The 54,434-nt window shown below is 73.9% G+C and carries 55 protein-coding genes, 4 tRNA genes and 1 pseudogene (2 of these 60 cut by a window edge); 20 read left to right on the top strand and 40 right to left on the bottom strand.

Going from position 1 to position 54,434, the window contains the following annotated elements:
• From rplK to ACIOHG_RS09425, 4 genes are all read right to left on the bottom strand, one after another.
• Positions 1–268 carry the 5' portion of a 50S ribosomal protein L11 gene (gene rplK / locus ACIOHG_RS09440; RefSeq protein ID WP_363597234.1) on the bottom strand. Its footprint begins 167 nt before the window's first position, so 268 of the gene's 435 nt are visible here — the first part of the coding sequence; its start codon is at positions 266–268; its stop codon lies off the left edge, out of view.
• Between the two features lie 180 nt (positions 269–448).
• Entirely contained in the window at positions 449–1,381 is a 933-nt protein-coding gene (gene nusG, locus ACIOHG_RS09435) for a transcription termination/antitermination protein NusG (RefSeq protein WP_400947442.1), read from the bottom strand.
• Between the two features lie 180 nt (positions 1,382–1,561).
• Positions 1,562–1,927: a preprotein translocase subunit SecE gene (gene secE, locus ACIOHG_RS09430; RefSeq protein WP_400947440.1), complete on the bottom strand. Its 366-nt coding sequence runs from the start codon at positions 1,925–1,927 to the stop codon at positions 1,562–1,564.
• 142 nt (positions 1,928–2,069) lie between these two features.
• Positions 2,070–2,142, bottom strand: a tRNA-Trp gene (locus ACIOHG_RS09425).
• Between the two features lie 309 nt (positions 2,143–2,451).
• Here ACIOHG_RS09425 and ACIOHG_RS09420 point away from each other — a divergent pair.
• Together ACIOHG_RS09420 and ACIOHG_RS09415 are read left to right on the top strand one after the other, a co-directional pair.
• Entirely contained in the window at positions 2,452–3,690 is a 1,239-nt protein-coding gene (locus ACIOHG_RS09420; RefSeq protein ID WP_400947438.1) for a pyridoxal phosphate-dependent aminotransferase, read from the top strand.
• Positions 3,691–3,783: 93 nt separating this feature from the next.
• A complete protein-coding gene (locus tag ACIOHG_RS09415) occupies positions 3,784–4,830 on the top strand; it encodes an adenosine deaminase (RefSeq protein ID WP_400947436.1) in 1,047 nt (348 codons plus the stop codon).
• On the opposite strand, the gene ACIOHG_RS09410 is transcribed toward ACIOHG_RS09415, so the two are convergent.
• From ACIOHG_RS09410 to ACIOHG_RS09365, 10 genes are all read right to left on the bottom strand, one after another.
• Positions 4,827–5,219, bottom strand: coding sequence for a hypothetical protein (locus ACIOHG_RS09410; protein WP_400947433.1), 393 nt, complete (start codon positions 5,217–5,219; stop codon positions 4,827–4,829). The genes ACIOHG_RS09415 and ACIOHG_RS09410 overlap by 4 nt on opposite strands.
• A 111-nt stretch (positions 5,220–5,330) precedes the next feature.
• A complete protein-coding gene (locus ACIOHG_RS09405; protein ID WP_400947430.1) occupies positions 5,331–6,371 on the bottom strand; it encodes a UDP-N-acetylmuramate dehydrogenase in 1,041 nt (346 codons plus the stop codon).
• Positions 6,372–6,507: 136 nt separating this feature from the next.
• Positions 6,508–6,903 carry an antibiotic biosynthesis monooxygenase family protein gene (locus tag ACIOHG_RS09400; protein ID WP_400947427.1) on the bottom strand — a complete coding sequence of 132 codons (396 nt, stop codon included), beginning with the start codon at positions 6,901–6,903 and terminating at the stop codon, positions 6,508–6,510.
• A 31-nt stretch (positions 6,904–6,934) separates the two neighbouring features.
• Entirely contained in the window at positions 6,935–8,320 is a 1,386-nt protein-coding gene (locus tag ACIOHG_RS09395; protein WP_400947667.1) for an MFS transporter, read from the bottom strand.
• A 142-nt stretch (positions 8,321–8,462) separates the two neighbouring features.
• Positions 8,463–9,047: a TetR/AcrR family transcriptional regulator gene (locus tag ACIOHG_RS09390; RefSeq protein WP_400947425.1), complete on the bottom strand. Its 585-nt coding sequence runs from the start codon at positions 9,045–9,047 to the stop codon at positions 8,463–8,465.
• 253 nt (positions 9,048–9,300) lie between these two features.
• The gene (locus tag ACIOHG_RS09385; protein ID WP_400947423.1) at positions 9,301–9,729 is read right to left on the bottom strand and encodes a MaoC family dehydratase; all 429 of its coding nucleotides are present in this window, start codon (positions 9,727–9,729) and stop codon (positions 9,301–9,303) included.
• A complete protein-coding gene (locus ACIOHG_RS09380; RefSeq protein WP_400947421.1) occupies positions 9,726–10,187 on the bottom strand; it encodes a MaoC family dehydratase N-terminal domain-containing protein in 462 nt (153 codons plus the stop codon). Before ACIOHG_RS09380 ends, ACIOHG_RS09385 begins: the two co-directional genes overlap by 4 nt.
• 146 nt (positions 10,188–10,333) lie before the next feature.
• Positions 10,334–10,498: a 50S ribosomal protein L33 gene (gene rpmG / locus ACIOHG_RS09375; RefSeq protein WP_006604855.1), complete on the bottom strand. Its 165-nt coding sequence runs from the start codon at positions 10,496–10,498 to the stop codon at positions 10,334–10,336.
• Positions 10,499–10,581: 83 nt separating this feature from the next.
• Positions 10,582–10,654, bottom strand: a tRNA-Met gene (locus tag ACIOHG_RS09370).
• Positions 10,655–10,695: 41 nt separating this feature from the next.
• A tRNA-Thr gene (locus ACIOHG_RS09365) sits at positions 10,696–10,768 on the bottom strand.
• A gap of 294 nt (positions 10,769–11,062) precedes the next feature.
• Between ACIOHG_RS09365 and ACIOHG_RS09360 the strand changes: the two genes are divergently transcribed.
• A complete protein-coding gene (locus ACIOHG_RS09360) occupies positions 11,063–12,319 on the top strand; it encodes a hydrolase (RefSeq protein ID WP_400947418.1) in 1,257 nt (418 codons plus the stop codon).
• Positions 12,320–12,392: 73 nt separating this feature from the next.
• Here the strand turns inward: ACIOHG_RS09360 and ACIOHG_RS09355 are convergent.
• Positions 12,393–12,473, bottom strand: a tRNA-Tyr gene (locus ACIOHG_RS09355).
• 212 nt (positions 12,474–12,685) lie between these two features.
• On the opposite strand from ACIOHG_RS09355, the gene ACIOHG_RS09350 reads away from it, so the two are divergent.
• Complete coding sequence (locus ACIOHG_RS09350) at positions 12,686–13,174, top strand: YajQ family cyclic di-GMP-binding protein (RefSeq protein WP_033214088.1); 489 nt, start codon at positions 12,686–12,688, stop codon at positions 13,172–13,174.
• Positions 13,175–13,259: 85 nt separating this feature from the next.
• Here ACIOHG_RS09350 and ACIOHG_RS09345 read toward each other — a convergent pair whose 3' ends face one another.
• On the bottom strand, positions 13,260–13,709 hold the full coding sequence (locus tag ACIOHG_RS09345; RefSeq protein ID WP_400947415.1) for a hypothetical protein: 450 nt from the start codon (positions 13,707–13,709) through the stop codon (positions 13,260–13,262).
• Between the two features lie 138 nt (positions 13,710–13,847).
• Positions 13,848–14,285, bottom strand: coding sequence for a hypothetical protein (locus tag ACIOHG_RS09340; protein ID WP_400947413.1), 438 nt, complete (start codon positions 14,283–14,285; stop codon positions 13,848–13,850).
• A 112-nt stretch (positions 14,286–14,397) separates the two neighbouring features.
• Here ACIOHG_RS09340 and mug point away from each other — a divergent pair, with 112 nt between their 5' ends.
• Complete coding sequence (gene mug, locus ACIOHG_RS09335) at positions 14,398–14,973, top strand: G/U mismatch-specific DNA glycosylase (RefSeq protein ID WP_400947410.1); 576 nt, start codon at positions 14,398–14,400, stop codon at positions 14,971–14,973.
• A gap of 13 nt (positions 14,974–14,986) precedes the next feature.
• Here mug and ACIOHG_RS09330 read toward each other — a convergent pair whose 3' ends face one another.
• Positions 14,987–15,757, bottom strand: coding sequence for a phosphotransferase (locus ACIOHG_RS09330; protein WP_400947407.1), 771 nt, complete (start codon positions 15,755–15,757; stop codon positions 14,987–14,989).
• Positions 15,758–15,861: 104 nt separating this feature from the next.
• Entirely contained in the window at positions 15,862–16,263 is a 402-nt protein-coding gene (locus tag ACIOHG_RS09325) for a YccF domain-containing protein (RefSeq protein WP_400947404.1), read from the bottom strand.
• Between the two features lie 189 nt (positions 16,264–16,452).
• On the opposite strand from ACIOHG_RS09325, the gene ACIOHG_RS09320 reads away from it, so the two are divergent.
• Complete coding sequence (locus tag ACIOHG_RS09320; protein WP_400947402.1) at positions 16,453–18,033, top strand: purple acid phosphatase family protein; 1,581 nt, start codon at positions 16,453–16,455, stop codon at positions 18,031–18,033.
• A 64-nt stretch (positions 18,034–18,097) separates the two neighbouring features.
• Here ACIOHG_RS09320 and ACIOHG_RS09315 read toward each other — a convergent pair whose 3' ends face one another.
• From ACIOHG_RS09315 to ACIOHG_RS09260, 12 genes are all read right to left on the bottom strand, one after another.
• Positions 18,098–18,496, bottom strand: coding sequence for an SHOCT domain-containing protein (locus tag ACIOHG_RS09315; protein WP_400947399.1), 399 nt, complete (start codon positions 18,494–18,496; stop codon positions 18,098–18,100).
• A gap of 136 nt (positions 18,497–18,632) precedes the next feature.
• Positions 18,633–19,490, bottom strand: a complete 858-nt coding sequence (gene htpX / locus ACIOHG_RS09310) for a zinc metalloprotease HtpX (RefSeq protein ID WP_400947397.1) — start codon at positions 19,488–19,490, stop codon at positions 18,633–18,635.
• 106 nt (positions 19,491–19,596) lie between these two features.
• Positions 19,597–21,102, bottom strand: a complete 1,506-nt coding sequence (locus ACIOHG_RS09305) for an NADH-quinone oxidoreductase subunit N (RefSeq protein ID WP_400947665.1) — start codon at positions 21,100–21,102, stop codon at positions 19,597–19,599.
• Between the two features lie 32 nt (positions 21,103–21,134).
• Positions 21,135–22,661, bottom strand: coding sequence for a NuoM family protein (locus ACIOHG_RS09300; protein ID WP_400947394.1), 1,527 nt, complete (start codon positions 22,659–22,661; stop codon positions 21,135–21,137).
• Positions 22,662–22,704: 43 nt separating this feature from the next.
• The gene (locus ACIOHG_RS09295; RefSeq protein ID WP_400947392.1) at positions 22,705–24,663 is read right to left on the bottom strand and encodes an NADH-quinone oxidoreductase subunit L; all 1,959 of its coding nucleotides are present in this window, start codon (positions 24,661–24,663) and stop codon (positions 22,705–22,707) included.
• Positions 24,660–24,998, bottom strand: coding sequence for an NADH-quinone oxidoreductase subunit NuoK (gene nuoK, locus ACIOHG_RS09290; protein ID WP_400947390.1), 339 nt, complete (start codon positions 24,996–24,998; stop codon positions 24,660–24,662). Before nuoK ends, ACIOHG_RS09295 begins: the two co-directional genes overlap by 4 nt.
• A gap of 1 nt (position 24,999) precedes the next feature.
• Entirely contained in the window at positions 25,000–25,635 is a 636-nt protein-coding gene (locus ACIOHG_RS09285; RefSeq protein WP_400947388.1) for an NADH-quinone oxidoreductase subunit J, read from the bottom strand.
• Complete coding sequence (locus tag ACIOHG_RS09280; RefSeq protein WP_400947662.1) at positions 25,632–26,186, bottom strand: NuoI/complex I 23 kDa subunit family protein; 555 nt, start codon at positions 26,184–26,186, stop codon at positions 25,632–25,634. Before ACIOHG_RS09280 ends, ACIOHG_RS09285 begins: the two co-directional genes overlap by 4 nt.
• Complete coding sequence (nuoH, locus tag ACIOHG_RS09275) at positions 26,183–27,142, bottom strand: NADH-quinone oxidoreductase subunit NuoH (protein ID WP_400947385.1); 960 nt, start codon at positions 27,140–27,142, stop codon at positions 26,183–26,185. Before nuoH ends, ACIOHG_RS09280 begins: the two co-directional genes overlap by 4 nt.
• Entirely contained in the window at positions 27,139–28,245 is a 1,107-nt protein-coding gene (locus ACIOHG_RS09270) for an NADH-quinone oxidoreductase subunit C (RefSeq protein ID WP_400947383.1), read from the bottom strand. Before ACIOHG_RS09270 ends, nuoH begins: the two co-directional genes overlap by 4 nt.
• Positions 28,242–28,871 (bottom strand): NADH-quinone oxidoreductase subunit B, encoded by a 630-nt coding sequence (locus ACIOHG_RS09265; RefSeq protein WP_400947381.1) that lies wholly within the window; start codon positions 28,869–28,871, stop codon positions 28,242–28,244. Before ACIOHG_RS09265 ends, ACIOHG_RS09270 begins: the two co-directional genes overlap by 4 nt.
• Positions 28,862–29,269, bottom strand: coding sequence for an NADH-quinone oxidoreductase subunit A (locus ACIOHG_RS09260; RefSeq protein ID WP_400947378.1), 408 nt, complete (start codon positions 29,267–29,269; stop codon positions 28,862–28,864). The genes ACIOHG_RS09265 and ACIOHG_RS09260 overlap by 10 nt, the downstream gene beginning before the upstream one ends.
• A gap of 287 nt (positions 29,270–29,556) precedes the next feature.
• On the opposite strand from ACIOHG_RS09260, the gene ACIOHG_RS09255 reads away from it, so the two are divergent.
• Positions 29,557–30,711 (top strand): sensor histidine kinase, encoded by a 1,155-nt coding sequence (locus tag ACIOHG_RS09255; RefSeq protein ID WP_400947376.1) that lies wholly within the window; start codon positions 29,557–29,559, stop codon positions 30,709–30,711.
• Positions 30,712–30,830: 119 nt separating this feature from the next.
• Here the strand turns inward: ACIOHG_RS09255 and ACIOHG_RS09250 are convergent, their stop codons facing one another.
• A complete protein-coding gene (locus tag ACIOHG_RS09250; protein WP_400947659.1) occupies positions 30,831–31,922 on the bottom strand; it encodes a S1C family serine protease in 1,092 nt (363 codons plus the stop codon).
• A gap of 252 nt (positions 31,923–32,174) precedes the next feature.
• Between ACIOHG_RS09250 and galE the strand changes: the two genes are divergently transcribed.
• The 9 genes from galE (at position 32,175) to ACIOHG_RS09205 (ending at position 42,663) form a co-directional block, all read left to right on the top strand.
• The gene (gene galE / locus ACIOHG_RS09245) at positions 32,175–33,149 is read left to right on the top strand and encodes a UDP-glucose 4-epimerase GalE (RefSeq protein WP_400947373.1); all 975 of its coding nucleotides are present in this window, start codon (positions 32,175–32,177) and stop codon (positions 33,147–33,149) included.
• Positions 33,150–33,418: 269 nt separating this feature from the next.
• A complete protein-coding gene (locus ACIOHG_RS09240; RefSeq protein ID WP_400947371.1) occupies positions 33,419–34,690 on the top strand; it encodes an MFS transporter in 1,272 nt (423 codons plus the stop codon).
• Positions 34,687–35,958 carry an ATP-grasp domain-containing protein gene (locus ACIOHG_RS09235; protein ID WP_400947369.1) on the top strand — a complete coding sequence of 424 codons (1,272 nt, stop codon included), beginning with the start codon at positions 34,687–34,689 and terminating at the stop codon, positions 35,956–35,958. The genes ACIOHG_RS09240 and ACIOHG_RS09235 overlap by 4 nt, the downstream gene beginning before the upstream one ends.
• Positions 35,955–37,175 carry a lysine N(6)-hydroxylase/L-ornithine N(5)-oxygenase family protein gene (locus ACIOHG_RS09230; protein WP_400947367.1) on the top strand — a complete coding sequence of 407 codons (1,221 nt, stop codon included), beginning with the start codon at positions 35,955–35,957 and terminating at the stop codon, positions 37,173–37,175. Before ACIOHG_RS09235 ends, ACIOHG_RS09230 begins: the two co-directional genes overlap by 4 nt.
• 2 nt (positions 37,176–37,177) lie before the next feature.
• Complete coding sequence (locus tag ACIOHG_RS09225) at positions 37,178–37,564, top strand: cupin domain-containing protein (protein ID WP_400947365.1); 387 nt, start codon at positions 37,178–37,180, stop codon at positions 37,562–37,564.
• Positions 37,561–38,685 (top strand): FAD-dependent oxidoreductase, encoded by a 1,125-nt coding sequence (locus tag ACIOHG_RS09220; RefSeq protein ID WP_400947362.1) that lies wholly within the window; start codon positions 37,561–37,563, stop codon positions 38,683–38,685. The genes ACIOHG_RS09225 and ACIOHG_RS09220 overlap by 4 nt, the downstream gene beginning before the upstream one ends.
• A gap of 26 nt (positions 38,686–38,711) precedes the next feature.
• A complete protein-coding gene (locus ACIOHG_RS09215; protein WP_400947360.1) occupies positions 38,712–40,316 on the top strand; it encodes a class I tRNA ligase family protein in 1,605 nt (534 codons plus the stop codon).
• A gap of 29 nt (positions 40,317–40,345) precedes the next feature.
• Positions 40,346–41,563, top strand: a complete 1,218-nt coding sequence (locus tag ACIOHG_RS09210; RefSeq protein ID WP_400947358.1) for an acetyl-CoA carboxylase biotin carboxylase subunit family protein — start codon at positions 40,346–40,348, stop codon at positions 41,561–41,563.
• A 38-nt stretch (positions 41,564–41,601) separates the two neighbouring features.
• Positions 41,602–42,663 (top strand): threonine aldolase family protein, encoded by a 1,062-nt coding sequence (locus ACIOHG_RS09205; protein ID WP_400947356.1) that lies wholly within the window; start codon positions 41,602–41,604, stop codon positions 42,661–42,663.
• A gap of 50 nt (positions 42,664–42,713) precedes the next feature.
• Here ACIOHG_RS09205 and ACIOHG_RS09200 read toward each other — a convergent pair whose 3' ends face one another.
• Positions 42,714–44,993 carry a PQQ-binding-like beta-propeller repeat protein gene (locus tag ACIOHG_RS09200; RefSeq protein WP_400947353.1) on the bottom strand — a complete coding sequence of 760 codons (2,280 nt, stop codon included), beginning with the start codon at positions 44,991–44,993 and terminating at the stop codon, positions 42,714–42,716.
• A 304-nt stretch (positions 44,994–45,297) separates the two neighbouring features.
• Between ACIOHG_RS09200 and ACIOHG_RS09195 the strand changes: the two genes are divergently transcribed.
• On the top strand, positions 45,298–45,939 hold the full coding sequence (locus ACIOHG_RS09195; protein ID WP_099900076.1) for a TetR family transcriptional regulator: 642 nt from the start codon (positions 45,298–45,300) through the stop codon (positions 45,937–45,939).
• Positions 45,940–46,139: 200 nt separating this feature from the next.
• Here the strand turns inward: ACIOHG_RS09195 and ACIOHG_RS09190 are convergent, their stop codons facing one another.
• The 6 genes from ACIOHG_RS09190 to ACIOHG_RS09165 all read right to left on the bottom strand — a co-directional run bounded on the left by ACIOHG_RS09190 (position 46,140) and on the right by ACIOHG_RS09165 (position 51,793).
• The gene (locus ACIOHG_RS09190; RefSeq protein WP_400947349.1) at positions 46,140–47,087 is read right to left on the bottom strand and encodes a beta-ketoacyl-ACP synthase III; all 948 of its coding nucleotides are present in this window, start codon (positions 47,085–47,087) and stop codon (positions 46,140–46,142) included.
• A 96-nt stretch (positions 47,088–47,183) separates the two neighbouring features.
• The gene (locus ACIOHG_RS09185) at positions 47,184–48,101 is read right to left on the bottom strand and encodes a L,D-transpeptidase family protein (RefSeq protein WP_400947346.1); all 918 of its coding nucleotides are present in this window, start codon (positions 48,099–48,101) and stop codon (positions 47,184–47,186) included.
• Between the two features lie 213 nt (positions 48,102–48,314).
• On the bottom strand, positions 48,315–49,478 hold the full coding sequence (gene mqnE / locus ACIOHG_RS09180) for an aminofutalosine synthase MqnE (RefSeq protein WP_400947343.1): 1,164 nt from the start codon (positions 49,476–49,478) through the stop codon (positions 48,315–48,317).
• Between the two features lie 53 nt (positions 49,479–49,531).
• Positions 49,532–50,497 carry a threonine/serine dehydratase gene (locus ACIOHG_RS09175; protein WP_400947341.1) on the bottom strand — a complete coding sequence of 322 codons (966 nt, stop codon included), beginning with the start codon at positions 50,495–50,497 and terminating at the stop codon, positions 49,532–49,534.
• Positions 50,498–50,532: 35 nt separating this feature from the next.
• The gene (locus ACIOHG_RS09170; protein WP_033250846.1) at positions 50,533–50,994 is read right to left on the bottom strand and encodes an Lrp/AsnC family transcriptional regulator; all 462 of its coding nucleotides are present in this window, start codon (positions 50,992–50,994) and stop codon (positions 50,533–50,535) included.
• Positions 50,995–51,112: 118 nt separating this feature from the next.
• Complete coding sequence (locus tag ACIOHG_RS09165) at positions 51,113–51,793, bottom strand: UbiX family flavin prenyltransferase (RefSeq protein ID WP_400947337.1); 681 nt, start codon at positions 51,791–51,793, stop codon at positions 51,113–51,115.
• 243 nt (positions 51,794–52,036) lie between these two features.
• On the opposite strand from ACIOHG_RS09165, the gene ACIOHG_RS09160 reads away from it, so the two are divergent.
• Together ACIOHG_RS09160 and ACIOHG_RS09155 are read left to right on the top strand one after the other, a co-directional pair.
• Positions 52,037–52,777 carry a cyclase family protein gene (locus tag ACIOHG_RS09160; protein WP_400947334.1) on the top strand — a complete coding sequence of 247 codons (741 nt, stop codon included), beginning with the start codon at positions 52,037–52,039 and terminating at the stop codon, positions 52,775–52,777.
• A gap of 90 nt (positions 52,778–52,867) precedes the next feature.
• Positions 52,868–53,596 carry an MOSC domain-containing protein gene (locus ACIOHG_RS09155; protein ID WP_400947331.1) on the top strand — a complete coding sequence of 243 codons (729 nt, stop codon included), beginning with the start codon at positions 52,868–52,870 and terminating at the stop codon, positions 53,594–53,596.
• Positions 53,597–53,600: 4 nt separating this feature from the next.
• On the opposite strand, the gene ACIOHG_RS09150 is transcribed toward ACIOHG_RS09155, so the two are convergent.
• Complete coding sequence (locus ACIOHG_RS09150) at positions 53,601–53,978, bottom strand: VOC family protein (protein WP_400947329.1); 378 nt, start codon at positions 53,976–53,978, stop codon at positions 53,601–53,603.
• Between the two features lie 212 nt (positions 53,979–54,190).
• On the opposite strand from ACIOHG_RS09150, the pseudogene ACIOHG_RS09145 reads away from it, so the two are divergent.
• Positions 54,191–54,434: pseudogene (locus ACIOHG_RS09145) on the top strand (fumarate reductase/succinate dehydrogenase flavoprotein subunit) (it continues 2,365 nt past the right edge of the window).

Raw genomic sequence — 54,434 nt, 5'->3', positions numbered from 1 at the left:
TGTCGATGCCCGCGGCCTTCAGGATGAGGCGAGCGGCCGGCGGGGTCTTCGTGATGAAGGTGAAGGAGCGGTCGTCGTAGACCGTGATCTCCACCGGCACGATCATGCCGCGCTGCGACTCGGTGGCCGCGTTGTACGCCTTGCAGAACTCCATGATGTTGACACCGTGCTGACCGAGCGCGGGGCCGACCGGCGGGGCCGGGTTGGCCGCACCGGCGTTGATCTGGAGCTTGATAAGCCCCGTGACCTTCTTCTTCTTGGGAGGCATTTCTCTCCGGGTCCTTCCGAGAGGTGATTGCTGATGTGCCCGACCCCGGGGCGAAACCCGACCGCCAGGACACACATCGGACCAGGCTAACCGCTGAGGCGTCGCTGGACCAAAACGGTTCCGGGGCGGGAGCCTTCGCTCCCGCCCCGGAACCGGAGTGGCTGGATCGGTTCTGCTGGATCAGTTCTTCTGGATCTGGTCGAAGGAGAGCTCGACCGGGGTCTCCCGGCCGAAGATCTCCACCAGGCCCTTGACCTTCTTCGAGTCGGGGTTGATCTCGTTGATGGTCGCCTGCAGGGTGGCGAACGGACCGTCGGTGACGGTGACCGAGTCGCCGACCTCGAAGTCGAGCACCTGCACCTCGACCGGGCGCACCGGGGAGGCCTTGCCGGCCTCCTTGGCGGCGGCGCGCTCCACGTCGGGGGCGAGCATCTTGACGACCTCGTCCAGCGTCAGCGGGTACGGGTCGTAGGCGTTGCCGACGAAGCCGGTGACGCCGGGGGTGTTGCGCACGACGCCCCAGGACTCCGGGGTGAGGTCCATCCGGACCAGCACGTAGCCGGGGAGCTTGTTCTGCCGGATGGTCTTGCGGTCGCCGTTCTTGATCTGGACGACCTCCTCCTGCGGAACCTGGGACTCGAAGATGTAGTCCTCGACGTTCAGCGAGACGGAGCGCTGCTCCAGGTTCTGCTTCACCCGGTTCTCGTAGCCGGCGTAGGTGTGGATGACGTACCACTCGCCGGGGGCGCGGCGCAGCTGCTCGCGGAACTCGGCGACCGGGTCGCTCTCGACCTCCTCGACCGGCTCCGCGGACTCCTCGGCGGTCTCGTCGGCCCCATCGGTCTCGACGGCCTCTGCGGTCTCGTCGGCCTCGGTGAAGGCTTCCTCCGCGGCGGCCTCGGTCTCGTCCACCTCGTGCACGGCGGCGGCCTCGGCCGGTTCGCCGGCCTCCCGCTCGTCGGCGGCCTCGACCTCGTCCTCCGCGGCGTCCGCCTCGTAGACGATCTCCTCGGCGGCCTCGACGTCGGCAGCAGCCTCGGCCGCGTCCGGCTCGGCGGCGACATCCGCCTCGCGGACGGTCTCGTCGGCGTCGTACAGGGGGGACTCAGACACGGTCGCTGCTTCTTTCCTGGTGGGAACGGATACCTCAACAGTACCGACTCAACGGTAGTCGCCCGCCGGGCTTCGCGCCGACAACTCGACCCGGGCCGAAGGGTTCGGCCCGGGTCGGGGTGGTGTGTCGGTGCGGGGTCCGGCGGGACTCCCTGCGCTGTCGGCCTGTCGGACCGGGTCTCAGCCGAAGACCCAGAAGGCGAGCTTCGAGAAGCCCCAGTCCAGACCGGCGACCAGCAGCATCATCACGATCACGAAGGTCACGACGACGGTGGTGTACTGGATCAGCTGGCTGCGGGTGGGCCAGACCACCTTGCGGAGCTCGGCGATGATCTGACGGTAGAAGATGCCGATCCGGGCGAACAGGCCCTTCTTGGCCCGCTTGCCGGACTTCTTGCCACCCTCGCCACCGGCGGCCTTGTTGGCACGCCGACGCTCGCGCCGGGACAGCTTGCCGTCCGCCGCGGTGGTCTCGTCCGCCGCGCCTTCGGCCCCCTCGGGGTTGCCACTCTCAGGCGTTGCGGTGGAGCCCGTGGTCTCCGTCACTCGTCCTCACCTGAATCCGGGTCCTGCGGAGCTTCCGTGCCTGCGGCACGGGCGATCCGGCGAAAGCAGTGCTGGGTGGGGCCCTCTCCGCATCAAGCCCGCTCGCTCCGGTGGAGCGAACGGGCTTGCACGGATCAAGCAGCAGGGCACGAGGGACTCGAACCCCCAACCGCCGGTTTTGGAGACCGGTGCTCTACCAATTGAGCTAGTGCCCTTCGAAACCTCGCGGCTCCGACGTGGCCCCAACCTACCGCATCCGACCGGCCGTGTGGTGAACCCGACCGGAGGACCCGCACTTCGGGAGCCATCGAGCAGTGAGTGTACGGGTTCTTCGCCGATTGGTCGAACCTCATTCACCGGGAACCGGATTCACCGACTTTTCCCGTGATCCGACCGAGATTGTCCGGCCGTCACCGTCTTCCGCCCGAGATCGTCCGGCGCTCCGGGCGGCGGTCGACAAGCCCCCGCCGGGGAACGGGAAACCGCGATGCCCCGGGCTCCGGCGGTCTGGGAGCATTTGGGGCATGAGCGCACCCACCCCCGAGAACGTCTCCCCCGCCGACCGCCGGGTCTCCGCCCGGGTCGGAGCCATCGCCGAGTCCGCCACCCTCGCCGTCGACGCCAAGGCCAAGGCCCTCAAGGCGGCCGGCCGTCCGGTGATCGGCTTCGGCGCCGGCGAGCCCGACTTCCCGACCCCCGGCTACATCGTGGACGCCGCCGTGGCCGCCTGCCAGGACCCGGCGAACCACCGCTACACCCCGGCCGGCGGCCTGCCGGAGCTGAAGGCCGCGATCGCCGCCAAGACGCTGCGCGACTCCGGGTACCAGGTGGACGCCTCGCAGGTGCTGGTGACCAACGGCGGCAAGCAGGCGATCTACAACGCCTTCGCCGCGATCCTCGACCCGGGCGACGAGGTGATCATCCCGGCCCCGTACTGGACCACCTACCCGGAGGCCGTGAAGCTGGCCGGCGGCACCCCCGTCGAGGTCGTCTCGGACGAGACCACCGGCTACAAGGTCTCGGTGGAGCAGCTGGAGGCCGCCCGCACCGCGAACACCAAGGTCGTGCTGTTCGTCTCGCCGTCCAACCCGACCGGCGCGGTGTACACCGAGGCCGAGGCCGAGGCGATCGGCCGCTGGGCGCTGGAGCACGGCCTGTGGGTGCTGACCGACGAGATCTACGAGCACCTGGTCTACGGCGACGCGGCCTTCACCTCGCTGCCGGCCCTGCTGCCCGAGCTGGCCGACAAGTGCATCGTGGTCAACGGCGTGGCCAAGACCTACGCGATGACCGGCTGGCGGGTGGGCTGGCTGATCGGCCCGAAGGACGTCGTCAACGCGGCCGCCAACCTGCAGTCGCACGCCACCTCGAACGTCTCCAACGTGGCGCAGCGCGCGGCGCTGGCCGCCGTCTCCGGCGACCTGGCCGCGGTGGACGAGATGAAGACCGCCTTCGACCGCCGCCGCCGCACGATCGTGGCGATGCTGAACGAGATCGACGGCGTGTTCTGCCCCGAGCCGGAGGGCGCGTTCTACGCCTACCCGTCGGTGAAGGGCCTGCTCGGCAAGGAGCTGCGCGGCAAGCGCCCGCAGACCTCCGCCGAGCTGGCCGCGCTGATCCTGGACGAGGCCGAGGTCGCGGTCGTCCCCGGCGAGGCCTTCGGCACCCCCGGCTACCTGCGGCTCTCCTACGCGCTGGGCGACGCCGACCTGGTCGAGGGCGTCAGCCGGCTGCAGAAGCTGCTCGGCGAGGCCCGGGACTGACGTCCCGTCAGCACCGCCCTCCGCGGCTCACCCCTTCGGGCGAGGCGCGGAGGGCGGTTCCTGTTTCCGGGCGTTTTGCGGCAGGATCGGTGAATGGATCGCCTGCGTGATGTCCGGAGCCTGCCGAAGGCCCATCTGCACCTGCACTTCACCGGTTCGATGCGCCCCGCGACGCTGCTCGAACTCGCCGACAAGCACGGCATCCGGCTGCCGGAGGCGCTCAGTTCGGGGACCCCGCCGAAACTCCGGGCCACCGACGAGCGCGGCTGGTTCCGGTTCCAGCGGCTGTACGACACCGCGCGGTCCTGCCTGCGCGACGAGTCCGACATCCGGCGCCTGGTCCTGGAGACCGCCGAGGACGAGCGGGCCGACGGCTCCCGCTGGCTGGAGATCCAGGTCGACCCGACCTCGTACGCCCCGCTGCTGGGCGGGCTGATCCCGGCCCTGGAACTGGTCCTGGACGCCGTCCGGGAGGCCTCCGCGGCGACCGGCGTCGGCATCCGGGTGCTGGTCGCCGCGAACCGGATGAAGTCGCCGATGGACGCCCGGACGCTGGCCCGGCTGGCCGTCCGGTACGCCGACCGGGGGGTGATCGGGTTCGGCCTGTCCAACGACGAGCGCCGGGGCCTGGCCCGGGACTTCGACCGGGCCTTCGCCATCGCCCGGAACGGCGGGCTGATCGCCGCCCCGCACGGCGGCGAGCTGGCCGGTCCGGGCTCGGTCCGGGACTGCCTGGACGACCTGGGCGCCGCCCGGATCGGCCACGGCGTCCGGGCCGCCGAGGACCCGCGGCTGCTCCAGCGCCTCGCCGACCGGCAGGTCACCTGCGAGGTCTGCCCGGCCTCCAACGTCGCCCTCGGCGTGTACGAGCGCCCCGAGGACGTCCCGCTGCGGCAGCTCTTCGAGGCCGGGGTGCCGCTCGCCCTGGGCGCGGACGACCCGCTGCTGTTCGGCTCCCGGCTGGCCGACCAGTACGAGCTGGCCCGGGAGGCGCACGCCTTCACCGACGCCGAACTCGCCGAGCTGGCCCGGCAGTCGATCCGCTCCTCGCGGGCCCCCGAGCAGGTGGCCAAGGAGCTGCTGGCCGGGGTCGACGCCTGGCTGGTGGAGGAGCCCGCCCCGGCGGCGCTGCAGGTCTAGGTCCAAGGGTGCTGTCGGCGGCGGCCGAGGGCGGCCACCGGGGCGGCGAGCGTGCCGGCGGCGGCCAGGGTGCCGAGCGCGGTCATCGCCACCCCGATCACGTACAGCCCGTCGCCCTCGCCGGACCAGTCGATCCAGGCGGCGCCCGCGAGGCCCGCGGCGGCGCCGGCCGCCGCGGGCAGGGCCCGGCCCCGGTAGGCGGACCAGCAGACCGCCGCGGCCGCCGTCAGCACCAGGCCGACCACCTGCCACGGCTGGTACGGCCCGGTCTCCGAGCCGTCCGGGTGGACGTCCTTCCGCTGGTCCCAGCCGAGCCAGAGCGCCCAGGCCAGGGCGGAGGCGAGCAGCGGGACCAGCAGGGGCGCGCGGTGCGCGAGCGTCGTTCTCATGCGCAGAGCGTCCCGCGGGCGGGGCGGGGCCCGGCAGGGCGCGGGTACTCAACCGCGGGCTGAGTACCCCGTCCCCGGCTGTTCCAACGGGTCTGTTCCGGCGGGCCGGTTTCAGAGGGCGACGCCGACCAGCACCGGTTCGTTGACCAGCTCCACGCCGAACGCGGCCCGGACGCCGTCGCGGATCTCGCGGGCCAGCGCGAGCAGGTCCTCGGTGGTGGCCGAGCCCCGGTTGGTGAGGGCCAGGGTGTGCTTGGTGGAGAGCGTCGCCGGGCCGGAGCCGTGGCCCTTGCGGAAGCCCGCGTTGTCGATCAGCCAGGCCGCGGAGGTCTTGGTCCGGCCCTCGCCGGCCGGGTAGCTCGGCGCCTCCAGGCCGCCCAACCGGGCGGTGAACTCGGCGTACTGACGGTCCGTCAGGATCGGGTTGGTGAAGAAGGAGCCGGCCGACCAGGTGTCGTGATCGGCGGCGTCCAGCACCATGCCCTTGCCGGCCCGCAGCCGCAGCACCTCGGCGTGGGCGTCCGCGAGCTTGACCCGCTGCTCGGCCGCGACGCCCATCGCGCGGGCCACCTCGGCGTACTTCACCGGCGAGGAGAGGCCACCCTCGTCCGCCAGTTCGAACCGCACCCGGAGCACCACGTACCGGTCCGGGTCGGCCTTGAAGCGGCTGTGCCGGTAGGAGAAGGCGCAGTCCGCGTTGGCCAGCGTGACGGTCTCGCCGAGCAGGCGGTCGTAGGCGACCACCTCGGTGACGGTCTCGGCGACCTCCTGGCCGTACGCGCCCACGTTCTGCACCGGGGTGGCGCCGGCCGAGCCGGGGATGCCGGCCAGGAACTCGATCCCGGCCAGGCCCGCCTCGACGGTGCGGGCCACCGCGTCGGACCAGACCTCGCCGGCCGCCAGTTCCAGCGCGGTGCCGTCGAGCTCGAAGCCCTCGGTGGCGATCCGCAGCACCGTCCCGGGGAAGCCCGCGTCGCCGATCACCAGGTTCGACCCGCCGCCCAGCACCAGCAGCGGCTCGCCGGCCCGGTCCGCCTCCCGCACCGTGGCCACCACCTCGGCGTCCGTCTCGGCCGTCACCAACCGCCGGGCCGGGCCGCCCAGGCGCAGCGTGGTCAACGGGGCCAGCGGGGCATCCATCTGCTCGATCACGGCCCCAGCGTAAGCGAGACCCGCCCCTTCCCCGGGCCACCGCCCGGGCCCGGCGCGGGGACCTCCGCCGAACCGCCGTGCGGCGGAGGTCCTCGTGCCGGGCCCGGGGGTGCCGGTGGGGGTCAGGCGGTGGGGGTCAGGCGGTGGCGGCCAACTGGCGGTCGGCCTCGGCCCAGCGGGGGGCGGCCGGGGTGTCGGCGGCCCAGTCGGCGAAGGCGGAGCGGGCCATGGCGGGGCGGAGGGCGGTCATGGCGGCGCGGTGGGTGTCGGAGCGGACGAAGGCGCGCAGGCTGTCGTGGTCGGTCCAGGCGGAGAGCACCCAGAAGGTGCGGCGCAGCGGGGCGGTGCGGAGGGCGACGCCGAGGGAGCCGGGGGCCCGGCGGGCGGCACGGCGGACCTTGAGGGAGGCGAGCAGGAAGCCGGGGACGTGCCGCAGGGCGCGGACCTCCAGTTCGGCGATCATCACCACGGGGCGGGCGGGCGGCTCGGCGGTGGCCGGGCCCGGGGTCCAGGGCAGGGTGAGGGACAGCACGGGTCGCTCCTCTCGGGAGGCGGGGTCGGGGTCAGGCCCGGCCGGCGGCGGCGGGGATCTGCTGTTCGGCGGGAGCGGTGGTGGTGGCGGGGGTGGTCGTCCGCATGCCGTGCCGGCGTGGGACGAGGGCGGCGGCGAGTGCTCCGGCGGCCACCGCGGCGGCGCCGACCAGCAGGGCGGGCACGAGTCCGTCGGTGAAGGCCGCGGCGCTGCCGTAGCCGCCCCGGGCGGAGAAGACCGCGGACAGCACGGCCACGCCGAGCGCCCCGCCGACCTCGCGCATGGCGTTGTTCGCGCCGGAGGCGATGCCCTGTTCGCCGGGGCCGACGCTGGCCATCACCAGGTTGGCGGTGGGGGCGAAGTACAGCGACATCCCGATGCCGCAGACCACCAGGACCGGGACCTGCTGCCCGTACCCGGCGGAGTGGTCGGCGAGCAGCGCGAACCCGAGCAGGCCGAGCGCCTGCAGGACGAGGCCGGCCACCACGAGGGGGCGGCCGCCGATCCGGTCGGTGAGCAGTCCGGCCAGCGGGGCGACCAGCAGCGGCATCGCCGTCCACGGGAGCATCCGGATGCCGGCCTGCTGCGGGCTGTAGCCGCCGATGCCCTGGAAGTACTGGCTGATCAGGAAGATCGAGCCGAACATGCCGAGGTACATCAGCAGGCTGGCGGAGTTGACGGCGCTGAACGCCCGGCCGCGGAACAGCCGCATCGGCAGCATCGGCCGCTTCGCCCAGCGGACCTCGTGCACCACGAAGGCGAGCAGCAGCAGCGCGCCGGCGGTCAGCGAGCCGAGCACCAGCGGGTCGGTCCAGCCGTCCGGGTTGCCGCGGACCAGGCCGAGCACCAGGCCGAACAGCCCGCCGCTGACCAGCACGGTGCCCGGGACGTCCAGCCGGGGGTTCTCGCCCCGGCTCTCGGCGAGGCCGCGGGCGGCCAGCGGCAGCAGGACGAGTCCGACCGGGACGTTGACCCAGAAGATCCACTGCCAGGAGAAGTGCTCGGTGAGGCTCCCGCCGATCAGCGGCCCGGTGGCGACGGCGAGTCCGCCGACGCCGGACCAGATGCCGAACGCCATGCCGCGCCGGGCCGCGGGCACCGCCGCGGTGAGCAGGGTCAGGGTGAGCGGCATCATCACGGCCGCGCCGGCGCCCTGGACGGCGCGGGCGGCGATCAGCGAGCCGATGTTCGGGGCCAGCGCGGCCGCGGCCGAGCCGAGCGTGAAGACGGTCAGCCCCGCCAGGAACATCCGGCGGCGGCCGAAGCGGTCGCCGAGGGCGGCGCCGAGCATCAGCAGCACGGCGAAGGTCAGGGTGTAGGCGCTGACCGTCCACTCCAGGTCGGCGAGCGCTCCCCCGAGGTCGGCGCGGATGGCGGGCAGGGCGGTGGTGACGACCAGGTTGTCGAGCCCGGCCATGAAGCTGGCCGTACTGACGATCACCAGTGTGCGGACGGCTTGCCTGTGCACGGTACTTCCCCCATAGGTTGTGATTGATCAATAACTTTTGTGGGCCGAAAAAACGGCGCCCGCCGCGTACTTCCGACGGAGCGCCGCGCGCTCAGCTCTCCTCGTCCTGCTTCCCGTCGCGCTGCTCCAGGTCCTCGAACCCGGACCAGATCCGATGGTCCGTCGGATACCCCAGGGCCACCAGGGTGTTGATCAGCATGCCGTGCGCCATGAACTCGGTGGCCTCGCCCTGGTCGCCGCCGATCCGCTCCCGGACCCGCTCGAACAGGTGCAGCCAGCCCGCGCGGGCCGCCTCGCCGACCTCCCCCTCGCCGGCCGACTCCGCCGCGAACACCGAGACGTAGATCTGCATCTGCATCATCACCTGCTCCCGGTCCTCGACCAGGCTCAGGTACGCCTCCCCCATCGCGTGCCGCGCGGCCTCGCCCGTCAGCCCCTGCGAGGCCCGGTCGAAGACCCGCCAGGTCTCCTCCATGCAGTGCTCGGCCGCGGCCTGGAAGATCGCCTGCTTGTTGGGGAACAGCCGGAACAGGTACGGCTGCGAGACGCCCACCCGCCGGGCGATCGCCTCCGTGGACGTCCCCCGGTAGCCGCCCCGGGCGAACTCCACCATGGCCGCGCGGACGACGCTCTCGCGCCGCTCCTCGGCGGACATCCGGATGCTGTTCCTGGCCATGCCCACCAGATTAGTGATTGGCCACTAACTTCACAAGGGGAACCGGAGCCCCGAGCGGAAGAAATCAGGGGCCCGGGGAACGGCGGGGCCGAGAGGCGATGCGCCGGAACACAGCGGGGCGCCACGGGGCGTCGGCCAGAAGACCTTCGGCCCGAAACGGAGCAGCGCCTCGCAGCCCGTCGGACACCCGCCACTCGGCACCGCCGTTCCCCGGGCCCCTGGAGCTTCGCTCCCAGCGGGCCCCTGCCCGGCGTCAGCTCAGGCGGACGACCGCGCGGGCCATGCCGAGGACCTTCTGGCCCTCGCTGGTGGCGATCAGGTCGACGCGGACCCGGTGGTCGTCGAGGAGGGCGGCGACCTTCCCGGTGACCTCGATGGTGGCGCCGACGCCGTCGTTGGGGACGATCACGGGCTTGGTGAAGCGGACGCCGTACTCGACCACCGCGGCGGGGTCGCCCGTCCAGTCGGTGACGATCCGGACGGCCTCGGCCATGGTGAACATGCCGTGGGCGATCACGTCCGGGAGGCCGACCTCCAGGGCGAACTTCTCGTTCCAGTGGATCGGGTTGAAGTCGCCGGAGGCCCCGGCGTACTGCACCAGGGTCGCCCGGGTGACCGGGAACGAACCGGCCGGCAGTTCGGTGCCGACCTGGACCTCGTCAAAGCGGACCGCCACGGTCACTCCTCCCCGGCTTCGTCGGCGGCGCGCGCCACCAGCGTCATGATCGACGTCACCACGTGCTCGCCGTTGGCCTCGTGCACCTCGCCGCGGATCGTCAGCACCTCGTTGCCCGCGAGGGACTTGATGGCGTCGATCGAGATGGTGACGGAGAGCCGGTCGCCGGCCCGCACCGGGCGGGTGTAGGCGAACTTCTGGTCGCCGTGCACCACCCGGCTGTAGTCCAGGCCGAGCTCCGGGTCCTCGACGACCTGGGCGGCGGCCCGGAAGGTCAGCATGAAGGGGAAGGTCTGCGGGGCGATGACGTCCGGGTGCCCGAAGGACTTGGCCGCTTCGGCGTCGGTGTAGGCCGGGTTCGCGTCACCGATCGCGGTGGCGAACTCGCGGATCTTCTCCCGGCCGACCTCGTACGGATCGGTCGGCGGGTAGGTCCGCCCGATGAACGAAGGGTCGAGCGGCATGGGCAACTCCTCCGATGGTGCGTCCGGCGCGTGCGGTGCGTCCCGGCCCGACGGACAGGCGAGCAGGAGCAGGCGAGCAGGCAGGCAGGCAGAAATGACTCCAGGCCGCTCCCCTCAGCGGGGTGCGGCCTGGAGTCGAGGCAAAGTCAGCGGGTTTCGCGGTGCGCCGTGTGCGAGTTGCAACGCGGGCAGTGCTTCTTCATCTCAAGACGGTCCGGGTCGTTACGCCGGTTCTTCTTGGTGATGTAGTTCCGCTCCTTGCACTCCACGCAGGCCAGCGTGATCTTCGGGCGGACGTCAGTGGCAGCCACGGGAGTGCCTTCCTGGGACAACGAATAAGAACACAGACAAGAGTAGCCGATCGGGAGTACTCCCCCCGATCGACTACGCGGAGTAGCGGTGACCGGACTTGAACCGGTGACACAGCGATTATGAGCCGCTTGCTCTACCAACTGAGCTACACCGCTTTGATGATCGGACCCCGCCGAGGCGAGGAGCCTTTCACCAGAGCCCCCATGCGGAATCGAACCGCAGACCTTCTCCTTACCATGGAGACGCTCTACCGACTGAGCTATAGGGGCGAACGAGGAAGAGATTACACGTTTCCGGGCCAGAGGTGAAATCCGTATCCGCGGCGGATCTCCGCAGGTCGGCGGCCCCGTACTGACGGACCGTCACCCGACACCCGTTCGACCTCCGGCGCAACCGGAACGCGCCCGACACGTCCTGGCGCCCCGCATCCGACCGTCCCGGCCGGGACCGGCCTAGGCTCGACCGGCAGTGATCTCCCGGGTGCGCCGCAGGCCGGCCGCCCGCACCGGGACGGCCGGGCGGCCGACGGGACCGGGCCGACGGGACTGGAGGGAGCGGGGCCGATGAGTGAACGCAGCGAGGGCGGCGCCCAGCCGCCGTCGGCCGCCAACCCGCTGGGGCACGGGCCGGTGCTGCTGCTGGCCGGGGCCCGGCTGGCGGACGGACGGGTGGTGGACGTCCGGATCAGCGGGGACCGCATCCAGGCGGTCGGCACGGTCGGCAGCCTCGGGCCGCTGCCCGCGATGCCCGGGCAGCCGACCGTCACCACCGGAGCCCGGATCGACCTGTCCGGCTACCTGCTGCTGCCCGCGCCGGCCGAGCCGCACGGGCACTACGACAGCGCGTTCTCCAGCGCGCTGCCCGCCGCCCCCGCGGACGGGCCGGCCGAGCTGGTCCGGCGGGTCACCGAGGCGGCGCTCACCTCGCTCGGGTACGGGGCGACCGCGCAGCGCACCCACGTCCGGATCGGCGACGTGCACGGGCTGGGCCGGCTGGAGGCGGTGCTCACGGCCCGTCAGGCGCTGCGCGGGCTGGCCGAGCTACAGGCGGTGGCGATGCCCCGGCTGCTCACCGGCCTGGCCGGGGCGGACGGGCGGGCCCAGCTGCGGGACGCGCTCAAGCTCGGCGCGGACGTGGCGGGCGGCTGCCCCGACCTGGACCCGGACCCGGCCGGGTACGTGCAGGTGCTGCTGGCGGCCGCGGCCGACGCGGACTGCCCGGTCGACCTGCACACCAACGCCGCCGACCAGGCCCAGCTGGCCCGGCTGGTCGCCGCGCTGGCCCCGCACCGGCCCCGGGTCACGCTCGGGCCGTGCAGCGCGCTGCCGCCCGGCGCGGCCGGGCTGCTGGCCGGCGCCGGGATGCGGGTCGCCTGCCTGCCGCAGAACGGCGGCTGCACCGGCCTGGAGGGAGCCCCGATCGGCCTGCGGCCCTCGCTGGTGCGGGAACTGGCGCAGGCCCGGGTGAACCTGACGGCGGGCGGCGGCGGGCTGCGGGACGCCTCCAACCCGGTCGGCCGGGCCGATCCGCTGGACACCGCCCGGCTGCTGGCCGCGACCGGCGCGCTCTCCCCCGCCTCCGCCTACGAGGCGGTCTCCGCCCGGGCCCGCTCCGCGCTCGGCCTGGCCCCGGTCCGGGTCGACGCCGGGTTCCCCGCCGAGCTCCTCGCCGTCCGCGGCGACAGCCTGGACGGCGCGCTCACCGGCGGCCACTCCCGGCTGGTCGTGCACTGCGGCCGGGTGGTCTCCCGCACCAGCGCCGTCCGCGAGTTCGCCGACACGGTGGCCCTCGCCCTCCCCCGCCAGAACCACCAGGGCTGACGGGGCGGGGACGGGCGCCCAACGCGAAGGCCCCGGACGGCAGGTGCCGTCCGGGGCCTTCGCGTTTATCCAGTGGCTGGTGCAGGGTTCGAACCTGCGTAGCTTGCGCGACAGATTTACAGTCTGCTCCCTTTGGCCGCTCGGGCAACCAGCCAGGGATGGTGTCTCACGGGGCACTGCCCTGTTCGACGTCGTAAACGATACCTGATGTTGGGGGGTGGTCTGCCACTCGGTTACGTCAGGTCGCGGCCGGGGCGGGCGGCGGCGGTTGCGGGCGGGGGCGCGGGGGGCTGGATAGGCTGGGGCGTCGCTCGCCGGTGGCGGGCGGCGCGACCGTGCAGCCGTAGTGCAAGGAGACCAACACCCATGGCCGACTCCAGTTTCGACATCGTCTCGAAGGTCGAGTGGCAGGAGGTCGACAACGCGATCAACCAGACCTCCCGCGAGATCGCCACCCGGTTCGACTTCAAGAACGTGGGCGCCGAGATCAAGCGGTCCGGCGAGAAGATCGAGATGAAGGCCAACGGCGAGGAGCGGGTCCGGGCGATCCTGGACGTGCTGCAGACCAAGTTCGTGAAGCGCGGGCTGTCGCTGAAGGCGCTGGACGCGGCGGAGCCGCAGCTGTCCGGCAAGGAGTACAAGATCTTCGCCGACATCAAGGAAGGCATCACCACCGACGATGCCAAGAAGGTCGCGAAGATCATCCGGGACGAGGGCCCCAAGGGCGTCAAGGCCCAGGTCCAGGGCGACGAGCTGCGGGTCAGTTCGAAGTCGCGGGACGACCTGCAGGCGGTCCAGGCCCTGCTCAAGGGCAAGGACCTGGACTTCGCCATCCAGTTCGTGAACTACCGCTGAGCGGTAGGGACTCGGGCTCCGCACCAGGGAGGGCATCCGCGCGGCGGGTGCCCTCCCTCCGCGTGTGCGGGGGCGGGGTGCGGGGTCAGGGCTTGGTCGGCGGGGTGGCGGGGAGCGGGCCGAGCAGGCCCTGCAGGGTGCCGGTGAGCTGGTCGACCAGGTGCTGGACGGCGCCGGTGTCGGGGGCCCCGGTGCCGGTGCCGGTGCCGGCGCCGGTGCCGAGCAGGCCGGTGAGGGTGCCGAGGAGTCCTTGGAGCGGGCCGAGCAGGCCGCCGATGTCGGGGACGGCGGGCGCGGCGGGCAGCGTGGGAGCGGTGGGGGCCGCGGGGAGGTCGGGCGTCCCGGGCGGGGTGGGGGCGGTGATCGGGAGGGAGGGCAGCGGCGGGAGGGCCGCGGCCTGGACGAGGGCGCCGGTGGGGCGGGCGCGGAACGCGTCGGCGGGGTCGGCAGCGGACGCGGGGGCGGCGGACGCCAGGGTGACCGTGCTGAGGGTCAGGACTGCGGTCAGCGCGGCGGCCGGCCAGTGGGCACGCATGGTAAAGCCGTTCCTTTCGGGGGGAGTTCAGGCATTTCGCCTGCACCCACACGTTGGGCCACCCGAAAGTACGGGGCCACCGCGCGTACGCCGAACGGTGCACCGGCCGGTGGCCGCCGGGGCGGGGCGGACGGGCCGTCAGCCCTCGGCGGCGCGGCGGCAGTGCGCGTCCACGGCGTCGGCGATCTCGCGGACGGCGGGGACGGTGGCGCCGAGGGCGCGCAGCAGCAGGTGGAGCGGGGCACCGTCGGCGGGGGTGAGCGGGCCGAGGGTGGTGCGGCCGTCGTACCAGAGGGCGGCGCGGCGGCCGGCCGGGTGTTCGGCGTCGAGCTCCAGGTAGCCGATCGGGGCGGCCTTGGACCAGCCGGCGACCCGCGGGGCGAAGCCGGAGGGGAATCGCTTGAAGCCGAAGTCCGGTGTGTTGGAGGGGTGTTGGAGCACGTCGTGGAGGACGTCGGTCATCGGCACCAGGGCGAGTCCGTGCGGCAGGCCGACCGCGCGGGCGAGCGGGATCTCGGCCACCACCACGCCGATCAGCTCCCCGGTGGCGATCAGGGCGTTCAGTTCGTACGGCATCGCTCCATTCTCCGCCGGGGAGGTCACCCGGTCAGGGAAACAATCGAACTGACTATCCATTCGCCGCGCGGGGCGGCCGTCGCGGCCGGGCCGGGTGGGGCAGAGTGGGGGGATGACTGGAAGTGCGCTGCGGCGGCCGACCGCCGAGGAACTGGCCGCCGCCCAGGACGCGGTGATCCCGGACGTGGCCGGGCCGGGTCTGCGGGTGCTGTTCTGCGGGATCAATCCGGGCCTGTGGTCGGGGGCGACCGGGCGGCACTTCGCCCGGCCGGGCAACCGGTTCTGGCCGGCCCTGTACCGCTCCGGGTTCACGCCGCGGCAGTTCGGGCCCGCGGAGCAGGAGGAGCTGCTCGGCCTGGGCCTGGGGATCACCAACGTGGTGTCGCGGACCACGGCGAAGGCCGCGGAGCTGACCGCCGAGGAGTACCGGGCGGGCGGCGCGGCGCTGGTGGAGCGGGTGACGCGGCTGCGGCCGCGGGCGCTGGCAGTGCTGGGCATCGGGGCGTACCGGACGGCGTTCGGCCGGCCGCGGGCGGCGGTCGGGCCGCAGCCGGAGCCGATCGGGTCGACCGAGGTGTGGGTGCTGCCGAACCCCAGCGGGCTGAACGCGCACTACACGCTGGACGGGATCGCCGCGGAGTTCCGGGCGCTGCGGCTGCACCTGGCGGGCGAGGGCCCGCAGGAGTAGGCCGGTCGTCCGGTCACTCCGCCAGGAGCCGCTCCTCGAAGCGGGCGCGCTCGCGGACCGCGTAGGCGGCGTCGGAGAGGTACATCAGGTGGTGGCCGTCGGCGAGGTGGGAGGCGAAGGCGGCGTTCCCGGCGGCAGCCTCGGCCCGCATGTGGGCGACCAGGGCGTGCAGCCGGGCCTCGACGGTGTCGACCAGGGCGGCCCGGTCGGCCCGGCCGAGGCCGTAGGCGTCGCAGAACTCCCGGACCCGGACGGCCTGTTCGTCGGGGGTGCCGAAGCCGTCGGCGTTGCCGGGCGCGGTGATCGGGGCCCAGCGGTAGGCGGCGTAGGCGACGTCCCAGAGCCGGGGGCCGGGGTGGGCGGTGTCGAAGTCGATGACGCCGACCACCCGTTCGCCGTCCAGCACGCAGTTGTGCGGGGCGTAGTCGCCGTGGCAGACCACCTCGGCGGGCTCCCGGGCGGGCAGCATCCAGCCCTCGGCGGTGTAGCCCGCGGTGGCGTCGTGGTAGGCGCGCAGCAGGCGGGCGGCGCTCAGTAGGGCGGTGCGGGAGGCCGCGGCCGGGGTCGGCGGGTAGTCGGAGACCTCGCCGGGCAGGAAGTCGAGGATCTCCCGTCCGTCCGCCGTCAGCCCGTGGAAGGCGGGGCCGCCGGTGAACCCGGCCGCCCGCAGGTGGGCCAGCAGCCCGTGCACGGCGGGCGACCACGGCCCGGTGGGCCGCAGCACCCGGTCGCCGACCCGCTCGACCAGGTTGACCCCGCCGGCCAGGATCTCGCGCTCCGCCACTGCCTGCTCCCCACTGCGTCCGCCGTCGTCGACCGGACGGTTCTACCCCGGCCGGGGCGGGGCCGCGAGCGGTTTTCCCACCGGGGCACACGGTCGACGGGCGGTCAGCGGGCGCCGAAGCCCTGGTCGGTGGAGACGATGTCGCGGCCGAGCGGGGTGAGCGAGACCGGGACCATCTTGAGGTTGGCCCAGCCGAACGGGATGCCGATGATCGACAGGAACAGCGGGATGCTGGTCAGGATGTGACCGAGCGCCAGCCACCAGCCCGCGAACACCAGCCAGATCACGTTGCCCACGCAGGACGGGGCGCCCGCGTCGTCGCGGACCACGGTGGTCCGGCCGAACGGCCAGAGCATGAAGCCCGCGAGGCGGAAGGACGCGATGCCGAACGGGATGGTGACGATCAGTACGAAGCAGATGATCCCGGCGAGCGCGTAGCCGAGCGCCATCCACAGTCCGCAGAACAGCAGCCAGATGACGTTGAGCAGGAAGTTGATCAGCTTCATGCCTCCAGGCTCGCACACCGGGAACGGAGCGGGCGGGCGGCGGAGCGCACTTGTGGCAGGGGTGTGACGGAGCGTCGGTTCCGGGGCGTTCACCGGGGGTTCGGCCGGGCGGTGGCGGGCGGGGGTGCGGTGTTCGCCGGGGACTGGGAGGGTCCGGGCGGCTCTCGACTGTCTACAACGGAGGCGACAGTGGCTCACCCCTCGCGCAGAACGGTGCTCCGCACCACCACCACGGCCGGCGTGCTGGCCGCCGTCCCCGGTTCGGCCCTGCTCTGGACGCAGCCCGCGGTGGCGGGCGTCCCCGCGCCGGAGCAGGTGCACCTGCAGTGGGGCGAGGAGCCGTCCACCGAGATGACCGTCTCCTGGGCCACTGCGGGCTCGGTGCGCCGGCCGAAGCTGCGGCTCGGCACCGCGCACGAGGGCCTCGGCCGGACCGAGCCGGCCCACAGCCGCTCGTACGTGGACGGGCTGAACAAGGTCGAGACGTACACCCACAGCGTGCGGCTGCGCGGGCTGCGGCCGGACACCGCCTACGTGTACGAGGTCGCGCACGACGGCGCGGCGCCCGTCCGCGGCAGTTTCCGGACCGCGCCGCGGCGGGGGCGGGCGGCGTTCCGGTTCACCAGCTTCGGCGACCTGGGCGCGGGCGACCCGAAGTGGTCGAAGTCCTCGATCCACGCGGCCGCGGCGGTCCGCCAGGTCGAGCGCTTCGACCCGCTGTTCCACCTGCTGAACGGCGACCTGGCCTACGCCAACAACAACCCGCAGCTCCAGCCGCAGTGCTGGGACGCGTTCCTGAACAACCTCCAGCAGTCGGCCGCCCGCCGCCCCTGGATGCCCGCGCCCGGCAACCACGAGGTGGAGGCCGGCGGCGGCGAGCTGGGCTACGCCTCGTACCACGCCCGGTTCGACCTGCCGGACAACCGGACCCGCGACTTCTGCGGCAACTGGTACGCCTTCCAGGTCGGCGCGGTGCTGTTCCTCAGCCTGGACGGCAACGACCTCTCGGTGGAGGACGACGCCTCGCTCGACCCGGCCACCGGGCAGTCCGTCTACGTCTTCGGCTACAGCCAGGGCGCCCAGCTGCGCTGGCTGGAGCGCACCCTGGCGCGGGCCCGGGGCGGCGGCGAGGTGGACTGGGTGGTGGTCTCGATGCACCAGTTCGCGATGTCCTCCTCCGCGAAGAGCCACGGCGGTGACATGGGCCTGCGCGAGCACCTGCTGCCGATCCTGGACCGCTACTCGGTCGACCTGGTGCTGGCCGGCCACGACCACGACTACGAGCGCACCCACCCGGTGCGCGGCACCGACCCGGGCACCCTGCTGCGCCCGAGCGTGGTGGACGACGGGCTGAAGCAGATCGACAGCTCCAAGGGCACCGTGCACCTGATCCTGGGCGGCGGCGGCACCGCCTCGCACGACGACGACTTCCTGACCGACCCGAACGGCGGCGTGCCGGACGCCTTCGTCCGCACCCAGCGGCTGACCTACAAGGCCGACCCGGACGCCAAGGAGAAGGCCACCTGGTCGGCCGTCCGCGACCCCGACCACGCCTTCCCGTACGGTATGGCGGTGTTCGACGTGGACCCCGGCCTGGCGCCCGGCGGGCGGACCAGCATCACCGTCAGCTACTACCACTCGGCGGCCGCGGTGGCCGGGCGGCCCGACCCGGTGCCGGTGCTGTTCGACCGGTTCACCCTGGTCCGGGACCGCAGCGACGGCCGCTGGCACCACGGCGGCCACGACCGGGAGCTGCAGGACGCCCAGTAGGGCCCGCGCACGCCGGAGGCCCGCCGCGGCACCTGCTCCGCGGCGGGCCTCCGGTCCGGACCGGTCAGGCGAGCAGCTTGTCCTTGGCCCGCTGGTACTCCTGGTCGGACAGCGCGCCGCTCTCCTTCAGCTCGGCGAGCTTGGACAGCTCGGCCACGTGGTTGGGGGAGGACGGCGGTCCGGCGGCGGCCCGGCGGACGTAGTCCTGGAAGGCGGCGTCGGCCTGCCGGGCCTGGTCCAGGTCGCGTTCGTGCATCGAGCCGCCGCGGACGATCAGGTAGACCAGGACGCCGAGGAAGGGCAGCAGGATGACGAAGATCGTCCAGCCGGCCTTGGCGCCGCCGCCCATGTCGTTGCTGCGGAAGATGTCCGTGATGATCTTGAACAGCAGGAAGAACCAGAGGACCCAGAGGAACAGCTCCAGCATCGTCCAGAAGATGTTGAGCAGCGGATAGTTGTCCATGACGCTCCGATCCCGCGCACGGTAGGACGAGAGCCCCCCCGGGACGGGGACGGTCGGGGGACGAAACGATTCGTACCACCCCGGAACGGGCGTCGCACGCCGGGCGGCCACGGAGGGTGACCGCCCGGCCACCGGGTCAGCGGCCGGCCATCCGCTCCAGCCGGGCGATCCGCTCGCGCATCGGCGGGTGGGTGGAGAACAGCTTGGCGCCGCGCTCGCCCGGGCGGAACGGGTTGGCGATCATCAGGTGACTGGCCGTCTGGAGCTGCGGCTCGGGCGGCAGCGGCAGCCGCTGGGTACCGGCGTCGAGCTTGCGCAGGGCGCTCGCCAGGGCCAGCGGGTCGCCGGTGATCCTGGCTCCGTCGGCGTCCGCCTGGTACTCGCGGGAGCGGCTGACGGCCAGTTGGATCAGGCCCGCCGCGACCGGCCCCAGGATCATGATCGCCAGCATGCCGACCAGGCCCGGGCCGTCGTCGTCGTCCGAGCGGCCGACCGGGATCAGCCAGGCGAAGTTGACCAGGAACATCACCACCGAGGCCAGCGCCCCGGCCACCGAGGAGATCAGGATGTCCCGGTTGTAGACGTGGCTCAGCTCGTGGCCCAGCACGCCGCGCAGCTCGCGCTCGTCCAGCAGCTGCAGGATGCCATCGGTGCAGCAGACCGCGGCGTTGCGCGGGTTGCGGCCGGTGGCGAAGGCGTTCGGGGCGGGCGTCGGCGAGATGTAAAGCCGCGGCATCGGCTGGCGGGCCGCGGTGGAGAGCTCGCGGACGATCCGGTACAGCTGCGGGGCCTCGATCTCGCTGACCGGGCGGGCCCGCATCGCGCGCAGCGCCAGCTTGTCGCTGTTCCAGTACGCGTAGGCGTTGGTGCCGACCGCGACCAGCAGGGCCACCAGCAGACCGGTGCGGCCGAAGAAGCTGCCGATCACCAGGATCAGCGCGGACAGGCCGCCCAGCAGGACGGCCGTCCGCAATCCGTTGTGGTGGCGGTGCACTGCGGGCCCTCCTGTGGTGCCGGCGGAAGCCCCTGGAGCAGCTTCCCTCTGCCGGGATCAACGCGCCGAGCTGGCCCGTTCGTTCCCTCCGGCATTCGACCACGGGTCAGAACAGGCTGCCCGACACCACCCGGAGCACCAGTTGCGGGGCCACCGAGAGCACCGCCGCGCCGCAGGCGGCGAGCCCCAGGGCGGCGGTGAGCGGGGCCGGGACGCGGCGCGGCCCGGCGGCCTCCGGGGCGGGCGCGAACAGCAGCGCCGTCCACTTCAGGTAGTAGGCGAGCGCGACCACCACGTTCACCGCCATCACCACGGCCAGCCAGCCCAGGCCCGCGTCGACCGCCGCGCGGAACACCACGACCTTGCCGAACAGGCCGACCACGCCCGGCGGCAGGCCGGCCAGGCAGAGCAGGAAGAAGGCCAGTGCGAACGCCGCCCAGCGGTTGCGCGCGGCCAGGCCGCGGAAGGCGTCCAGCCGGCCGGAGCCGCCGACCAGCGCGACCGCGCCGAACGCGCCCAGGTTCACCAGGCCGTAGATCAGCGCGTAGGCCACGGTCGCGCCCAGCGGCTGCGCCGAACCGGCGCACCCGGCGGCGGCCAGCGGCACCAGCAGGTAGCCGGCCTGGCCGATCGAGGACCAGGCCAGCAGCCGGACCGCGCCGTACGGGGTGTCGGTGCGCTGGCGCAGCGCGGCCGCGTTGCCGACCGTCATGGTGAGCGCGGCCAGCACCGCCAGCACCAGGCCCCAGGTGTGGCCGTAGGGGCGGAAGGCGAGCGTGGTGACCAGGGCGAGGCCGGACAGGCCGGCCGCCTTGCCGACCACCGAGAGGTAGCCGGCCACCGGGAGCGGGGCGCCGACGTAGGTGTCGGGGACCCAGAAGTGGAACGGGACGGCGGCGGTCTTGAACGCGAAGCCGACCAGGGTGAGCACCGCACCCGCCTCGGCCAGCGGCTTCAACTGGCCCGGGGCGTGGGCGAGTCCGTCGGCGATGCCCTGGAGCTGGATCGTCCCGGCGGCGGCGTAGACGAAGCTGACGCCGAGCAGCATCACGGCGGTCGCGGTGACCGAGGAGAGGAAGAACTTGAGCGCGCTCTCCGCGCCCCGGCCGTCCCGGCGCAGCGCGACCAGGGCGAACGCGGGCAGGGTGGCGACCTCCAGGGCGATCACCAGGGTGGCGAGGTCGCGGGAGGCGGGCAGCAGGGCGGCACCGCAGGCGGAGGAGAGCAGCAGGAACCAGTACTCGCCGCCGGGCAGCTTCTCCTCGTCCACCGTGTGCAGCGAGAGCAGCACGGTGAGCAGCGCGCCGCCGAGGGCGAGCAGTTGGAAGGCGAGCGCGAAGGGGTCGGCGGTGTAGGAGCAGCCGCCGCCCGGGCTCCGGAAGCAGAAGGTGGAGCGGGTGTCGCCCAGGGCGAGCGGGATCAGCATGACCAGCGCGGCGAGCAGGCCGGCGGCGCTCAGCCACCCGAGCAGGCGCTTGCGGGCCTCGGGCAGGAACAGGTCGGTGACCAGGACGGCGAGGGCGGCGAGCGCGGCGATCAGCGGCGGGGCGATCGCCGTCCAGTCGACGGACTGGACCAGGGTGCCCGGGTCGGCGACGGCGAGCTGAGTCATGACGGGCTGCCCCAGGTCGTGAGTGGTGGTCATCAGCCGCTCCCGAGGAGGTGCTTGACGGCCGGGTCGGAGAGGCCGAGCAGCAGGGCCGGCCACAGGCCCGCGAGCAGGGTGAGTGCGGCCAGCGGCGTCCAGCTGGCGGCCTCGTAGCCCTTGAGGTCGGGCAGGTCGGCGACCGGGGCGGGCTGCTTCGGGTCGCCCATGCAGACCCGCTTGACCACGATCAGCAGGTAGGCGGCGGTGAGCAGGGTGCCGAGGCCGGCCAGCACCAGGTAGGTGACGAAGGCGGGCCGGGAGAGCCCGTCCGCCGGGTCGAACGCGCCGTACATGGCGAGCAGTTCGCCCCAGAAGCCGGCCAGGCCGGGCAGGCCGAGGCTGGCGACGGCGGCGAAGGCGAGCAGGGCGCCGATCCGGGGGGCGCGGCCGTAGAGGGCGGCCCCGGTGGCCCCGGCGAGGGTGTCGAGGTCGGCGGTGCCGTAGCGGTCCTTGACGGCGCCGACCACGAAGAACAGCAGGCCGGTGATCAGGCCGTGCGCGATGTTGGCGAACAGCGCGCCGTTCAGGCCGGTCGGGGTGAGCGAGGCGATGCCGAGCAGCACGAAGCCCATGTGGCCGACCGAGGAATAGGCGATCAGGCGCTTGAGATCGCCCTTGGCGCCCTTGCGCGCGAGCGCCAGGCAGGCGAGCGAGCCGTAGACGATGCCGACGGCGGCGAACGCGCCCAGGTAGGGGGCGAAGGTCGCGGTGCCGTCGGGGACGACCGGGAGCAGGACCCGGACCAGGCCGTAGGTGCCCATCTTGAGCATCACGCCGGCCAGCAGCACCGAGCCGACGGTCGGGGCGGCGGTGTGCGCGTCGGGCAGCCAGGAGTGCAGCGGCCAGGCGGGGGCCTTCACGGCGAGGCCGACCAGGATCGCCAGCGCGGCGATCAGCTGGGTGGTGTGCGAGAGGCCGGAGCCGTGCGCGGCGGCCAGCTTCACCATGTCGAACGTCCCGGCCTTCGTGCCGATCAGCAGGAAGCCGAGCAGCATCACGGCGGAGCCGAGCAGGGTGTAGAGGATGAACCGGTTGGCGGCCGGGACCTTCTTCCCGCTGCCCCAGCGGCTGATCAGGAAGTACATCGGGATCAGCACGATCTCGAAGGCCAGGAAGAACAGCACCAGGTCGAGCACCGCGAAGGTGGCCAGCATGCCGGTCTCCAGCAGGAGCAGCAGGCCGGTGAAGGCGCGGCCGCCGGGGCCCTCCGGGAGCTTCTTCACCGAGTAGAGCGCGCACAGGAAGGTGAGCAGCGCGGTGAGGACCAGCAGCGGCAGCGAGATGCCGTCCACACCGAGGTGCAGGCGGACGTCCAGCGCGGGGATCCAGGCCACGTCGGTACCGGCCTGCATCCGGCCGGGGTCGCCGTGGTCGAAGCCCGCGGCGAGGGCGACCGCCAGCAGCAGGGTGGCGCCGGTGACGGTGGTGCCGAGGCGGAGCGCCTGCCGGTCGCCGATCGGGGCGAGGGTCAGGGCGGCGCCGAGCAGCGGCAGCACCAGGAGGGCGATGAGGACCGCGTTCATCGGGGACTCCGGGGGTGTGCCGGGACGGGGAGGTGGAGGAGCGTCACGAGCCCACCGCCACCAGGACGGCGAGCAGGACGGCTCCGGCCAGCAGCGCGCTCAGGTAGCCCTGGGCGTTGCCGGTCTGGGCGAAGCGGACGGCGCGGCCGAGCCAGCCGGGGGCGGCGCCGGCGCCGCGGACGTAGGTCTCCACCACGGCGCGGTCCAGGAACCGGACCAGCCGGGCGGCGGCCGCGGTGGGCCGGACGAACAGCGCGGCGTACAGCCGGTCGACGCCGAAGCCGTGCTGGGCGGGCCCGTACAGCGGGCCGAGCAGCAGGCGGCCGGGGTCGGTGGCGGGCTGCCCGGCGGTGGTGCGGGCCCCGGCGGTGCGCCAGGCGGCGTACCCGGCCAGGACGCCGACCACGGCGGCGCCGGTGCCGAGCACCATGGTGGTGACGGCGGGGCTCAGCGGTTGGCCGTCGAGCAGGGCGGGCAGCCAGTCGGTGCGCAGCCCGAGCAGGCCGAAGGCCAGGGTGGGCACGGCCAGCACCCACAGCGGCCAGCGCATCGCGGCGGGTTCGGCGTGCGCCGGGTCGGCCTCGTCGATCTCCGGGGAGTACGGGGCGTCGGCGGGGGCGGCCACCGGCGCGATCGGCCCGGGGTGGAAGGCGACCAGCCAGAGCCGGGTGGCGTAGGCGGCGGTGAGCAGCGCGGTGAGCAGTCCGGCGGCCAGCACCGTCCAGCCGGCCGCGGCGGGGACGGCGGAGGCCGGGCCGAGGGTGCCGGTGAGGGCCTCGCCGTGGGCGGCGTGCTCGGCGGCGGTGAGCACCGACTCCTTGGAGAAGAAGCCCGCGAACGGCGGCAGGCCGACCAGGGCGGCCAGGCCGAGGCCCATCGTCCAGTAGGCGTCGGGGACCCGGCGGCGCAGGCCGTCGATCCGGGACATCGCGCCGATCGAGTTGGTGTGCGCGGCGTGGATGACCACGCCGGCGGTGAGGAACAGCAGGGCCTTGAAGGCGCCGTGCGCGACCAGGTGGAACACGGCGGACTGCCGGTCGCCGGAAGCCAGCGCGCCGGCCATGTAGCCGAGCTGGCCGACCGTCGAGTAGGCCAGGACCCGCTTCAGGTCGTCCTGGGCGAGCGCGCACAGCGCCGAGCCGACCATGGTGACGGCGGCCAGCACGGCGAGCACCAGCAGGGCGGCCGAGGACTGCAGGAAGACCGGCAGCAGGCGGGCGACCAGGTAGATGCCGGCCGCGACCATGGTGGCGGCGTGGATCAGCGCGGAGACCGGCGTCGGGCCGGCCATCGCGTCGGGCAGCCAGGTGTGCAGCGGGAACTGGGCGCTCTTGCCGGCCACGCCCGCGAGCAGCAGCAGGGCGATCAGGGTGGGGTGCTGGAGGCCGCCGGTGGCGGCGGTGCGCAGCACCTCGGTGATCCGGAAGGTCCCGGCGTCCGCGCCGAGCAGGAACAGGCCGAACAGGAACGGCACGTCGCCGAGCTTGGTGACCAGGAACGCCTTCAGCGAGGCGTCGCGGGCGTCGGCGGTCTCCCAGTGGTGGCCGATCAGGAAGTACGAGCAGATGCCCATCACCTCCCAGCCGACCAGCAGCACGATCAGGTCGCCGGAGTAGACGACCAGGAACATCGCGGCGGTGAACAGCGAGACCAGGGCCGCGTACGAGGGGTAGCGCGGGTCGTCCTTCAGGTACGCGGTCGAGTAGACCTGCACGCAGGTGGCGACCAGGCCGACCAGCACCGAGATCAGCGAGGAGTAGCCGTCCAGGTGCAGGGCGAGCGAGAGCTCCGGGCCGCCGGTGGGGGCGAGCCGGGTGGCGGCGTCCAGGGTGGTGCCGGTGCCCAGTTGGAGGGCGGTCACCAGGGCCAGCACGGCGGAGACCGCGACCGGCAGCACCGCGAGCGGGCGGGTCAGCGCCGGGTGGCGGCGGCCGGTGGCCAGACCGGCGGCGGCGCCGAGCGCGGGCAGCGCGGGGACGAGGATCGGCAGCGCGAGGTTCATCCGGCAGCCTTCTCCAGGTCGGTCTCGTGCCGGTCGCCGAGCGCGGTGACCGCGTCGACGGCGGCGGTGCGGCGGGTGCGGTACACCAGCAGCACGATGGCCAGGCCGAGGCCGATCTCGGCGGCGGCGATCGTGATGGTGAACAGGGTGAGCGCCTGGCCGGCGTGCAGGGTGTCGCGCAGCCAGACGTCGAAGGCGACCAGGTTCAGGTTGACGGCGTTGAGCATCAGCTCCACCGACATCAGCACCAGGACCACGTTGCGCCGGGCGAGCACGCCGTACACGCCGACGCTGAACAGCAGCGCGGCCAGGACGGCGGGGTAGGCGAGGTGCACGTCAGCGCTCCTTCGGCTTCGACCGCGGCTGCGGCTTCGTCAGGGCGGTGCGCAGCTGTCCGGCCCGGGGCCCGGCGCCGTCGCCCTTGGTGCGGGACAGCACGATCGCGCCGACCAGGGCGGCGAGCAGCAGCACCGACAGCGCCTCGAACGGCAGCACCCAGTGCGAGAACAGGTACTCGCCGGTGAGGCGGGTGGTGCCGGCCGCGCCGTACAGGTCGATCCAGGAGGAGCGGAAGGCGTCGACCACCAGGGTGACCAGGGTCGCGGCGGAGGCCAGGCCGACGGCGAGCGCGGCCGGGCGGTTGCCGGAGTCGGCGTCCGGGGAGCGGCCGATCGGGGCGCGGGTCAGCATCAGGCCGAACAGCACCAGCACCACCACCGAGCCCAGGTACACCAGCACCTGCACCCAGGCCACGAACTCGGCCGTGAGCAGCAGGAACTCGACGGCCAGGCCGCCGAGCGCGACCACCAGCCAGAGCGCGGCGTGCACCAGCTGACGGGTCGTCACCGAGACGACGGCCGCGCCGAGCACCAGGACCCCGACCAGCAGGAAGACGATCTCCTGCCCGGTGGGCGAGAGGTAGGAGCGCGCGGCGGGTTCCAGCGAGCCCGCGGCGGCCAGCAGGGTGCTCAACTCGGCTCACCCTCCTCGGCGGCGGCCGCCGCGGCGGCCAGCTTGTCGGCGGCCTTGCGGGCCATGGCGATCTCCTTGGGCTCCTCCGCCGCGGCGTCGAGCGCGGGCGGCGGCGGGACGGTCCACATCCACTCGCGCAGCCGCTCGCGCTCGTGGGTGAGCTCGCGGATGTCGGTCTCCGCGTACTCGAACTCCGGGGACCAGAACAGCGCGTCGAACGGGCAGACCTCGATGCAGATCCCGCAGTACATGCAGAGCGAGAAGTCGATGGCGAAGCGGTCCAGCACGTTGCGGGTGCGGGCCCGGGCGTTCGGGTCGGCGGCGGGCAGCGTCTCCTTGTGGGAGTCGATGTAGATGCACCAGTCCGGGCACTCGCGGGCGCACAGCATGCAGACCGTGCAGTTCTCCTCCAGCAGCGCGATCACCCCGCGCGAGCGCGGCGGCAGCTCGGGCAGGACGTCCGGGTACTGCGCGGTGACGGTCTTCCGCATCATCGTGCGCAGGGTGACGGCGAGGCCCTTGGCCAGGCCGGAACCGGGAATGCCCATCAGAGGAACACCACCTTGACGACGCCGGTCAGGACGAGCTGGGCCAGGGCGAGCGGGATCAGCACCGTCCAGGCGAAGCGCATCAGCTGGTCCTCGCGCAGCCGCGGGTAGGTGACCCGCAGCCAGATCACCACGAAGGCCAGCGCGAAGGTCTTCAGCAGCGTCCACAGCCAGCCCAGGCCGTCGGCGAACGGGCCGTGCCAGCCGCCCAGGAACAGCACCGAGGTGAGCGCGCAGAGCACCACGATGCCCGCGTACTCGGCCAGCAGGAACAGTGCGAAGCGCAGGCCGGTGTACTCGGTGTACGCGCCGAAGATGATCTCCGAGTCGGCCACCGGCATGTCGAACGGCGGGCGCTGCAGCTCGGCCAGGCCCGCCGTGAAGAACACGAACGCGCCGATCGCCTGCCACGGCACCCACCACCAGTGGAAGGCGTCCACGATCCCGGGCAGCGCCACCGTGCCCGCCGCCATCGTCACCGAGGCGGCGGCCAGCAGCATCGGCAGCTCGTAGGACATCAGCTGCGCGGCCGTGCGCAGCGCGCCCAGCAGCGAGAACTTGTTGGCGGACGCCCAGCCGGCCATCAGCGAGCCGAGCACGCCGATGCCCATCACGGCCAGCACGAAGAAGATGCCCGCGTCGACCGCCTGCCCGACCAGCCCGTCCGGGCCGATCGGGATCACCAGCAGCACCACCAGGTACGGCAGCAGCGCGACCGCCGGGGCGAGCTGGAACACCTTCCGGTCGGCGTCCCTCGGGACGATGTTCTCCTTCTGGGCGAACTTCACGCCGTCGGCGACCAGCTGCGCCCAGCCGTGGAACCCGCCCGCGTACATCGGGCCGAGCCGGCCCTGCATGTGCGCCATCGCCTTGTGCTCGGTCTGGCCGACCACCAGCGGCAGCACCAGGAACGCCACCAGCGTGCCGACGCAGCGCAGCAGCGTGTCGAGGAGGTTCACGCGCTGTCTCCGTCCTGCGGCTCGGCGGGCTGCTCAGGTTGTTCGGGGGCCGTCGCGGGCTGCTCGGGGGCCGTCGCGGGCTGCTCGTCGTCGTGGGCCGGGACGGGCGCGTGCCACGGGGCGTCGGAGGACCGGGTCCGGGCGGTGCGGCGCGGGGGCTCCGGGGCCCCGGGGGCCGACGGCGCGTCGGGGGCCTGGCTGACCGAGCCCTCGCCGACGCTGCGGGTGCGGCGCGGGCGGTCGGCCCGGACCGGCGGGGCGGCGGGCTCGGCGCCGGGCTCGGCGGGCGTCCCGGTGGTGGTCGGGGTCTCGGCGGCCTGGCTGGTGGAGCCGTCCCCCACGCTGCGGGTGCGGCGCGGGCGGTCGACGCCGGCCCCGGCCCCGGCCCGGGCGGCGGCCGCGCCGCCGGCCCGCGCGGCGCGGGCGGGGCGTTCGGCGACCGGGGGCAGGGTGCCCTTGAGCGGGCCCCACTCGTTCGGGTCGGGGACGCCGGCCGGCTGCATCTTGCGCCGGGCCGGGCCACCGTGGTCGGCGGACTCGCCGGGCTCCTTGGCGCCGGGCCAGTCCTTGGCGACCCGGGCGGCCAGCACGAAGTCCTTGCGCAGCGGGTGGCCCTCGAAGCCGTCCGGCAGCAGCAGGGTGGCCGGGTACGGGTGGCCGGTGAACTCGATGCCGAACATCTCCAGGGTCTCCCGCTCGTGCCAGGAGGCTCCGGCGTAGACCCCGACGGCGGTCGGCAGCGCGGCCTTCGCGCGCGGCACCCGGGTGCGCAGCAGCAGGCGGCGCACGGTGCCGGGCTCGCCGACGGCGGCCAGGTGGGCGCAGACGGCGAAGCCCTCGGCGAGGTCGTCGACGGCGCTCAGCCAGTCCAGGAAGGCGAGTCCGAGGGTGTCGCGGGCGGCGGTGAGCGCCTCGATCCAGTGCTCGGCGGGCACGTCGACGGTAAGCAGGCCGTACGCCTCGACGGCGGTGGCCCACGGGCCGACGGATGCGGCGGTGCGCTCGGCGGGCGTCGGCTCGGCGGGCGTCGGCGCGGCGGTTGACGGCTCGTCAGGGACGGCCGGGGTGCCGGGGGTGCCGGGGGTCCCGGGCGTGTCGGTCACTGCTCCCCCTCCCCCGGGGCGGGCCGCAGCGGGCGGCGGAGCGCGGCGGAGGGTGCGGCGTAGCGCTGCGGCACGTCCTCGGCGGCGATCTTCTCCTGGAGCTTGAGGATGCCCTGGAGCAGCGCCTCGGGCCGGGGCGGGCAGCCGGGCACGTAGACGTCGACCGGGATGATCTGGTCGACGCCCTTGGTGACGGAGTAGGAGTCCCAGTACGGGCCGCCGGAGTTGGCGCAGGCGCCGAAGGAGATCACGTACTTGGGTTCGGGCATCTGCTCGTACAGGCGCTTGACGGCGGGGGCCATCTTGTCGGTGACGGTGCCCGAGACGATCATCAGGTCGGCCTGCCGGGGGCCGGGCGCGAACGGGATGACGCCCATGCGGATGAAGTCGTGCTTGGCCATCGACGCGGCGATGAACTCGATCGCGCAGCAGGCGAGGCCGAAGTTGAAGCACCAGAGGCTGTAGCGGCGGCCCCAGTTGAGCACCACCTTGACCGGGTCCGGGGCGAGCCGGGCGAGCGGGCCGAGGCGGCGCTGCTCGACGGCGGCGCCGGGACGGGCCGGGTCGGGGATGCCGAGCGGGACCGGTCCGTCGCCGGGCGTCCCGTGCGCGTGCGTCACGTCCATTCCAGAACGCCCTTCTTCCAGGCGTAGAGCAGTCCGACCGCGAGGAAGCCGACGAAGACGAACATCTCCACCAGCGTCGCCGCCCCGTAGCCGGCGGCGGCGAACACCGTGGCCCACGGGAACAGGTAGATCGCGTCGACCGCGAAGATCACGTAGAGGTAGGCGTAGACGTAGTAGCGGATCTGGGTGTGCGCCCAGCCCTCGCCGACCGGGTCCACGCCGCACTCGTAGGCGAGCAGTTTCTCGGGGGTGTCGACCACGGGCCGCAGCAGGCGGTTGGCGGTGAAGGCCACCGCGACGAAGAGGACGCCGATGACCGCGAGCAGGCCGACGGCCGCGTAGGCGTCGAAGTAGCCGCTGCCGGCCGCCGGGTCGGCAGCGAGCGGCTGCCACTCCATGGGTTACGCCCTTCTTCTTTGCCCGTCCATAACCATCGCTATCGCGGGAGTCTATGTGCACCGCTCGTCTACTCCTCCACCTGCCCGCCCTGCAAGACGTCCGGTGGACATCCGCCGGAATTCCGCTCGACAGCGCTCCGGGCCCGGGCCTCCGGGCGGGGGGTGGGGATAACCCCCGGGCGAAGACGGAGTTCAGCACCATGGCGCCGGGGGGCGGCGGGCCGGGATGCTGATGATCGACAGATCAGGTGAGCGGGCACGGCGAGCACGAGGAGAGGGCGCGGAGCATGGAGGACGAGGCGAAGCGCCCGTCGTTGTACGGGGCGCGGCTGTGGCGGCAGGTCCGGCACGAGCTGCTCAACTTCCCGATCGGGCTGGTCGGTTTCGTGGTGACGGTGGTGCTGGTCAGCGTCGGCCTGGGCCTGGCGGTGACGGTGCTGGGCCTGCCGCTGCTGGCGTTCGGGCTGTCCTCGGCGCGGCAGTTCGGCCGGCTGGCCCGGGCCAGGGCCCGGGCGGACCTGGGCAGTTCGGTGGGCGAGCCGCCGCCGCTGACGCCGCGCCGGGCGGGCCCGGCGGGCCGGGTGGTGGCCGTCCTGTCGGACGGGCTGAGCTGGCGCTCGGCGCTGTACTGCGTGGTGCTGCTGCCCTGGGGGGTGGTGAGTTTCGCGCTTACGCTGGTGCTGCTGATCGTGGGCTGGCCGGCCCTGCCCTGGGCGATGCGGGCGCTGGCGGCGGCGGACCGGGTGCTGGTGGAGGGCCTGGTCGGGCCCGGCGCGCTGGCCGAGCGGGTCCGCGAGCTGGAGGACGACCGGGGCGCGGTGGTCGACACCGCGGCGGCCGACCTGCGCCGGATCGAGCGCGACCTGCACGACGGCGCGCAGGCCCGGCTGGTGGCGCTGGCGATGGATCTCGGCCTGGCCAAGGAGAAGCTGACGGAGGACCCGGCGGCCGCCGCGCAGATGGTGGACGCCGCGCACGGCGAGGTGAAGCTCGCCCTGCAGGAGCTGCGCGACCTCGCCCGGGGCATCCACCCGGCGGTGCTGACGGACCGCGGGCTGGACGCCGCGCTCTCCTCGGTGGCGGCCCGCTGCACGCTGCCCGGCGGGGTCCGGGTCCGGGTCGAACTGGGCGGCGGGCGGCCGGACTCCGCGGTCGAGGGGATCGCCTACTTCACGGTCAGCGAGCTGCTGACCAACGCCTCCAAGCACTCCGGCGCCCGCTCCGCCTCGGTGGACGTCTGGCGCCAGGACGACCGGCTGATGCTGGCGGTGGAGGACGACGGCCGGGGCGGGGCCCGGGTCCGGCCGGGCGGCGGGCTGGCCGGGCTGGCCGAGCGCGCCGAGGCGGTGGACGGCGTCTTCGTGGTCGACAGCCCGGCGGGCGGCCCGACCTCGGTCGCGGTCGAACTCCCGTGGCGGACGCGGGCGGGCCGCCCGGGGTGACCGCGGCCCGCGATCCCCGCAGAGCCCCCGGCCGGACGTGGCCGGGCGTGGGCGGGCCCGGGGTGCCGTCTCCCTTGCGCGGTACGGCACTCCGGGCCCGGGTCGGGCGGGCGCTGCGGCTACAGCGTCCCGAGGGTGACCTGCGCGCTCTGGTCCTTGCCCTCGCGCTGGTAGCCGACGGTGGCCTTGTCGCCGGGGGCGAGCGAGGCGAGCGCGGTGGTCAGTGCGGCGGGGCTGGTGATCGCGGTGTCGTTGACCTTGGTGATGACGTCGCCCGCCTGGAGGCCGGCCGAGGCGGCGGGGCCGCCGGCCGCGACGGAGACCACGGCCGCCCCGGCGGGCTGGAAGTTCGCGTCGAAGTAGGGGCGGACGGTGACGCCGAGCGCGGCCCGGCCGGAGTTGCTGACCTTGCCGTCCTTGATCAGCTGGTTGGCGATGCTGGTGACGGTGGCGGCGGGGATGGCGAAGCCGATGCCGGGCGCGGCCGAGCCGTTCAGCTCGGGGTCGACGGCGGTGAGGGTGTTGATCCCGATCACCTGGTTGGAGAGGTTGACCAGCGCGCCGCCGCTGTTGCCGGGGTTGATCGCGGCCGAGGTCTGCACCATGTTGCCGATGGTGGCGCCGGGCGAGTCCGCCGTCCGCGGCTCGCTGACGGTCCGTCCGACCGCCGAGACGATGCCCTGGGTGACGCTGCTGGACAGGCCGAGCGGGCTGCCCATGGCGAGGGTGATCTGGCCGACCGCGACCTTGGCGCTGTCCGCGAAGGCGGCGGGCTTGAGACCGCTCGGCGGGCTGCTGAGCTTGATCACGGCGAGGTCGGCGTCGGGGTAGCTGCCGACCAGGGTGGCGTTCAGCGGCTTGCTGCTGTTGGCCAGCGTGACGGTGAAGCTGGTCGCGCTGCCCACCACGTGCGCGTTGGTGACGATGTCGCCCTTGTCGTCGAAGACGATGCCGGAGCCGAGGCTGTTGCCGGCGGTGATCTGCACCACCGAGGGCAGCACCTGGGCGATCACGTGCTGGTAGTCCTGCTCCAGTTGGTTGTTGCCGGTGGGCGCGGGCGCGGAGGAGGTGGCGCTGCCGCTGGCCGCCGCCGAGGAGCTGCCGCCCTTGCCGGAGCTGGAGCAGCCCGCCACCAGCAGCGCGGCCGAGACCAGCACCGCCGCCGGCCCGAGCCACAGCTTGGGCCCGGTGGGCCGGGGGCCGGCCGGGATCGGGCGGGTCGGTTCCTTCTTCGGGCGCACGGCGGGCACCTCCGGTCGCAGGACAGGGCTTTGTCAGCATTTCACCGGTATGTCCGTGTTTCCGTGCAGACACACCAGGAGACACACCGGCGGACGCCCCGGAAGGCGGCACGCCCCGCGTCCGACGGCCCCCGCCCGCACCGCCGGGCCACCGCCGGCCGCCGACCGCCACCGCCCGCCGCCCGACCGGGCCCCGACCGCCCCGGGGCTAGGATCGGAGCCATGACCTGGTTGATCACCGGCGGCGCCGGCTACATCGGCGGCCATGTCGTGCGGGAGCTGGTCGCGGCCGGCGAGTCCGTGGCCGTGCTGGACGACCTGAGCAGCGGCGCGGCCGTCCACCTGCCACCGGGCGTGCCGCTGGTGGCCGGCTCCACGCTGGACCGCCCGCTGCTGGACGCGGCGCTGGCCGAGCACGGCGTCACCGGGGTGCTGCACCTGGCCGCGAAGAAGCAGGTCGGCGAGTCGGTCGAGCAGCCGCTGCGGTACTACCACGAGAACGTCGAGGGCCTGCGGACGGTGCTGGCCGCCGCGGTGGACGCGGGGGTGCGCCGGGTGGTGCTGTCCTCCTCCGCGGCGGTCTACGGGATGCCGGACGTCGACCTGGTCGACGAGAAGACGCCGTGCGCGCCGATGAACCCGTACGGCGAGACCAAGCTGGCCGGCGAGTGGCTGCTGAACGCCTGCGCGACGGCCCACGGCCTGTCCGCGGTGTCGCTGCGCTACTTCAACGTGGCGGGCGCCGCCTCCCCCGAACTGTCCGACCCGGGCGCGGCGAACCTGGTGCCGCTGGCCTTCGGGCGGCTGACGGCCGGCCTGCCGCCGCTGATCTACGGCGACGACTACCCGACCCCGGACGGCACCTGCGTCCGGGACTACATCCACGTCTCGGACGTGGCCTCCGCGCACGTCGCCGCCGTCCGCCGGCTGTCCGCGGCCGGGCCGGGCGATCCGGTCCGACTGACCCTCAACATCGGTACGGGGCACGGCGCCTCGGTGCGCGAGATGCTGGCGGAGATCGCCGAGGTGACCGGGATCGGGATCGCCCCCGAGGTGATCGCCCGCCGGGCCGGCGACCCGGCCCGGGTGGTGGCCGCCGCCGACCTGATCCGCCAGGAGCTCGGCTGGAGCGCCGAGCACGACCTGCGCTCGATGGTCGCCTCGGCCTGGGCGGGCTGGCAGCACCGCCACCCGTAGTACGACCGCCCCGCACGACGACAGGGCCCCGGACCGCTGCGGCGGTCCGGGGCCCTGTCGTCGTGTCCACCCCCGTTCTGTCAAGCCCTTGCCGAAGATCCTCCTGTCACGCCATCAGACCAGCGCAGATCCTCTGGTTCGACCGGGAAAACGATCTAGCTTTTCCGTTACGAACGGGCTACGGTCGTGCACATGCCGGGCTGTCAGCAGCCCGGCCGGGGTGGCGATTTCCGAGGTTCTACGGGGGAACTTCCATGGCGTCCGGCCGCATGACGGCTTATTTCGTGCTGCGCTCGATCGGCTGGTTGGTCGACAACCTGCTGGTCTTCGGCATCCCGCTGCTCTGCTACCGGGTGACCGGCGGACTCGCCTGGTCCGGCCTGGCCGTGGTGCTGACCTGGACGCCCCGGCTGCTCTCGCTGGCCGGCGCGGGCTACCTGGTGGACCGGCTGTCGATCCGTCAGGTCTTCGCGGTCGCCGACGCGGGACGGCTCGTCCTGGCGGTCGGCTGCGCCCTGCTGATCCTGCTCCGGCCGGGCACCGCGGTGCCCGTGGTGCTGGTCTTCGGCATGCTGTCGGGCGCGTTCTTCGAGCAGACCTTCGTCGCGGGCGAGAAGGCCGGGCAACTGCTCGTCCCGCCGGAGCGGGTGGCCCGCACCCAGTCGGTGCTGACCGGGCTGGAGCAGGCCGCGATCATCGCCGGTCCGGCCCTGGGCGGACTGCTGCTGCTGTTCCCGCCGGTGGTGTTCGTCGCCACCGCGGGCGCCGGCTACGCGGTCAGCCTGCTGCTGGCCCGGACGCTGCCCGCCGGGCGGGCCGACCCGGACGCGGCGCCGTCCCCGCTGGCCGGCCTGCGCCGGACCGTGCGGGACCCGGTGCTGCGCCGGGTGGTGCTGCTGACCATGGGGCTGAACTACCTGCTCAGCCTGCTGATCGGCAGCGCCCCGGCGCTGGTCGCCACCCGGTACGGCGTCTCGGAGAGCGCGCTCGGCTTCGTCTACTCCGCAGCCGGCGTCGCCTCGGTCGCGGTGGTCGGCGCCGCCCCCTGGCTGATCGGCCGGCTCGGGCTGTGGCGCTACGGGATCGGCGTGGCGCTGGCCTCCGCCCTGGTCTGCCTGGGGCTGTCGGCCGCCCCAAATCTGGCGCTGTTCGGCACCGCCCTCGGCGTGTTCCTGGCCCTGGACTCGCTGTTCAGCGTCTACCTGCGCACCACCCGGGCGGAGCGGGTGCCGACCGCCGAGTACGGCAGCACGGTCGCCGCCTTCGGGCTGCTGCTGGTGGCGCCGATGCCGGTGGCCGGGGCGACCCTCGCGCTGGCCGGCTCCGCGGCCGACCCGGCCGTCCTGCTGCGCGCCGCCGCGCTCGGGGCGCTGGTGCTGACCCTGGCGCTGCTGCCCGGGCTGGCCCGGGCCGACCGCTCCGACCGTCCTGCCCATCCCGACCGTCCTGCCCATCCCGACCGCCCCGACCACACACCCTCACTCCGCCGCGCCGCCGTCCCGGTGGCCGTGGCCCACGAACCGGAAGACACCGCACGATGACCAAGCATTCCGACCGCCGCATCCTCGTGATCGAAGCCCTCTCGGGGGGTGTGCTGCTGGTGGAGGCCGCCCTGGACCTGGGGATCGGCGTCGTGGTCGCCAGCGCCGACACCGAGGACCGGGTGATGCCCGCCCACCTGCGCGACCGCATCGACGAGTTGGTGACCGTCGAGACCAACGACCTGCCCGCGCTGCTGGCCGCGGTCCGCGAGCTGCACGACCGGCTGCCGCTGTCCGCGGTGTTCCCCGGCTGCGACGTCTACGTCCCGAATGCCGCGCACCTGGCCGCCGAGCTCGGGCTGGCCGGCCTGGACGTGCGGACCGTGGAGCAGGTCCGGGACAAGACCCGGATGCGCGAGGCGGTCGCGGCCGCCGGGCTGCGCGGCCCGCGCTTCACCGAGGTGGCCTCGGTCGAGGAGTTGCCGAAGGCCGCCGAGCACGCCGGGTTCCCGTGCGTGGTCAAGCCGGTGGACCAGTCCGGCAGCCTGCACGTCTCGGTGGTCCACGACCTGGACGAGCTGACCGAGGCGTACCGCCGGCTGAGCACCGACACCTTCGTCGACCTCGGCCGCCCGATGATCGCCCGGGCCCTGGTCGAGGAGTACCTGGACGGGCCGGAGTACAGCGTCGAGGGCTACGTGCTGGACGGGGCGGTCACCGTCGTCGCGGTGACCGAGAAGCTGCTCGCCCCGGAGCCGTACTTCGCCGAGGTCGGCCACCAGCTGCCGGCCGACCTTCCGGCCGGGGACGCGGCGGCGGTCGAGGAGTACGTCGGGGAGGTGGCCCGGGCGGTCGGCCTGACCGTCGGGCCGTTCCACTGCGAGCTGCGGCTGACCGGCCGGGGCCCGGTGCTGGTCGAGATCGGCGCCCGGATGGGCGGCGACCGGATCGCCGAACTGGCGCTGCTGGCCACCGGCGTGAGCCTGCCCCGGGTCTGGCTGGCCGCGCTGCTCGGCCTCGACCCGCGGGAGGCGGGCGCCTTCGGCGAGCCGGTCGCGGCGGTGGCGGGCATCCACTTCTTCACCGCCCCGGGGCAGACCCGGTTCGAGCGGGCCACCGGCCTGGACGTGGCCGCCGCCCTGCCGGGCGTGCGCGAGGTCCGGCTCGACCTGGCCCCGGGCGACCCGATCCACCCGCACCTGGACGACTTCCGCTGCCGGCTCGGCCAGGCGGTCTTCACCGCCGACTCGCCGGCCGCCGCCACCGCGCTGCGCGCCGCCGTGGACGCCGCCGTGCGGATCAACCCCGAGGCGGAGGAGGAACGGTGAGCGAGCTGCTGGACTACCTGGCGGTCGGCGCCGGCCCGGCCAACCTCAGCCTGGCCGCCCAGGCCGCGGCCCGCCCGGGCACCGCCGGGCTGCACCTGGACCGCCGGGAGGGGCCCGCCTGGCACCCGGGCCTGCTGCTGCCGGACGCCACGCTGCAGAACTCGCCGTTCAAGGACCTGGTCACCCCGGTCGACCCGACCAGCCGGTTCTCCTTCCTGTCCTTCCTCGCCGCGAAGGGCCGGTTCTACCAGTTCCTGACCGCGCGCTTCCCGGCCGTCCACCGCGCCGAGTTCAACCAGTACCTCGGCTGGGTGGCGGAGGAGCTGGGCGACGCCGTCCGCTACGGCCACGAGGTGACCGGGGTCAGGTTCCGCGACGACCACTTCGAGGCCGAGACCCCCAGGGGCACCTTCCGCTCCCGGCACTTGGTGGTCGGCACCGGCCCGCAGCCGTACCTGCCGCCCGCGCTGGAGGGCGCGACCGGGCCGGCGGTGTTCCACTCCGGCGAGTTCGTCCAGCACGCCGAGGCGCTGGCCGGCCGCCGGGTCGCCGTGGTCGGCGGCGGGCAGAGCGGCGCCGAGATCGTCCGCCACCTGCTGGTCGGCCGGGACCGGCCCGAGCAGGTCAGCTGGATCAGCCGGCGCCCCGGCTTCCTGCCGCTGGACGAGTCGGCGTTCACCAACGACCTCTACCTGCCGGAGGCCGCCCGGGAGTTCTTCGACCGGCCGAAGGAGCAGCGCGCCGCGCTGCTGGCCGAGCAGAAGTACGCCAGCGACGGCGTCAACGAGAGCCTGCTGGCCGAGCTGTACCGGATCGTCTACCTGACCAGCCACGTCGAGGGGCGGCCGGAGCTGATCCGGCTGCTGCCGGGGCACGAGGTGGCCGGGCTCGCCGAGCGGGCCGACGGGCTGCGCCTGGTGCTCAAGTCCGCGGCGGAGGAGACCGCGGTGGACTGCGACGCGGTGGTGCTGGCCACCGGCTACGTGCAGCGGCTGCCGCAGTGCGTCGGCGAGCTGGCCGGCCGGATGCGGCTGGAGGACGGCCTCCCGGTGGTCCGCCGGGACTACTCGGTGGAGTGGGACGGGCCGGCCGACAACCGGATCTACCTGCAGAACGGCGCCCGGCACGCGTTCGGCATCACCGACCCCAACCTGGGCCTGCTCGCCTGGCGCAGCCGGGTCATTCTCGACAGCATCCTGACCGACGGAGGAAACTGACGATGCATCAGCTCTCCGGGGCGGACCCGGCGACCGGCGACCGGTCCGTCGAGATCCGCTACCTGGCGCCCGACGTGGACGAGACCGGCACCTCCAGCCTGGAGGCCGACCTGGGCGCGGCCGAGGTGCTGGCGGCCGTCGGCAAGGTCCCTGTCAACCTGGCGCTGTTCACCGTGCCGCCGCACTCGGCCACCATGCCCGACTGCCACCGCTCGCAGGAGCTGTGGCTGGTGCAGCGCGGCCACGGCGTGATCACCTGCGGCGGCCGCGAGCACCCGGCCCGCCCGGGCGGGCTGTACGCGCTGCCCGGCGGCGAGGAGCACCGACTGCACACCGGCGACGAGGAGATGACCGTGCTCTCGCTCTGGTGGCAGGAGTCCGGCGCGTGAGCGGGACGTACGACCTCGCCGTGGTCGGCACCGGCATCGTCGGCGCCACCGCCGTCGCGCTGGCGGCGCTGCGCCACCCCGGGGCCTCCGTGGTCGCGGTGTGCGCGGGCGCCGTCCACGACGGCTCGACCGCCCGCTCGCTGGCGGTGGACATCCCGGCGGGGCGGACCGGACGGCAGCGTGCACTGGCCCGCCGCAGCCTCGACCTGCGGGCCGAACTGGCGCCGCTGGCACCGGCGTTGAACGCCGAGTCGCGGCCCGCGTACTGGGTGCTGCCGGACGGCGGCGCGGCGGCGGTCGACGGGCAGCTGGTCGGCGACGCGCTGGCGCCGTGCGACCCCGCCCGGGGAGCGGCGCTGCGGGCGGTGTTCGGCGGCCCGGTCGGCGCGGCCGGCACCGGGCTGTGGCGCTCCGCCCCGGCGACGGTGTCCGAACCGGCCGCCGCCGTCGAGCAGTTGCTCGGCGTGCTGGGCGGCGGCGCGCCGGGCGGGCTGCTCGGCGCGGGCCCCGGCGGGCCGGCCGGCGGCGGCCCGCGGCGCGACCTGGTCGAGGGCTTCGCGGTGCGCCGGATCGAGCCCGGCCCGGACGGCCTGCGGCTGGTCTCCTCGGACGGCGGCCAGCTGACGGCCCGTCGGGTGCTGGCGGCGCCGGGCGCGGCCGCGCTGGACGGCCCGTTCGCCGCGACGGCGGAGCGGCTCGGCGCCCGGACCAAGAAGATCGTCGCCTACCGGCTGCGCGGCGGCGAGCCGGGTGCCGACCGCCCGCTGCTGGTGCTGGACGAGCCGGACGCCTTCCTGCTGCCGGTCGGGTCCGGCTCGGACTGGTGCTACAGCATCACCAGCGCCGACTGGGACTGCCCGGCCGAGCGCGGCCGGCTGGCCCCGGACCCGGCCGACCGGAAGCTGGCCGAGGCCGTACTGGCCGAGCAACTCCCGGTCTTCCGGCCCGAGTTCACCGGCTGCCGGACCGGCACCGACCTCTACCTGCCGGACTTCGCCCCGCTGATCGCCCCGCTGGACGGCCTGGACGGCGCCGTCCTGGCGACCGGCGGCGCCGGCTCCGGCTTCCGCCTCGCCCCGGCCATGGCCGAGGGCGCCCTCGCCCTGCTGGGCCTGGCCTGACCTCCCGAACCGCCCCGAGGACCGTGATGCGAACCAACGCCTCCCCCCGCCACTACCTGCTCGTCCCCCCGGAGCCCACGCCCAACGGACACCTGCACCTGGGCCACATCGCCGGCCCGTTCCTGCGGGTGGACGCGCTGGCCCGCTTCCTGCGGATGCGCGGCGACCGCCCGGCGATCATGACCGGCACCGACGCGTACGAGCCCTGGGTCGCCATGAAGGCCCGGGTCGACGGCGTCGACCCGGCCGAGGTGGTGGCCCACTACCACCAGGTCATGCAGGACGACCTGGCCGCGCTGCGGATCGGGATGGACGCGTTCGTCAATCCCGTCGAGGAGCCCTGGCACGGCCTGTTCCAGCGCGAGATCGACGACTGCGTCGCCCGGCTGGACGCCCGCGGCGCGGTGCGCACGCTGGCCGAGAAGGTCCCGTACGAGCCGGTCGGCGGCCGGTTCGTGGTCGGGCCGCTGCTGCTCGGCCGCTGCCCGGACTGCGGCACCGAGGTGGCCAGCTACTTCTGCGAGGGCTGCGGCGCGCACTTCCGCCCGGACGAGGTGGTCGACCCGCGGCCGCGGCTGGCCGCGGACGCCGGCTGGCAGTGGCGGGAGATCGGGACCCGCTTCCTGCGCACCGCCGGACTGGCCGAGCTGGAGCCGGAGTTCGACCGGCTGGACCTCGCCGAGCGGTACCGCTCGACGGTCCGGGCGCTGCTCGGCCGGGGCGGCGCCACGATCCGGCTCGGCGTGCCCGAGACCTGGGGCATGGCGCTGCCCGGCGGTCAGGACGGCGTTCCGTCCAGCTTGTTCTCGTACACCGGCGGCTTCATGTTCGCCCGGCTGCTCGGCGAGATCCACCGGCAGCGGATCGGCGGCGCGGTCAACTCCTTCTCGCCCGAGTCGGACGTGGTGACGGTGACCAGCCTGGGCTGCGACAACGTGGTGTCCGCGCTGGTCTGCATCAACGCGGTCGCGCTGGTGCACGGCGACACCCGGCCCTACGACCGGGTACTGATCAACGAGTTCTACCAGCTGGCCGGGGAGAAGTTCTCCACCAGCCGCCGGCACGCGATCACCGCCTCGGGCGTCGCCGCGGTGCACGGCCTGCGGCCGGACGCCGTCCGGTACCACCTGGCGCTGGTCAACCCGGAGGCCGGGCAGACCAGTTTCGAGCCGGCCGAGTTCCTGGACAGCGCCAACCGGCGGCTGGCGGGCGTCCTGGAGGAGCGGGTCGCCGCGGCCTGGGAGCGGCTGCCGGCCGCGCCGGGCGCGCTGGGCGGGCCGGTGCTGGCGGCGCTGGACGCGCACCTGGACCGGCTGGAGCGGGCCCTGGACGGCCCGACCGTGCGGATGGCCGAGGCCGGCGCGGTGCTGGACTCCTGGATCGACGCCTTCCCCGGCGCCGACGGCGATCCCGACCTCGGGTACTGGTGGCTCAAGGGCCTGGCCCTGCTGGGCTTCCCGATCATGCCGGACTTCGGTGCCGAGCTGTGGCGGCGGCTCGGGGCGGCCGGCGACCCGACCTTCGCCGCCTTCCCGGAGCGCCCGGCCCCGGCGGCGGCCGCGCACCGGCGCTGGTTCACCCCGGTCGCCGCGGCGGACTTCGCCCGCTGCCTGCCGGACACCCTGAACTGACCCCCACCGCACCCCTTCGGAGCCCCCGCGTGCCCGCACACCCGCACTACCTGGTCCTCAACCGGTACGACGACGAGGACGCCGAGTACCACCGGTACTGCGCCGACCTGCCCTGCGACCTGTCGGTGGTCAGCACGCCCGACGGCGTGCCCGCGCTCGGCCCGGTCCCGGCCGACCGGGTGGCCGCCGTGCCCGACCTGGAGTTCGGCACCGTCCTGGCCGCCGCGCTGGAGCTGCGGGAGCGGCACGGCGCCTTCGACGGCGTGGTCGGCCTGTCGGAGTACGACGTGCTGACCGCCGCCCGGGTCCGTGAGGCGCTCGGCGTGCCCGGCCCGTCGGTCGACCTGGTCCTGGGCTTCAAGGACAAGGTGGTGATGAAGGAGCGGGTGGCCGCGGCCGGGCTGGCGGTGCCGCGGTTCGCCGCGCTGGCGGGCGGCGCCCCGGCGGCCGAGCTGGAGCGCGCGGTCGGCTTCCCGATGGTCCTCAAGCCGCGGGCCCGGGCCGGCTCGTCCGGCGTCCGGATCGTCCACGACACCGCCGCCCTGCTGGCGGCGCTCGCGGAGACCGACGCCGAGGAGTACGAGTGCGAGGAGTACGTCTCCGCCGAGATCTACCACGTCGACGGGGTGCTGGCGGACGGCCGGGCGCACTTCGTCAGCGTCTCCGGGTACGTCAACACCCCGCTGGAGTTCACCGCGGGCCGCCCGCTCGGCTCGGTGTTCCTGGACCCGGGCGCGCTGCGCGAGGAGCTGGCCGCGTTCGCGCTGGCCTGCGTCCGGGCGCTCGGCCTGGAGACCGGCTGCTTCCACCTGGAGGTGATCCGCCGGCCGGGCGGCGAGCCGGTCTTCCTGGAGGTTGGGATGCGCCCGGGCGGCGCCGAGGTCCCGTTCGTCCACCGCGAGGTGCACGGCATCGACCTGATGGCGGAGACCTTCCGCACCGTGCTCGGCCTGCCGCTGCAGTCGGCCGGCCGGACCTTCGAGCATGCCAGCGCGGGCTGGGTCGTGGTGCCCGAGCCCGCCCCCCGGCCAGCCCGGGTGCTGGGCCGCACCCCGATGACGGGGGTGGTGCCGCAGGTGTACGCCGAGGTGCTGCCCGAGCCCGGCACGGTGTACGACGGCACCGGCGGCTACTTCCACGTGCCGGGCCGCTTCCGGCTGGCCGGACCGGACGAGCGCGGCGTGCGGGCCGCGGCCCGCCGGGTGATGGCCGAGTACCGGCTCGACGTGGAACCGGTCCGGCCGTGACCCCCAGCCCCGCCCCCGATCGAGGAACGAGCACGACGATGACCCAGCAGCAGCGGCACGACCCCGCCTTCCGCGCCTTCGCCAGCGACAACTACGCGGGCGTGCACCCCGAGGTGCTGGCGGCGATCGCGGTCGCCAACGGCGGCCACCAGGTCAGCTACGGCGAGGACGCCTACACCGCGCACCTGCAGGAGGTGTTCCGCGGCCACTTCGGCCCGACCGCCGAGACGTTCCCGGTGTTCAACGGCACCGGCGCCAACGTGGTCGCGCTGCAGGCCATGGCGGACCGCCGGGACGCGGTGATCTGCGCCCGGAGCGCGCACGTCCACGTGGACGAGGGCGGTGCGCCGGAGGTGATGGCCGGCCTCAAGCTGCACACCGTCAACGCCCGGGACGGCAAGCTCACCCCGGAGCTGCTCGACCGTCAGGCGTACGGCTTCGACGACGAGCACCGGGCCCGGCCCGCGGTGGTGGCGATCGCCCAGTCCACCGAGGTCGGGACCTGCTACACGCCCGAGGAGGTCCGGGCGGTCTGCGAGCACGCGCACGGCCTGGGCATGAAGGTCTACCTGGACGGCGCCCGGCTGGCCAACGCGGCGGCCTCGCTGGGCGTCCCGATGCGGGCCTTCACCACCGACGCCGGGGTGGACGCGTTCTCGCTCGGCGGCACCAAGAACGGCCTGCTGCTGGGCGAGGCGGTCGTGGTGCTGAACCAGGACGCGGTCCGGGGCGTGCGCTTCCTGCGCAAGACCTCGATGCAGCTGGCCTCGAAGATGCGCTTCGTCTCGGTCCAGTTCGAGGCCCTGTTCGGCACCGACCTGTGGCTGCGCAACGCCGCGCACTCCAACGCGATGACCCAGCGCCTGTTCGCGGCCGTCCGGGACCTGCCCGGCGTCCGGATCGACCGCCCGGTGCAGGCCAACCAGATCTTCGCGGTGCTGCCGCCGGCCGTCACCGCGGCCCTGCAGAAGCGCTTCCGCTTCTACACCTGGGACGTGCTGACCGGCGAGGTCCGCTGGATGACCTCCTTCGACACCACCGAGGCGGACGTGGACGCGTTCGCCGCCGCGATCGCCGAGGAGCTGGCCGCGGCCGCCTGAGACCGCCCGGCCCCGCTCCCGGTCCGGGGGGCGGGGCCGTACCGTTTCCGCTACTGCTGCGGGACGGCGGTGCCGTAGAAGGAGTCCAGCGCGTACACGCAGCGGTCCTTGGAACCGACGAAGACCCGGCCGCCGACGGCCACCGGGGAGCCGGTCAGCTCGCCCTTGGTGCCGAGCTCCCAGCGCAGCCGGCCGGTGGCCAGCTCCAGGGTGTGCAGCGAGTGGTCCCGGCTGCCGAGGTGCACCAGGCCCTCGGCGACGGCCGGGGAGCCGACCAGTTCGGCCCGGGCGGCGTACCGCCAGCGCTCCCGGCCGGTGTCGGCGTCGAACGCGAACAGGGTGTCGCCGGAGCCGAGCAGCACGGTGCCGTCGGCGACCGCGGCCGGTTCGGCGCCCTGCCGGGCCGCGGTGGCGGCCCGCCACCGGCCGCGGCCGGTGGCGGCGTCCAGCGCGTACAGGGTGCCGAGGTAGTCGGCGACGTACACCGCCCGGCCGTCCACCGCGGGCGGGGTGAACAGCACCACGGGGGCGTCGAAGCGCCAGCGCTCGGCGCCGGTGGCGGCGTCCAGCGCGTACACCCGCTGACCGGAGGTCAGGTACAGCACGCCGCCGTGCTCGACCGGGCGGGACGGCACCTCGCCGGCCAGCGGGTGCGACCAGCGCACCCCGCCGCCGCGCGGGTCGACGCAGTGCAGCCGGCCGCCGCCCTGGTAGTAGGCGGCGCCGCCGATCAGGGCCGGACCGGCCTGCGGGTTCTCGTACTCCTGCTGGGCGTCGTCGGTCCGCCACAGCTCGGCGCCGCTGGCGGCCGAGCGCAGCTGCACGCCGCCGCCGCGGATGCCGCAGCAGAGCACGCCGTCGGCGGCGTCCAGCGAGTAGACCCAGCCGTCCAGCGAGTTGCGCCAGCGCTCGGTGCCGTCGGCGGCGTCGACGGTGTAGAGGTGCGGGCCGTCGGCGGCGTGCACCCGGCCGGCGTCGACGGCCAGCGCCCAGGCGACGTCCCGGGTCTTCCAGCGGCGCTCGCCGGAGCGGATGTCGAGGGCGTGCACCTCGAAGCTGGAGACGAACAGGGTGCCGTCGGCGACCACGGGGGTGCCCCAGACGTCGTTGGACATCCGGAACCGCCAGGGCCGCCAGCGGGCGGCGGGCTGCGGCGGGGCGGCGGACGGGCCCGAGGTGCGGCGCACCCAGTCGGTGCTGGGCGGGGAGGCGGGCGGCGCCGCGGGTTCGGCCCGCGGCCCGGGCCCTATCGGCACGTGCGCGCCGGGCAGCCGGACCTCGCCGCCCTCGTCGGCCTGCGGGCGCCGGTGCGGCCTGATCCGCTCGGTGGCGGAGCCGAGTTCGGCGGAGGCCCCGACCTGCGCGACCGACGCGGGCGGGGCGGCCGGCGGTGCGGGCGGCTGCGGCGGCACGGCGGGGGGCTGCGGGCTGACGGGGCGTCGGCTGCTGCGCTTGGCCTCGATCAGGTCGAGGGCGCTGGTGGGCAGCCAGTCCCCGGCCTCGCCGGAGGCGTCGGCCCGGGAGAACAGGTGCGGGGCCAGTTCGGCCTGGATCTGGGCGGGCGTGGGCCGGTGCTCGGGCGAGGGCCGCATGCAGGCCCGCACCAGGTCGGCGAGTTCGGCGGGCAGGCCGGACAGGTCGGGCTGGTCGCGCAGCAGTTGGAACACCGTCTCGACCGGGTTGGCGCCGCGGTAGGGCGGGTGGCCGGTGGCGCAGAACACCACCAGCGAGCCGAGCGAGAAGACGTCGCTGGCGCCGGTGACGCTGCGGCTGTCCCGGGCCTGCTCGGGCGACATGTAGGCGGGCGTGCCGACCGCGACGTTGGTCATGGTGAGGCGGGTGCTGGAGACGCCGGCCGCGATGCCGAAGTCGATCACCCGGGGCCCGTCCTCGACCACCAGCACGTTCGACGGCTTGAGGTCGCGGTGCACCAGGCCGGCCGCGTGGATGGACTGCAGCGCCTCGGCGATGCCGGCGGTCAGCCAGCGCACCGCGTCGGGCGGCAGCGGCCCGCACTCGGTGACCAGGTCCTCCAGCGAGGGCGCGGGCACGTAGGCGGTGGCCAGCCACGGCACGGCCGCGTCGGCGTCGGCGTCCACCACGGCCGCGGTGTAGAAGCCGCCGACCGTCTTGGCCGCCTCGATCTCGCGGGCGAAGCGGACCCGGAACAGGTTGTCCTCGGCCAGTTCGCTGCGGACGGTCTTGATGGCCACCCGGCGCCCGGACGCGGAGCGGGCCAGGTACACCAGACCCATGCCCCCCGCGCCGAGCCGGGCCAGCACTTCGAAGGGCCCGATCCGCCTCGGATCGTGCGCCGTCAGCTGGTCCACTCCGCAGCCACCTCCCCTTCGCCAACGCCCCCCGGCGGTGGCGCGTCCCCGATTCTCCAATGCCCGCCGCCCGGGAGCCAATCTCCCCCGCCCGTGACACGCCCCCGGGTACCGGAGCCCGCTCCTCCGGCTCACCCCGATCGGCCCGCCGGGGACACCGGAGCTGACTTGTCGTCACGCTGTGGGGTCATCAGCACACGGGGGGGCAACAACGCGCACGGAAATGGAGCGGTTTCTGCCCTCGGCCGGACTAATAGTCGCACTACCGATTAGCGCCAAGATCTTGCCGCTGTAAGCTGACGGCATGACAGGACAAGTTCGCACCGTCGACGGTCGCGTCGCCGGGCGGCGCGGACAGGAGACGCGGCAGAAGCTGCTCGACTGCCTCCGCGAGATGCTCAGCACGTCGCCCTACCGGGACGTCAAGGTCATCGACGTCGCCCGTATGGCGGGAACCTCCCCCGCGACCTTCTACCAGTACTTCCCGGATGTCGAGGGCGCCGTCCTCGAGATCGCCGAGGAAATGGCCGAGGACAGCGGCGGGCTCAAAGAGCTCGTCGATGGAAAGTCCTGGGCGGGAAAGACCGGCTTCACCACTTCCGAAGAACTGGTGGACGGATTCCTCGCCTTCTGGCGCAAGAATGACGCCATTCTCCGAGTGGTCACGCTCGGCGCCGCGGAAGGGGACAAGCGGTTCTTCAAGATCCGCATGAAGGTCCTCAACTCGGTGGCCGCCCCGCTCGCCGAAGCCGTCCGCAACAACCAGGGGAAGACCGACAAGTCGGTCGACCCGTCGGCGATCGCCGGCTCGCTGGTGTCGTTGCTGGCCGCGGCGGCCGAGCACGGCAAGGCGTTCACCTCGTGGGGCGTGAAGGTCAAGGACCTCAAGCCCAACCTGGCGCTCCAGGTGTACCTGGGAGTCACCGGAAAGAAGCCGCCGAAGTAGGAACCCGTTCCTTGTGGCGCTCGGCCCCGGTTCCTGTCCGGGTGTCGGATGCGGCCGTGCCTCGGGGGAGGTTCGCCGACGTACCGCGGAGCGCCATCCACCCACGGACGGAGGGGCGGCCGGGAGAACTTCTCCCGGCCGCCCCTCCGCTTTTCCGCGCCCGTTCGGCCCGTTCGGCCCGTTCGGGGCCGGGGTCCCGTTCAGGGGCAGCGCACGACCTGTCCGGCGTAGGCCAGGCCGCCGCCGAAGCCGAACAGCAGCACCGGGTCGCCGCTGTGCAGTTCGCCGCGCTCGACCAGCTTGGACAGCGCCAGCGGGATCGAGGCCGCCGAGGTGTTGCCGGAGTCGACCACGTCGCGGGCGATCACCGCGTCCTCGGCCAGGCCGAGCTTGCCGGCGATGGCGTCGATGATCCGCAGGTTGGCCTGGTGGGCGACGAAGCCGCGCAGCTCGGACGGGTCGAGGCCGGCCTTCTCGCACGCCTTGCGGGCGAGCGGGGCGACCTGGGTGGTGGCCCAGCGGAAGACCGTCTGGCCCTGCTGGCTGATCACCGGCTTCCAGTCGCCGCCGATCACCACCGCCTCGCCCTTCTCCGGCTCGGAGCCCCAGACCACCGGGCCGACGCCGGCCCGCTCGTCGGGCACCGCCTCCAGCACGGCCGCGCCGGCGCCGTCGCCGAAGATCACGCAGGTGGTGCGGTCGGTCCAGTCGAGCAGGTCGGTCATCCGCTCCGCGCCGATCACCAGCGCCCGGGTGGCGGCGCCGGCCCGGATCGCGTGGTCGGCGGTGGCCAGCGCGTAGGAGAAGCCGGAGCAGGCGGTGTTCAGCTCGTACGCGGCGGGGGCCGGGATGCCGAGCCGGGCGGCGACCGCGGCGGCGGTGCTGGGGCTGCGCTCGACGGCGGTGCAGGTGGCGACCGCGACCAGGTCGATCTGGTCCGGCGTCACCCCCGCGTGCGCGAGCGCCTTCTGGGCGGCGGCGACCGCGAGGTCGACCAGGGTCTCGTCCTCCGCGATGTGCCGGGTGCGGATGCCGACCCGGGTCCGAATCCACTCGTCGTCGGTGTCGACCAGCGCCGAGAGATCGTCGTTGGTGAGGATCTTCGGCGGCTGGTGGTGGCCCAGCGCCACGATGCGGGAGGCGGTCATACTGCCACTCAACCGGGTTACCGGTGAGTCGGGCGGTGACACTCCGGTACAGGATCGGGTGCCGGATGCTGTAGGTCCCTCACAACGACCCGCTGCTCAGGCGGCCAGCGAGGCGGCGTCGCCCATCACGATCATCGGGTGCAGGGCCGGGTCGAGGGTCTTCAGCAGCTCGACCATCCGGTCCTCGGCCAGCGAGACGCAGCCGTGGGTGGGGCCGCCGTGGTCGACGTGCAGCCAGATGCCGCCGCCCTTGGCCGCGCCCTGCGGGTAGCTGGTGTCGAGCGGCGAGCGGCCGGGGACCCGGTTGTAGTCGATGGCGACCACGTAGTCGAAGGAGCCGGCCAGCTGCTCGCCGTTGAAGCCCTGCCCGGAGACCACGAAGCTCTTGTCCTGGTCGTACGGGAGCCGGGCGCCCGGGTCGGCCTTGCGGCCGCCGGCGTCGGTGAGCGAGAAGAGGCCGATCGGGCTGCGCAGGTCGTCCAGCCGGTGGTCGGTGGTCCAGCCCCGGTAGGCGTTGTGCGCGGGCCAGGCCGCGCCGGCCTGCCAGCTGCCGTCCTCGGCGCGGGTCCAGAGCGTGACGGTGCTGTCCGAGGAGTTCTTGTCCTTGCCGGTGGCGACCACCAGCTGGCGGGTCTGCTCGGGGATCTTCGCCGTCCAGTCGGCGCCGAGGCCGGGGATCGCGGTGAGCCGGTCGCGGTGCGAGCGGTCGGCGGCGGGGGCGTCGGTGCGGGCCTCGGCGGCCTGCATCGGGACGACCTCGGGCTGCTGGTCCGGGGCGGCGCTGGCGGTGGTCGGCGCGAAGGTCCGGCCGGGGCCGAGGGTGAACCAGCCGGCCGCGAGCGCGAGCAGGGTCGCGGTGCCGGCGGTGAACCTCCGGGTGCGGCGCTGCTTCGCCTTGCGGCGGCGGCCCGCGGCCCGCGCGGCGGCTCGGCCCTGGGGCTGCTCGGTACCGCTGCGGGCCCCCCGGGCAGGGGCCGACCGGCGGTGCGAGGCAGCGCGATGGGAACCGGACATGCGGACGATCCTCCCAGACCTCGGGGACGCGACGGAACCCGAGGCGTGTGATGAGCCTGTGAGCATACGCGGCCGGAAACGTTTCTCCCCCACCCGGCCGGACGCCCCGGTGGTGCGCCGCCGCCCCGTGCGCCCCCTGCGGAACCTGCGGAACGGACCGCGCCCGGTGGCCGGAAAGCGGCCACCGGGCGCGGTCGGGACGCCGACGGGGAGTCAGAGGCGCATCGCCTGCGGGGTCTCCCGTCGCTGCAGGTCGGGGCCGTCGTACTCGCGGATGATCTCGTAGCGGGTGTTCCGCTCGACCGGGCGGAAGCCGGCGTCCCGGATCAGGCCGAGCAGGTCGTCGCGGCCCAGCTTGTTCGGGGTGCCGAAGTTGTCCGCGTCGTGGGTGATCTTGTACTCGACCACCGAGCCGTCCATGTCGTCCGCGCCGTGGCTGAGCGCCAGCTGGGCGGTGGTGACGCCGTGCATCACCCAGAAGACCTTGACGTGCGGGACGTTGTCGAACAGCAGGCGGGACACCGCGAAGGTCTTCAGCGCCTCGGCGCCGGTGGCCATCTCGGTGCGCTCCATCAGGCGGTTGCGGACCTTGCCGTCCTTGGAGTCGTGGAAGTCGTGCTGGTAGCGCAGCGGGATGAAGACCTGGAAGCCGCCGGTCTCGTCCTGCAGCTCGCGCAGCCGCAGCACGTGGTCGACCCGGTGCCGGGGCTCCTCGATGTGGCCGTACAGCATGGTGGCCGGGGTCTTCAGGCCCTTCTCGTGCGCCAGGCGGTGAATGCGCGACCAGTCCTCCCAGTGGGTGTCGTGGTCGACGATGTGCTGGCGGACCTCCCAGTCGAAGATCTCCGCGCCGCCGCCGGTCAGCGACTCCAGGCCGGCCTCGATCAGCTCGTCCAGGATCTCGCTCGCGCTCAGGCCGCTGATCCGCTCGAACCAGTGGATCTCGGTCGCGGTGAACGCCTTCAGCGAGACGTTCGGCAGCGCGGCCTTCAACTCCTTGAGCGAGCGCGGGTAGTAGCGCCACGGCAGGGTCGGGTGCAGGCCGTTGACGATGTGCAGCTCGGTCAGCGACTCCGACTCCATCGCCTTCGCCAGCCGGACGGCCTCCTCGATCCGCATCGTGTACGCGTCCTTCTCGCCCGGCTTGCGCTGGAACGAGCAGTACGCGCAGGAGGCGCTGCACACGTTGGTCATGTTCAGGTGGCGGTTGACGTTGAAGTGGACGACGTCGCCGTTCTTCCGCGTCCGCACGTGGTGCGCCAGGCCGCCCAGCCAGGCCAGGTCGTCGCTCGCGTAGAGCGCGATCCCGTCCTCGCGGGTCAGCCGCTCACCGGCGTAGACCTTCGCCTCCAGCTCGCGCTTGAGCCCTGCGTCCATGCGGCGCTCCGCCTCCTTGCGACTTCGATTCGTTGCCGGGACCGAGCCTACGCCTAGGCGGACAGCAGCTCGGCCAGCAGGGCGGGCTCCAGGTTGCCGCCGCTGACGACCGCCGCGAACACCCTCCCGCCCAGTTCCTCGGCGCGGTGGAAGTAGGCGGCCGGGGCGACCGCCCCCGAGGGCTCGGCGACCAGCCGGCCGCGCCGGGCCAGCAGGGCGACGGTGGCGCGGATCTCCTCCTCGGAGACCGTGACGATGTCGTCCACGTACGCCGAGATGTGCTCGAACGGGAGCACGCCGACGGACGGGGTGCGCAGGCCGTCGGCGATCGTCCGGTAGGTGTCGGCGACCGGCCAGGCCGTGCGGACGCCCTTGCGCAGGCTCTCCTGCGCGTCGGCGGCGAACTCCGGCTCCACGCCGATCACCCGGACGCCCGGGCAGGCCAGCTTGATCGCCGCGGCCGTGCCGCCGATCAGACCGCCGCCGGAGACCGGCACCAGCACGGTGTCCAGCTCGTCCGGGGCGTCCTCGGCGATCTCCAGGCCGACGGTGCCCTGACCGGCGACGATGTACGGGTCGTCGTACGGCGGCACCCAGACATAGCCGTGCGCGGCGGCCAGCTCGGCCGGGACGGTGTCACGCTGCTCGGCGGTGACGATCACCACCTCGGCGCCGAACGCCCGGGTGTTCTCGATCTTCACGGCGGGCGAGGTGTCCGGCATCACGATCACCGCCTTGATGCCGAGCCGCTGCGCCGCGTACGCCACCGCCTGGGCGTGGTTGCCGCTGGACTGGGCGACCACGCCCCGGGCCCGCTCCTCCGCGGTGAGCGCGGCCAGCCGGTTCATCGCCCCGCGGATCTTGAACGCCCCGGTCGGCTGGAGGTTCTCCGGCTTCAGCCAGAGCGCCCGCCCGTCCTGCCGGGAGGCCCACGGGCAGGGCAGCAGCGGGGTGCGCACCGCGGTGCCGGCGATCCGGCGCCGGGCGGCGTGCAGGTCTTCCAGGTCGACCAGGGTCATGCGGCGTCCTCGGGGTTGACGGTGCGTCGGAGCGGCTACTCGGCGGGGTGGAGCGGGAGTTCGCTGACCCGGTTCTCCCACTTGGTGGAGAGCACCACCGTGGTCCGGGTGCGGGCCACCCCCTTCGTCCCGGAGAGGCGCTTGACCACCGACTCCAGGCCCTCCACGTCCGGGACCCGGACCTTCAGCATGTACGAGTCGTCGCCCGCGATGAACCAGCAGTCCTCGACCTCGGGCAGGTCCTTGAGCCGGTGCGAGACGTCGTCGTGGTCCGCCGCGTCGGTGAGCTGCAGCCCGATCAGGGCCGTCACCCCGTAGCCGAGGGTCGCCGGGTTGACCGTCGCCCGGTAGCCGGTGATCACGCCGGCCTGCTCCAGGCGGTTGATCCGGTCCGTCACGCTAGGGCCCGACAGGCCCACCAGGCGGCCCAGCTCGGCGTACGACGCGCGGCCGTTCTCCCGGAGTGCCTGGATGAGCTGTCTGTCCACAGAGTCCATTGCCTGCCGCGTCCTTCCGAACCTCTCCAGAACCACAGATCATTTTCCGGAATCCAAGGCGCTGCGCACCGATCAACCCGGGTATCCCAGAGAACATACTCTCCCGTAACCAGCCCGCTCACTCGCCCCGGCGCGGGTCGCTTTCCGGGTGTCGTCCCGGCGTGCTCGCGGCCTCCCCCAGCTCGCCCGACCAGCGGCGGTACAGGCCGTGCGGCACCCCGACGGCGTCCAGCACCCGGCCCGCGACGAAATCCACCAGTTCCCGGGCCGTCGACCCGCCCGCGTAGAAGCCCGGCGAGGCCGGCAGCACGACGGCGCCCTGCGCGTCCAGCTCCACCAGGTGGCGCAGCGTCGCCCCCGTCAGCGGGGTCTCGCGCAGGCAGAGCACCAGCGGGCGGCGCTCCTTGAGCGTGACGGACGCGACCCGCTGGAGCAGGTCCTTGGACAGCCCCAGCGCGATGCCGGCGGCGGCGCCGGTGGTCGCCGGGACGACCAGCATGCCCTTCGCCGGGTACGAGCCGGAGGACGGGCCCGCCGCGAAGTCCCCGGCCGGCCAGTACCGGACGTCCGTCAGCTCCTCCTCCCCCACCTCCAGCCAGCGGGCCAGGTCCGCCGCCCAGTGCGCGTCCCTGAACGGGATGCCGGTCTCGTCCAGGACGGTCAGCCGCGCGGCCCGGCTCACGATCAGGTCGACGGGCTCGCCGGCCGTGAGAAGCGCGCGGATCACCGCGGCGGCGTAGGGGGTGCCGCTGGCGCCGGTGACGCCGACGACCCAGGGCTTTCGGGGGGAGGTGCTCATGGGTCGACATTCTCCGGCACACGCTGGGTGATCAGGGGGCCGGGGAACGGCGGGGCCGAGAGGCGTTGGGCCGGAGCACAGCGGGGCGCTACGGGGCGTCGGCCAAAGACCTTCGGCCCGAAACGGGGTCGGCGCTTCGCGGCCCGTCAGTCACCCGCCACTCGGCCCCGCCGTTCCCCGGGCCCCTGGAGCTTCGCTCCTGGCGGGCTCCTGATTTCGCTCATCTGAACCAGAATGGGTGGCATGGCTGCTGTGTTGGTGGATCTGACGCATCCGGTGGTGTCCGGGATGCCGGTGTATCCGGGGGATCCGGGGGTGGAGTTGCGGGCGGCGCTGACGGCCGAGGTGGAGGGGGTGAACGTGATGGCGGTGCACCTGGGGTCGCAGACGGGGACGCACGTGGATGCGCCGTACCACCTGGACGTGCGGTGGCCGACGTTGGACGGGTTGCCGCTGGAGCTGTTCACGGGGCCCGCGGTGGTGGTGGACCTGCGGGAGGTGCCGGCCCGGGGGGAGGTGACGGTGGGTCACCTGGCGGCGGCGCTCGCGGTCTCGGGGCCGGGGACGGTGCTGCTGCTGGCGACGGGGTGGCCCAAGTACTGGGGGACGGACCGGTACTTCGCGCATCCGTACCTCTCGGCGGAGGCCGCGGAGGCGATCGTCGCGGCGGGCGTGCGGACCGTCGGGGTGGACGCGCTCTCGGTGGACCCGACGCCGGACCCGGGGCCCTCGGACCCGGGAGTGGCGGAGCTGCTGGCGGAGTTGAAGGACGAACACGACCCGGAGCCGGAGCAGTTGACGCTGGCGGCGCACCGGGTGCTGCTCGGGCCGGAGGGCGGCGGGGTGATCGCGGAGAACCTGACGGACCTGACGCCGCTGCTGGAGGCGCAGGCGGCGGGGGTACCGGTGGAGGTCTCGCTGTTCCCGATGCGGTTGACGGCGGCGGACGGGGCGCCGGTGCGGGCGGTGGCGCGGATCGGGTGAGGTCGGGTGAGGTCGGGAACGGCTCGAATCGGCTCCCCCGCACCGGACTTGGTCTAGACCACCGGGGAGGGTCGCCGCTAGGCTCGCGCCATGCCTGAGATCCTCGGTGTGGTCGAGCGCTTGTGGCGCTACCCCGTGAAGTCCGCGGGCGGCGAGTTGCTCGGCTCCGTCGAGGTGGAGGGGCGCGGCCTGGTCGGCGACCGCCTGTACGCGGTGCGGGACGGCGCGGGGCGGCTGGGTTCGGGCAAGAGCACCCGGCGGTTCCGGCGGATGGACGGGCTGCTGCGGCTGAGCGCCCGGCTGGGCAGCCGGATCGACGGGCCGGAGCTGTTCGACCCGCTGGGGATGCCGGTGCCGGACCCGGACGCGTTCCTCCGCGCCTACCTGGAGCAGGAGGACGTGGGCCTGGCCCGGGAGGACGCGGTCTCGCACTTCGACGAGCTGCCGGTGAGCGTGCTGACCACCGCGACCCTGGACTGGGTGGCCCGGGCGGTGCCCTCGGCGGTGGTGGACGAGCGGCGGTTCCGGCCGAACGTGCTGCTGCGGACCCCGCCGGGGACGCCGCCGTTCGTCGAGGACTCCTGGTACGGCCGGGAGGCCGGGGTCAGGGGCGGGGCGCGGCTGGCGTTCGTCCGGGCCAGCGTGCGGTGCGCGATGGTGGGCGCGGCGCAGCCGGGGCTGCCGCACGCGCCGGAGGTGCTGCGGGTGATCGCGCAGCAGCGGGACACCGAGCTGGGCGCGCTGGCGACGGTCGCCCGCCCGGGGCCGCTGCGGGTCGGGGACGTGCTGGCGCCGGTGCGCGCCCGGGTCGGGGTCTGAGCCGTCAGCCCTGGTGGCGCGGGACCAGGCAGAAGGGGTGGCCCGCAGGATCGGTGAAGACGCCCCAGCGTTCGTGGCGGGTGCGCGGTTCGGCGCCGAGCGCGACCGCCTCGGCAGCGGCGGTGTCGTAGTCCTCGACCTCGATGTCGAGGTGGAACTGCTGGGGGTGCGCCGGGTCCGGCCAGATCGGCGGGCGGTAGTCCTCGGCGCGCTGGAAGCCGAGCACCCGGCCGTCGGGCAGGTGGACGGTGGACCAGTCGGCGTCCAGCGACCAGCGCGGGTCGGGCCGGTCGACCTCGCCGCCGAGCAGCGCGGCGTAGAACTGGGCGAGTCCCGCCGGATAGTGGCAGTCCAGCACCACGCACTGCAGTGTGCCGATCATCGTGTTCCCCGTTCCGCTCGCCGTGGGCCCCGGCTTCCAGCATGGCGCATCGGCGCGGCGGGTGGCGCATCGTTCGGCGGGAACGGTGTCGGCGCTGGTGGGCGGGGGTTCCGACGGGCCGTCAGGTGGCGTAATGGTGCGGCAACCCAACCGGGGGCGCGCCGGCCCCAGTGTTGCCGCGGACAGCGCAGCCGAGGGCCGGAGCAGACCCGATGACCAGCGAGAACACCGTGCGGGGCCCGAGCAGGCGGCCGCGCGCCGACCGGGCCCGGCAGGTCGCGGACGTGCTGCGGCAGCAGGTGCTGAGCGAGGCGTTCGGGACCGGGCCGCTGCCGCACGAGGACGTGCTGGCGAAGGAGTTCGGGGCGTCCCGGAACACCGTGCGGCAGGCGCTGGACCTGCTGCGCGGGGAGGGCCTGGTGCGCCGGGTGCCGGGGTCGGGGACGCTGGTGGCGG

This window comes from Kitasatospora sp. NPDC088134, from assembly GCF_044741705.1.
Taxonomy (GTDB): domain Bacteria; phylum Actinomycetota; class Actinomycetes; order Streptomycetales; family Streptomycetaceae; genus Kitasatospora.
Note: the sequence above shows the minus strand (reverse complement) of the source record. Positions and strands in the feature narration are given on the sequence as shown.

What these genes read in the sequence shown, in the direction of transcription:
- ACIOHG_RS09255 (WP_400947376.1), top strand. Translation starts at nt 29,557, where the DNA reads ATGGAGGACGAGGCGAAGCGCCCGTCGTTGTACGGGGCGCGGCTGTGG.
- ACIOHG_RS09350 (WP_033214088.1), top strand. Translation starts at nt 12,686, where the DNA reads ATGGCCGACTCCAGTTTCGACATCGTCTCGAAGGTCGAGTGGCAGGAG.
- ACIOHG_RS09165 (WP_400947337.1), bottom strand. Translation starts at nt 51,793, where the DNA reads ATGAGCACCTCCCCCCGAAAGCCCTGGGTCGTCGGCGTCACCGGCGCC.
- ACIOHG_RS09305 (WP_400947665.1), bottom strand. Translation starts at nt 21,102, where the DNA reads ATGACTCAGCTCGCCGTCGCCGACCCGGGCACCCTGGTCCAGTCCGTC.
- ACIOHG_RS09160 (WP_400947334.1), top strand. Translation starts at nt 52,037, where the DNA reads ATGGCTGCTGTGTTGGTGGATCTGACGCATCCGGTGGTGTCCGGGATG.
- ACIOHG_RS09185 (WP_400947346.1), bottom strand. Translation starts at nt 48,101, where the DNA reads ATGTCCGGTTCCCATCGCGCTGCCTCGCACCGCCGGTCGGCCCCTGCC.
- ACIOHG_RS09420 (WP_400947438.1), top strand. Translation starts at nt 2,452, where the DNA reads ATGAGCGCACCCACCCCCGAGAACGTCTCCCCCGCCGACCGCCGGGTC.
- ACIOHG_RS09170 (WP_033250846.1), bottom strand. Translation starts at nt 50,994, where the DNA reads ATGGACTCTGTGGACAGACAGCTCATCCAGGCACTCCGGGAGAACGGC.
- ACIOHG_RS09415 (WP_400947436.1), top strand. Translation starts at nt 3,784, where the DNA reads ATGGATCGCCTGCGTGATGTCCGGAGCCTGCCGAAGGCCCATCTGCAC.
- ACIOHG_RS09325 (WP_400947404.1), bottom strand. Translation starts at nt 16,263, where the DNA reads ATGAAGCTGATCAACTTCCTGCTCAACGTCATCTGGCTGCTGTTCTGC.
- ACIOHG_RS09300 (WP_400947394.1), bottom strand. Translation starts at nt 22,661, where the DNA reads ATGAACGCGGTCCTCATCGCCCTCCTGGTGCTGCCGCTGCTCGGCGCC.
- ACIOHG_RS09410 (WP_400947433.1), bottom strand. Translation starts at nt 5,219, where the DNA reads ATGAGAACGACGCTCGCGCACCGCGCGCCCCTGCTGGTCCCGCTGCTC.
- ACIOHG_RS09315 (WP_400947399.1), bottom strand. Translation starts at nt 18,496, where the DNA reads ATGGACAACTATCCGCTGCTCAACATCTTCTGGACGATGCTGGAGCTG.
- ACIOHG_RS09175 (WP_400947341.1), bottom strand. Translation starts at nt 50,497, where the DNA reads ATGACCCTGGTCGACCTGGAAGACCTGCACGCCGCCCGGCGCCGGATC.
- ACIOHG_RS09215 (WP_400947360.1), top strand. Translation starts at nt 38,712, where the DNA reads ATGCGAACCAACGCCTCCCCCCGCCACTACCTGCTCGTCCCCCCGGAG.
- ACIOHG_RS09360 (WP_400947418.1), top strand. Translation starts at nt 11,063, where the DNA reads ATGAGTGAACGCAGCGAGGGCGGCGCCCAGCCGCCGTCGGCCGCCAAC.
- ACIOHG_RS09195 (WP_099900076.1), top strand. Translation starts at nt 45,298, where the DNA reads ATGACAGGACAAGTTCGCACCGTCGACGGTCGCGTCGCCGGGCGGCGC.
- ACIOHG_RS09155 (WP_400947331.1), top strand. Translation starts at nt 52,868, where the DNA reads ATGCCTGAGATCCTCGGTGTGGTCGAGCGCTTGTGGCGCTACCCCGTG.
- ACIOHG_RS09225 (WP_400947365.1), top strand. Translation starts at nt 37,178, where the DNA reads ATGCATCAGCTCTCCGGGGCGGACCCGGCGACCGGCGACCGGTCCGTC.
- ACIOHG_RS09395 (WP_400947667.1), bottom strand. Translation starts at nt 8,320, where the DNA reads ATGGCCGGGCTCGACAACCTGGTCGTCACCACCGCCCTGCCCGCCATC.
- ACIOHG_RS09295 (WP_400947392.1), bottom strand. Translation starts at nt 24,663, where the DNA reads ATGAACCTCGCGCTGCCGATCCTCGTCCCCGCGCTGCCCGCGCTCGGC.
- ACIOHG_RS09235 (WP_400947369.1), top strand. Translation starts at nt 34,687, where the DNA reads ATGACCAAGCATTCCGACCGCCGCATCCTCGTGATCGAAGCCCTCTCG.
- ACIOHG_RS09150 (WP_400947329.1), bottom strand. Translation starts at nt 53,978, where the DNA reads ATGATCGGCACACTGCAGTGCGTGGTGCTGGACTGCCACTATCCGGCG.
- galE (WP_400947373.1), top strand. Translation starts at nt 32,175, where the DNA reads ATGACCTGGTTGATCACCGGCGGCGCCGGCTACATCGGCGGCCATGTC.
- ACIOHG_RS09380 (WP_400947421.1), bottom strand. Translation starts at nt 10,187, where the DNA reads ATGCCGCTCGACCCTTCGTTCATCGGGCGGACCTACCCGCCGACCGAT.
- ACIOHG_RS09340 (WP_400947413.1), bottom strand. Translation starts at nt 14,285, where the DNA reads ATGCCGTACGAACTGAACGCCCTGATCGCCACCGGGGAGCTGATCGGC.
- ACIOHG_RS09265 (WP_400947381.1), bottom strand. Translation starts at nt 28,871, where the DNA reads ATGGACGTGACGCACGCGCACGGGACGCCCGGCGACGGACCGGTCCCG.
- ACIOHG_RS09390 (WP_400947425.1), bottom strand. Translation starts at nt 9,047, where the DNA reads ATGGCCAGGAACAGCATCCGGATGTCCGCCGAGGAGCGGCGCGAGAGC.
- ACIOHG_RS09240 (WP_400947371.1), top strand. Translation starts at nt 33,419, where the DNA reads ATGACGGCTTATTTCGTGCTGCGCTCGATCGGCTGGTTGGTCGACAAC.
- mqnE (WP_400947343.1), bottom strand. Translation starts at nt 49,478, where the DNA reads ATGGACGCAGGGCTCAAGCGCGAGCTGGAGGCGAAGGTCTACGCCGGT.
- ACIOHG_RS09190 (WP_400947349.1), bottom strand. Translation starts at nt 47,087, where the DNA reads ATGACCGCCTCCCGCATCGTGGCGCTGGGCCACCACCAGCCGCCGAAG.
- ACIOHG_RS09345 (WP_400947415.1), bottom strand. Translation starts at nt 13,709, where the DNA reads ATGCGTGCCCACTGGCCGGCCGCCGCGCTGACCGCAGTCCTGACCCTC.
- mug (WP_400947410.1), top strand. Translation starts at nt 14,398, where the DNA reads ATGACTGGAAGTGCGCTGCGGCGGCCGACCGCCGAGGAACTGGCCGCC.
- ACIOHG_RS09260 (WP_400947378.1), bottom strand. Translation starts at nt 29,269, where the DNA reads ATGGAGTGGCAGCCGCTCGCTGCCGACCCGGCGGCCGGCAGCGGCTAC.
- ACIOHG_RS09205 (WP_400947356.1), top strand. Translation starts at nt 41,602, where the DNA reads ATGACCCAGCAGCAGCGGCACGACCCCGCCTTCCGCGCCTTCGCCAGC.